This is a genomic window from Paenarthrobacter nitroguajacolicus, assembly GCF_051027655.1.
Lineage (GTDB): Bacteria > Actinomycetota > Actinomycetes > Actinomycetales > Micrococcaceae > Arthrobacter > Arthrobacter nitroguajacolicus.
Genome location: NZ_CP073234.1, coordinates 4,104,859 through 4,160,224, shown reverse-complemented (window position 1 = coordinate 4,160,224; position 55,366 = coordinate 4,104,859). Strand labels below are relative to the sequence as shown.

The window sequence follows — 55,366 nt, the reverse complement described above, 5'->3', positions numbered from 1 at the left end:
TCTGTTCGGTATGGATCCCAGGCCCGCCGCACGAAGTCCAAGAGTGCCAAGGCTATGGCCACCACGATTCCCTGGAGCACGCCCACTGTAAGGACGCCCAGGAACGCAGCCAACATCACTACGGATTCGCTCCGGCTCAGGCTCAACAGGCGCCGGACGCCGGCCGGGTCCGCCAGGGCTATCGCTGCGGCAATCACGACGGCGGCCAAGGTGGCGGACGGAAGGTACTCGGTCACCCCTGGAGCCAGCAGCATGAAAGCAAGCACCAGCACCGAACCCACCACGCCGGTCATCTGGGACTTGGCACCAGCGTCCACAGCCACAGGGGTCCTCGATGTACTGCCGGAGATGGGGAATCCGCCCAGCAGGCCCGTGGCAGCATTGGCTGCCCCAAGTGCTGCCATTTCCCTGTTGCCGGAGACCTTCTTGCCTTCCTTGGCTGCCAATGTTTGGGACAGGACGCCGGTGTCCGCGAACGCCATGAGGGCGATCCCTGCCGCAGCGGGAAGCAGGGTGAGTGCGTCCGCCCAGCCAATGCCGCCGAGCGCGGGCATCGGGAGGCCCTGCGGCAGGACTCCGGTGACCTTGACGTCGTCGTTGAGGCTCCAAACGGCCGTTGCGACGCACGAGCCGACCACCGCCAGCAGCACACCCGGCACTTTCCACTTCAGCAGCCGGGGAATCCAGATCAGCGCCAGCGAACCCACGCCCAGCAGCAGCGCGGTGATGTTGACCTCGCCGCCCAGCACCCCGGTGGTGACCTTCGCAAGCTTTTGCCAGATGTCGCCGTCGGCCTCTATCCCCAGGAACGCCGGCAGCTGCGACAACGCCACCAACAACGCGATTCCGTTCAGGTATCCGAGCCTGATGGGTTTGGAGAGCAGTCCTGTGATGGTCCCGAGTTTGAGGGCCGAACCGGCCAACATCAGTACCCCGATCAGCACTGCCAGGAGCCCTGCCAATGCCACCGACTTTTCGCTGCTACCCGCTGCCAGCGGCACGATTGCCGCGGCAATCATGGGGGCGAGGGCAGAATCGGGGCCGAGGACCAGGATGCGGGAAGGCCCTACGAACGCGTAAACCAGCAGCGGGACCACGGTGGCATAGAGACCGGTGACCGGTGGAAGGCCGGCCGCCTGCGCATAGGCCATACCGGCGGGTACCAGCAGGGCGAAGAGGGCAGCACCTGCCACGACGTCGTGCCGGAGCCATTCGCGTTTGTAGCCCTTGAGCGCCCAGACGCCCGAAAGCCGGTCCTTGGCGGAAGACTTGGCGGAAGATCGGGTGGGTGAACTCATACAGCGATCATTCCCGACCCATGCTGTTTTCGAAACTATGCGACCGCCGTATGTGGAAAATCCGGACCGTCATCAGTCCCGCCCAAATGTGACGCCCCGGGAGCATAATTGACGCAGTACGACCCCCTGTAACTTCGCATGAAATCAGGTCGCGGTGAACGGACAGAGCAGTTCTACACTCAAGCCCATGCTGCATTTTGGATGGTTCGTGGGACACGGTTTTGGTGTCCAAGGCTGGGGGACGCCCGGGTACAGCCTGGGTTACGACTGGAAGAAACCCGCCCTGTACCAGGAGGCTGTCCGGGCCTTTGAACAATCCGGGTTGGACCTGTTCATCATCGAGGATTCCCTCACCGTCCCGGACACTTACGGCGGCACGGCCGAGGTCTCCCTGGCGCACGCGTCGTTTGCTCCGAAGCATGATCCGCTGGCGCTGGTCCCGTACCTTCTCTCAGCCACGGAGCATTTGGGGATCGTCCCGACGGTCAGCGCGTCCTTCTACCCGCCCTTCACTGCCGCCCGGCTCCTGGCCACGCTGCAACACTTCTCAGAAGGGCAGCTCGGCTGGAACGTAGTCACGTCCGGCAGCGACCTCGCCGCCCAGAACTACGGGCTGGACCAGCAGATCGAACACGACCTCCGGTACGAGAAAGCGGAGGAATTCGTCGACGTCGTCAGGCGGCTCTGGCGGAGTTGGGAACCTGGCGCTGTGCTTGAGGACGTTGAGGCAGGGGTGTTCGCGGACCACAGCAAAGTGCACCCTATCAACCATGAGGGCGACTTTTTCAAGGTCAGGGGTCCGCTGAACACTGCGCCTTTGCCGGAAGAACCCGTCCTGGTGCAAGCTGGTGCGTCGCCGCGGGGTAAGGCCTTCGCAGGTGGGCATGCCGACGTGGCCATTGCCTTGGCACGCGGTGCTGACGGGATGAAGTCCTACCGGGATTCCATCCGCGCGGAAGCTGCAAAAGCAGGCCGCAATCCCGACGACGTCAAGGTTCTTTTCGTCCTGAAGCCCACCATTGTTGGTTCCACGGCAGAGGCAGAGGAGTTGCGGGCACAGAGGCGTGAACTCACCCAACGCGACATCGACAGCCAACTCAACTCCATCTCCTACCTTTCAGTGATCGACTTCAAACAGTTCGACCTCGACGCTCCGCTGCCCGAATTGAGCACCAACAGCAACCAAGGGACGCTGGAGCATTTCGCCAAGGCGGCCCCTCCGGGCTCCACACTGAGACAGATCCTGCAGGCCCGCAGCGGAGGAGCGGGTGATTCGATCATTGGTACGGTTGGCGAAATCGCCGACTACTTGGAGTCGACAGGGTCTGAAGTGGGTGGCGACGGTTTCCTCTTCTCCGGCTTCGTGGACCCTGTGACCGTGCACGGTGTACTGGACAAACTCACCCCTGAACTGCGGCGCCGTGGCCTGTTGAGGAAGAGCTACGGCAACGGTGGTTTCCGGCAAAATCTCTTGGACTTCTGATGGTGTCGGCTGAACCGCGAACCTTCCTGATCGGTGCGGCTCCGGTGCTGGCATCGGACGTGGCGCTGGCCGCCGAAGATCCCTCGTTTGACGTGGAACTCAACCAGGAAGCGTTGACTTTGATGCGTAAGTCGAGGGAACTAGTGGAGCTCACCGCGACCTCCGGAAAGCGTGTGTACGGTCTCAACACACTGCTAGGGTCAGGCCGGGATACGGCGGTGGAGGAGAAGTCGCTCCTGGCGTACCAGGTGCAGGTGGTCAGGTATCACAACAGCGGTGTGGGCACGTATCTTGACCGGGCTGCTGCCCGTGCCGTAATCCTTGCCAGGCTTATCGGTTTCAGCCGCGGTGGTTCCGGCGTGCGACCCGAAACAGCAGTCTTCTACGCCGAATTGCTCAACCGCGGAGTCTTCCCCGCCATCCCCCGGGAAGGCTCAGTGGGCTCGTCAGACCTGACCCAACTTGCCGCCGTCGCCGCTGTTGCTTTGGGCGAGGGCGAAGCGTTCGACGCGGATGGCATGCTGATCCCCGGCGCCAAAGCGCTCGCCGACGCCGGTCTCCAGCCACTTGTTCTCGCGCCGGGCGAGGCCCTGGCCCTGGTCAGTGCCAATGCGTACTCGGTGGGTGTAGGAACTCTCGCCTTGGTGCGGTTGCGGCACCTGGCCGAACTGGCCGACGTCGCACTTTCCCTCTCCCTGGAGACGATCGCAAGGTACGACGGCGGCGGGAACCTCAGCCCGTTCTCGCTGGCAATCCAGGCGGCCAAGGCGGTGGACGGGCAGCGGGAGTCGGCTGCCGCTGTTCGCCGCCTTCTGAGCGGTGGGTGGCTGGAGGATGTTCGTCCCGAAGTTTCGGTGCAGGATGCGTTATCGTTCCGGGCCGCGCCCCAGACGCACGGGGCATTTCGATCCCTGGTGAAGCAGCTCGGTACTGCGTTGGAAGTGGAGCTAAACGGCCGCGGCGATAATCCCCTGGTCGATCTCGACTCCGGGCAGATGATGTCCGGCGGGAACTTCCAACCGATGCAACTGGCTCTCGCCTTCGAGGGCCTGCGGCTGGCTTTGGCCCACGTTGGGATTTCCAGTGAACGTCGCATCGCCAAGTTGTACCCACCACAACGGGCTATCCGGGCCCGCCACCTGCAGGCGGCATCCTCCGGGGAAGGTCTGGCCCAAGAAGAACTTCCCGGGCTGCTCTGGTACTCGGCCGCTGGACTGTTGGCCGAACTCAAGTTCCTCGCCGCACCGGCGACGCTCGGGGCGCCGACGCTTTCTGCCGACGTCGAGGACCATTCGACGCTTGCCCCGCTTGCCCTGCAGCAGCTCGAAAAGTCGTTGGAGGCTGCCGAAAAGCTCTTGGTTATCGAGGCGTTGACGGCGTCGTACCTGCTGCTTGAAGCGGGAGCCGCGCAGCCGCTCGGAAAGGGGACGGGCGCCGTCGTGGGAAGACTGGCCGATGTGCTTGCCGACCGGCCGTCGGCTCCTGACCTGGTGGCGCGTGCGCGTGTGGAGTTGCGGGATGCCGTAACCAGGGAATTTTTGGAGACAGGGGAGGAACCGTGGTGAGTACAGCGATCCGCAAACAGGGTGTGCACGCGGCTGTCCCGATTCCGGACGGGCTGGACGCCTCAGTCCTGGACAAAGTGGGCAACACCCCGCTGGTGAAGCTGGAATCACTGGGTCACGGTCTGGGCAGCACCATCCACATCAAGCTCGAGTCCGAAAACCCTGGTGGCTCCATCAAGGACCGCACCGCACTAAGTATGGTTCGGGCGGCGGAAAGGTCTGGTGAGCTGCAACCGGGCGCCACGATTGTGGAAAGTACGTCGGGCAACACCGGGATCGGACTCGCCCTCATCGGACACCTGACCGGACACCCGGTGGTGGTGGTTACGGGCGACACGATCTCCGAGGAGAAGCTTGCCGCGCTGCACAACTACGGCGCCCGAGTGATCCTCACGGACTGGAATGCGCCGTCGGAATCGCCGGAGAACGCCCGCGCCGTGGCAGCGCGGATTACCGCCGAGACGCCCGGCGCGTGGCGGCCCATGCAGTTCGACAACCCTGCCAATCCGGCCGCGCACTATGAAACCACCGGGCCCGAGATCTGGGAACAGACAGGTGGACTGGTGACCCACTTCGTAGCGGGGATAGGCACCGGCGGGACCATCAGCGGGAACGGCCGGTTTTTGAAGGAACGAGTGACTGCCTCAGGACCCGGCGGGCACGTGGAAGTTGTTGGTGCCGACCCCTACGGCTCCGCCTACAGCGGCGGCCATCCCGGCGAGATCCTGGTGGACGGCGTGGGCAACTCCTGGCCCGAAGCTGAATGGCCCAAGGCTTTCGACCGCGCCGTCGTGGACCGTTTCCTGAGGATCCCCAACGACGAGGTTTACACCACCGTCCACAGGCTTCTGGATGAAGAAGGACTCGCGCTGGGTCCGTCTTCCGGGCTCGCTGTTGCCGCGGCTGTGCGGGTGGCTCGAGCAGCACCTCACGGTTCGGTGGTGGTGGCCATAGCGCCCGACGCCGGCACGAACTACCTGAGCAAGGCCTTCAACCCGGTGTGGCTGGCGGAGCACGGCATACGTCTCGCTGCCGACACCCCCGGCGCCCGCGAGTAAGCCCTCTCTCACATCCCTCGGGTTTGGGGTGGGCGCTCTCTCACGTCCCTCGGGTTTGGGGCGGATGCTCTCTCACATCCCTCGGGTTTGGCATAGGGGCTGCTAGCATCTGAAACCCTGGTCGGCACCGGCCGGGCCGTAATTGGGGGGCTTTCTTTGTTTTCAGCTTTTGGCATTCTCTACGTCTTGGTGACAGTGGGCGTTGCAGCTTTGGTGATCTATGCCCTGGTGCTGGCGATCATCTTCCTTCGCCTCCGCATTCAGGAGCTGAAGCGGGGACAGGAACCCCCGTTGCGTTAGGCTCCAACCATGCCTGAACAGGAAACAAAACCACGTCTGGCCGGCTATCTGGACAAGCAGCAGCCGGATCTTTACGCGACCCTAAGCCACTATTCCCAGCAGCTCGTGGACGAAGCTGACCGGCTTGGCATCCCGCGCCGCACCCTTGAGCTCATCAACTACTTGTGCTCGCAGATCAACGGCTGCGCCTTTTGCCTGGACCTTCATCACCGGCGCGCCCTCAAATACGGCGAGACGGAACAGCGGCTGTCGCTCGTTGCCGTTTACAAGGAAGTTCAGCTGTTTGAACCCGCTGAGGTGGTGGCGATGGAGATGGCTGAGCAGATCACCCGTATGAGCTCGTCGAGGCCCAGCCCCGAGCTTTTTGAACAGGCACGTCAGCACTACAGTGACGAGCAGATCAGCGTCCTCTGCATGGCGGCAATAGGGATCAACGCCTTCAACCGTCTGTCCATCTTGAGCGAGCACCCGGTACGCGCAGCCAAGAAATAGATGCCATCGCTAGCCGAGTGTGCTGCCACCACCTACTTTGGCCTCCGACAGGGCTATGACACACCCATTGGCGGGCGTGTCGGAGCCATCCAGGATTCAATGTGGGTGGTGGCGGCACGAGGTATGGGTCGTGACCCTGGTGAAACGAGATCAGCCCCTGGGCAACGGCGAAGGGTTGCCCAGGGGCAGATTGACTTCCAAATATGGTCAGCACCGCGAAGGTCCGCGCGGGCAGGCAAGGCGGGGGCCGCCGTCGTAAGTTCTTAGAGGATCCAACCAGGGCGTGCTGCCACCACCTACTTTGGCGTCCAACAGGGCCGTGACACACCCCTTGGCGGGCGTGTCGGAGCCAATCAGGATTCAATGTGGGTGGTGAAGGTACCACCCAAGGAGAGCCGTGACCCTGGTGAAACGAGATCAGCCCCCTGGGCAACCGGGAAGGGTTGCCAAGGGGGCTGATTGACTTCCAAAGAAGGTCAGGAAGCCACGGACCACAAAGTCCTAAACGTCCACAGTCTTCTTGAGCGACCGGCGTCGTCCGTATTTGAAGTAGAAGATGGCGTAGCAGGCACCCACGAAGGGAACGCCGAACAGGAGTGCAGCTACCTGGTTGGGGTCGAACGCGATGCCGATCAGCGATACCAGGCAGAGCGCGAACGCGAGGATCGGTACCAACGGAAACAACGGAGCCTTGTACGGAAGCGTGCTGAGGTCTCCACCGTTCTTGATGAACGTCCGGCGGTAGATGAAGTGTGAAGCGACGATGGACATCCAAACGCCAACGGTCGCGAAACCGGCCACGGAAACGAGCACCAAGTAGACGGTGGCCGGGGCAACAACGCTGCTGATCAGCGAAGCCAGGCCACCCAGCATACTGACGCAGAGGGCCACCATGGGGATCCCGCGCTTGGTCAGTTTACGGAAAGCCTTGGGGGCGTGGCCTTCGTCGGCCAGCGAGAAAAGCATGCGTGCACAGGAGAAAAGCCCGCAGTTGCCGGCGGAAAGCAGTGCCGTGATGATCACGAAGTTCATGATGTCCGCGGCGTATGGGATGCCGAGCATGGAGAAGACGGTGACAAACGGGCTCTCGTCCACGCTGACTTGTTCGTAGGGAATGGTGGCGGCGATGACCACGATCGCACCAACAAAGAAAATCATGAGTCGTATGACGGTGGTCCGCATTGCCTTGGGGATGTTCGCCCCGGGGTTTGCGGTTTCTCCAGCGGCAACGCCGATCAGCTCGGAGCCCGAGAAAGCGTAGAAGACCGCCAGGCACGTGACGAAGACGCCGGTGAATCCGTTCGGGAAGAGGCCGTCCGGCGTGCTGAAGTTCTCGCCAAAGGACGGGTACTCGCCAGCGGCCAGAGGGTGGAAGCCAGCCAATGCGGCGCCGCCCAGAATGATCAGGCCGACGACGGCGGCAACCTTGATCAGCGCGAACCAGAACTCCGATTCACCAAAGACGCGCGATGAAATGGCATTGAGGGTGAACAGGACCGTGGCGAAGACGAAGCACCAGATCCAGACGTCGACGCCCGGGAACCAGCGTTGCATGAGTAAGCCCGCTGCGGTGAACTCGGAACCTAGAGCCACAGCCCAGCAGAGCCAGTACAACCAGGCCGTGGCAAAGCCAGTAGCCGGGCCGATGGTGCGGGCGGCATAAATGTGGAAGGCACCTGAGACGGGGAACGCAACAGCGAGCTCCCCGAGGCATGCCATCACCAGGTAGACCACCACGGCGCCAATGAGGAAGGCAATCACGGCGCCCAAGGGGCCGGCGGTGGAGATGGTGTATCCGGAACTAACGAACAGGCCAGAGCCGATGACGCCACCCATGGCGATCATCACCAGGTGCCGGGCCTCCATGGACCGGCGAAGTCCTGTCTGTGAGGCGCCAGTCTGGGGCTGTGCCTCGGTTGCCGATGCTTCGGCTTCTGTGGGGGAGCTGAGTCCCATATTCCCTCCGGGAAGTTAGCCAGCAAAGTCTGAAGTAGTTGTACTAGCGGGACGTGATCCAACTAACACGAGAACAAGATTCATCACATGACGAATGATCATTTCAAGGAGGATAAGAAACGTGATTGAACACAATGGGCGCTCATGGTCGAGCCCAAGAGTTTCTAATCATTGAGTCATGCGAGCAATTACTCTACTTGTGACCTGCTAGGTTCTAGCGGGGCTTCATCAGCGAAAAGCCTTGGAAGCCCAGCGATTTACTCGATGCCTGCGAACAGCTCATTGAGTTCGGCTGTGAGCTGCTTCCGAACAGACGGTGTGCCGATTTCCTTGCCGTTGATGTGGTTCACAGGGGCGATTAAACGGATGCTGGAGATAAGCCATACGGCGTCGGCATCAAACAGGTCCTGCGGCACAAGCGGCCCATAACCCAGCTCCCAGCCGGCAGCTTTTGCCGCTGCGAACAGTGCACCCTGAGAGGTGCCGGGCAGGATTCCGCTGTCATGCTGCGGCGTGATGAGGCGGCGTATGGTCTTCACGGAACCTTCGCCGTCGTCGACTGTTTCAAGGTGAGCCAGCAAAACAGTGGAGGTTGGGCCCTCCAGCACGCGGCCATCCGTGGAGGTGAAGATGGCATCATCTGCGCCCTGCTTGTGCGCAAAGCGCAGCGCAGCCATGTTTACTGCATAAGAGAGCGTCTTGGCACCCAGCAACAGCCACGGCGCCCGTTCGCCGGCTTCGGTGTCGAAGCCGCGGTCCAAAAGTACGACGTCGATGCCCGTCTCGCGTTGTCGGCGACTGCCCGCCGGTGAGGGCGAAGCCTGCACCCAACATGTGGGGCTGGCTGCACCTTCGACACCGCGGGTCACGATCAGCTTGACCACAACCTCGTCCTCCTCCGGCGTGGGAGCCGGGTGGACATCGCGGAACTCGTTGATGGCGGTATCGATCGCCTTGCGCCAGGCATCCTGCTCCGGAAGTACCAGGTCCAAGGCTGCGGCGGAACTGCTCAGCCGGTTCAGGTGGGCTTGGACCTTGCGGGGTCGTCCCTGAACAGCGAGGAGTGATTCGAACACTCCGTCGCCGCGGGTCGCGCCAAGGTCGGTAGCCATGAGCTGCGGCTGGCTTGAATCGGCAATGCGTCCGTTTTCGAAGGCGGGGTCCAGGAAAACCAGGACCGTGGGAGCAGGTGAAGTCATGGTCCCAGCTTAGTGCGGGGCCGTGGCGCACGACTTTGCCGGATAGGCTGTGGTCACTGTTGTTCTTGGACCGTGGGGGTTTGCAGGTGCTCTTTCCTTTTCCGTTTGGCCAGGAGTGGACCTGGTTGTTAGGCGCGTGGGCCATCGCGGAAGTGATCATGCGCATCGTCCTTTTGGGCATCATTCCCGGTAATCGGCGTCCCACCACGGCCATGGCCTGGCTTTTGGCTGTGTTCCTCATCCCATCCGTAGGGTTCGTCCTCTTCCTCCTTTTTGGCAATTTCAAACTGTCCAAGCGCCGGCGTGAGCAGCAGGAAGAAGTGAATCGGCGCGTGCGTGCCGTCACTTCCGACCTTGCAGATCCAGTGAGTGTCTATTCAGGCCCGGAATGGGTGAAGTCGGCGGGTGAGCTGAACCACCGTCTTGGTTCGCTGCCCATGGTGGACGGCAACAAGGTTGAACTGATTCCCGGTTACGAGGAGTCGATCAAAGCCATGGCCGAGGCGGTTCGGAGCGCGAAGGACTACGTCAACGCGGAGTTCTACATCATGAGCAGCGATTTCGTTACCGATGAGCTTCTGACTGAGCTGGAGAAGGCGACCGAGCGCGGTGTCACGGTGAGGCTCCTTTTCGACCACATTGGAACGCTTCGGGTAAAGGGATACCGCCGCCTGATCCGAAGACTGAAGGCAAGCAAGATCCAGTGGAAGCGGATGCTCCCGCTTTTGCCCATTCACGGTCAGTGGCGGCGCCCGGACCTGAGGAACCACCGCAAGATCATGGTGATCGACGGACTGGTCGCTTTCACCGGCTCTCAGAACTTGATTGAGCCTTCCTACAACAACCCAAAGCACCACAAGGTGGGGCGCAAATGGGTTGAGCTTATGTCCCGGCTTGAGGGACCGATCGTCGCTACCTTGAATGTCGTCTTCGCGACGGACTGGCTCAGCGAAACCGACGAGTCCCTGGAAGACCAACTGCGGCTGCCAACACAGCCTCCGCCTGGTCGCGTCACAGCCCAGGTAGTGCCGAGTGGCCCAGGTTTCGCCACTGAAAACAACCTCCGCCTGTTCAACACACTGATCTATTCGGCGCAGCACACGATCTCCATCTGCAGCCCCTACTTTGTCCCTGACGATTCCCTGCTGTATGCGATTACCACAGCAGCGCAGCGAGGTGTCGCCGTGGAGCTTTTCGTGTCAGAGAAGGGGGACCAGTTCCTGGTTCACCACGCCCAGCGTTCCTACTACGAAGCCCTCTTGGATGCAGGGGTTCGCATCTATTTGTACCGGGCGCCGTATGTCCTCCACGCCAAGCACTTCACCATCGACGACGAAGTGGCCGTTCTTGGTTCCAGCAACATGGACATGCGCTCCTTCTCCCTGAACATGGAGGTCTCGGTGATGCTCCTCGGCGCCGAAACCGTGAACCTCATGCGGGCCGTGGAGTCCACGTATCGCGAGGTGTCCCGTGAGCTTATGTTGGAAGACTGGATGGATAGACCCCCGCTGGCGAAGTATGTGGATAACGTAGCCAGATTGACTGCGACGCTCCAGTAGCCCTCAACTGTGGACTAGCGGCTCAGCCCGGGAATTCAGCGCCAAGCGTGGACAGCACGCCGAATGCCTTAGTCCGGATTTCCTCGTACTCATCGTCCGCAACGGAATCCGCGGTGATAGCTCCACCCACGCCGAGTGACAGGGTTCGCCCGCCAGCGCCATCGGGATTGACCACCAGAGTGCGGATCACCACGGCAAGGTCCGTGGCCGCGTTCAAGGAGAAGTAGCCGATGGCGCCGGAGTAGATGCCCCGAGGCCCGGATTCGAGTTGGTCGAGGATGTCCATGGTGCTGATCTTCGGCGCACCTGTCATGGACCCGGCCGGGAAGGCTGCCGCCAAAGCTTCCGCCCGCGGAGCCCCCGGACGAAGGTGCGCGTCTATGGTGCTCACCATTTGGTGGACCGTTGCGTAGCTCTCGATCGCGCACAGCCGGCTGACGGTCACCGAACCCGGGATGGCGAAATGGCTGAGGTCGTTGCGCAGCAGGTCCACGATCATGATGTTCTCCGCACGGTCCTTCAGCGACGTCTCAAGATCGCGCCGCAAAGCAGCGTCCTCGGAGGGGTCGGAGGACCGGCCGCGTGTCCCCTTGATCGGCTCCGCACGCATGCCGCCGTCGGACAATATGCGGAGGAATCGCTCGGGCGAGGTACTCGCGACCACCAGTTCGCCGAACCGAAGGTAACTGGCGAACGGTGCCGGGTTTCGGCGTCGAAGGCTGAGGTAACCCGCCCAAGGATCCAAGTCGCCAGCGGGGGCTTCCAACGTAGTGGTCAGGCAGATCTCGTAGGAGTTTCCTTCGCTGATTTCGTGCTGGGAGTCAGCGATCTTGCGCTTGTAGTCCGTGGCAGAGTCGCGGCTGACGAATTCGGGAACCGTGCCGGATGACACAGAGACGGCGACGTCAAGAGCGGCGACGGCAGCCTCCACGGCGGCGCGGGCCTCCCGGAACCATTCCTCGGCGTCGGGAGCGTCCAAGGCAAGCAGCCAGACAGTTTGTTCGCGATGGTCCAGCACCACAGCCCGACCGGCAAAGAGCAGGGCCGCGTCCGGGGTGTCGGAGGGAACGTCATTGCCGCCGGTTTCGCGCTTGAGTTCGTAGCCGAGGTAGCCGAGCCAGCCAAGAGTGAACTGGCCGTCGTAACCGCGGGGTGCGCGGACGGCGCGGCGGCCCCAGACAGAATCGAGCCAGCGGAAGAACGGCCCGGAGGTGCTCACGGTGGCGGAACCGGCGGTCACTTGGGTAGTCCCGGACCGGTGCAGCACCGACTGGCCGAAGGTGCCGCCGTCGTCAGCCAAGATGCTGAAGCGGCTGCGCGCGGCCGCTTGGGAACGGCCGGCGACCGCGGAGGCATTGGAAGAATCCAACCACACCGCGTTTTTGGACTTGCCGTACAGGGAAGCGAAGAGAAGCGCTGCGTCGGGCGTCGCCTCGAGGCGCTCGGAGCGCAATTGCAGTCCTCGGCGGGCGCTGAGTTCCGGCGACAAGATGGCAGCAACCGGAGGCAGGTACATGAGGGCACGCAGTACATCATCCGGTGCGCTGCCGTCCGCAAGGTTCTGCACGCGGACGTCGGCGGCGCCGATCACCGCATCGGCTGAAAGCCACTCGTCCTCTTGGGCTGCCCAGCTGTCCCAGTAAGGTTCGTAGGTGCTTCCGTCGCGGGTCAAAGCCCGACGACGGCGATCGTCACCTGGGGATTCCACCCACACCACGGCATCCAGCATAGGACGGGCTGCATCCGCTGCCGCTCCTACGCCTTCCACAATGACTATCTCGGCGGGCAGCGTGACGTTCAGGCCGCCGTCGTAATGCTTCTCCCAATCCCAACTGGTCCATTCCGCAGCCTGGCCCTGGCTCAGCGGCTTCAGGACCGTGCCGACGTACCGCTCGATGCCCGGCATGAGGCCGTTCCAGCCCGGGTAGATGTCCTCGAGATGGAACAGCGAAACCTTGTGGTGCTGCCGCAACCGGGCCGCCAGTTCAACGGCCAGCGTGGTTTTTCCTGCGCCGGACCTGCCGTCAACAGCGATGATCACAGGTGCAGGGGTCATGTCATAGAGGTTACCTGCTGGTGGTCCTGGCCTGCCGCGGACTGCGCGGAGCTGATAGGTGCCTTGACATACTGCACGATCCCGGGAATGGCGGCCTTGATGAGCGTCCACGTGTTATCGAAGTCCGCGTGCCCGCCGTACCAAGGGTCTTCGATGCCCAGGTCCAGGGAACTGCGGCCCGCCATGTGCGGATCGAAGCTGCGGAGCATCCGAACTTTTTCGAGTGAGGAGTGATCCGGCGCGCCTTCCTGGAGCCATCCGAAATGGTCAACGTCCAGTGCGAGGATCAGGTCACGTTCGGCGTACCATTCCCGCCGCCACTCACGGGCAACGTGGTCCTCCGACGTGAGGTGCTGTGCGGTCAGGACGCGTGCGGCACGGGGGTCTATGGGGTGTCCAACCTCGTACCCTGTAGTGCCCGCGGAGTCCACCACTACAAGCCGGCCGAGCCCTTCCGCTTCGAAGGCTTCGGTAAGCATGAGCGCTGCCATGGGCGAGCGGCAGATGTTTCCAGTGCAGACCGTGATGATGCGGTATGGGCTCGTCGTTGAGTACATGCAGCAAGCATGATTCATGGCGCCCCCTCTTGGCTAGGGGGAACTTCACAAGTGAGTCACTTTTCCTGTCAAAGCTGTCACGCGGGCGCTTCCAGCGGGTGCTTGCGCTAGGCGGGAGTGGCTTCCCGTGCTTCGGCGGCCAGCGCTGCGGCGGCCAGGTAAACGGTGCGTACGACGGCGGCGCGTCTCCTTTCGGCCCTGCCCGGATCATCCCCGGCCATGAGTCCGTCGAGCGCAGGGAGTACGGGGGCGGCGTCGCACAAACTCACGATGGTGATGAGGAGGTCCCCGGCGTCTTCCTTGGAAATGCCAGGGAGGGCGGCGATAGTGCTATTGACCTTGGAGGCGCAGTTGGCCATCCGCTTGGGCAGTCCGACAACCTCCGCGCCCCGTTCGAGCCCTTCCCAAAACAGGAGGCGTGGTGCCGTGGCATCCTTCTGGTGGTGGTCGAAGAGCCGGCCGGCGTAGTCTGCCATTGCTTCGGGGCCGCTGCCCTCGATGGGAACTTCATCCATGAGTGAGCTTAGGGCGGTGACGATTACGGCGTCGAAAAGCGCATTTTTGTTGCCGAAGTATTGGTAGATCCGCTCCTTGTTGACGCCCGCCTCTGCCGCGATGCGGTCAATGCGTGCACCGGCCAGTCCACGCGCGCAAAACTCGGACGTTGCTGCTTTGAGCAGCAGCCCTTTGGTTCGCTCTGTGTCCCACGCCATAGGGTCATATTACCAGTTTCCAACTAGATGGTTGTAATTGTGGGCGAGCGGGGTTATTGTGATCCCAAGCCAAAAGCAACCGTTTAGTTGGAGAATGCCATGACCACACAAACAACCTCCGAGATCACAACCGAGCCCACAACGCCGGCAACCCGCCCTCACATGCCATCCGTGCACGTTCGCGCGGTGATTACGTGGCTGGCCATCTTCCCGCTCGTGTCCATCGGCATGCTGCTCCTGGGACCCATCATGGACTCGTGGCACCCCGTCTTGCGGGCACTGCTGCTGACGGCCCTTGTGGTTCCCGCGGCTGTTTACGTTGTGGTTCCCAGGCTCATGGCCGGCCACGGCGCCCTGAGCCGCAGGGCCGTCGAGCGCGCGGCCCAGCGCACTGCCCGCAAGTCCGCTTAACCCAAGTAGGTCGCAATTAAGCGCGTTTTGGGGGTTCAAAACGCGCTCAATTGCGACCCAGTTGGGTGCAACGCCGGGACTAAGCGTCCCGCAGCTGCTCGACGTCGGCGATGGTCGGGTATGCGGCCTGCGTCCCTTTCTTAGTGGTAGCCAGTGCGGCTGCCACCGAGGCGAAAGACGCCGCACCGGCAAGTGATTCCCCAGCGGCCAAACGTGCAGCGACAGCACCAGTGAAGGCATCGCCGGCGCCCGTGGTGTCAACCGCAGAAACACGAGTCGGGGCAATGCGCGTGATCTGGTCTTCAGCGCCACGCGCCAACGAATCCAGGACCACGGAACCATGTGCGCCGAGAGTGACCAGAACCCGCTGCAAACCCCGGTCCGCAAACTGGCTCCGGACCGGCTCCCACGCCTCCACACCGGCCTCGGCGTCGGGTACGTCGGCTTCTGCGCCAAGGAACAGTGACGCCTCGTGGGCATTCACCAGCAGCACGTCGCTCAACCTGGCCAAACGCTCCGGCACCTCGGCGTAAGGCGAGAGGTTCAGAAGAACTGTTGCGCCGGCGTCGTGCCCTGTTTGGGCGGCGGCGATGACCGTATCGGTCCCCACCTCCAGGCAGAGGCACACCACAGCCGCGTCCTCGAAGGCGTCGGGCGTGACGTTCGACGGCCTCAGGGTGCCATTGGCGCCAGCCGAGATGATGATGCTGTTCTCGCCGCTGGCGTCCACGGAAATGACTGCGACACCGGTGGCGACGTCGGAGCGTCGGACCCGTGAAACGTCCACGCCGGCCTTGGCTGTCGATTCAAGGAGCATGGTGCCGTTGGAGTCGTCACCCACAGCGCCGATCAGGGTTACATGCCCGCCGAGCTTGCTGGCAGCCACCGCCTGGTTGGCGCTCTTGCCGCCGGGGTTCACTGCGAAACCGTTGCCGTGGACTGTCTCGCCGGGGTGGGGGAGGCGGTCGCAGTAGATGGTGAGGTCTGCGTTGAGGGAGCCGACGACGACGATTCCCGCCTTGGGTGCGCTGGTCATGCGGTCACCTTGTCGTTCTCGGTCACTTCTGCGTCCACGGGCTTCGGAATGAGCAACGACGCGGCGAAGGCAGCGAACGTGATGGCGAGGCCCACCACCACAACGGTCAGATAAGAAGCCTTGTCGTCATTGAGCGAAGACGTGGCCACCAGGACCGCAGGAAGGACAAGGAAGCTCAGGCCCGCGCCGAGGTTGAACGCGCCGGCATTCATGCCAGGCAGGAAGCCCGGGTTGCCCTGGGGCGAGAGAACCACGCCCAATCCGTTCAGCATGATGTTGACCGTACCGGCGTACATGATGCCCAGCAAGGCCGTGCCCACGATCATCATGGGCAGGTTGTTGAGGCCGAAGAACGCGATGATGGCCAGTGCCACGAGGCTGCCGACAAGGCCGATGCGCAGGACCTTGGTGTAGCCGAGGACAGGCGCCAGGCGGCCGCTGATGGGGCCGAACAGCCAGCCAAGCAGTGCATAGGGGGTCAGGATGATGAGCGACATCTCGGTGGGGCCAACGCCGAAACCGGGATCAGCTGCCTGAACATAGGCCGGGACTATGCCGTTGATGACCGCGAAGATGCCCGTCATGGTGAGGGTGGTGGTCAGCAGCGGAGCCCACGTGGAGCGCTGGCGCAGGTGCACTGTTTCCACCATGGGCTGCTTGGCGCGCTTTTCCACACTCCAGAACGCAAAGAACGCGACGGCGGCAATCACCGTGAGCACGATCGCGAGGGTCAGGGTGCCGGCGTCGAAGGCCGTGGCGAGTTTGGCGCCCTCGTTCAGTGCGGTCAGCAGGGCGCCGACGGCGATGACAATGAAAAACACGCCCAGCCAGTCCATGGTGGTGCCGGCGGCGGGCTTGCTTTCGCCTGCGAGGACGGCGATCAGGACGGTCGCTATCAAAGCGAGTGCAACCATCAACCAGAAGATGCTGCGGAAGCCGAAGTTCTCAGCGAAGTATCCGCCTACGAATGAGTCGACGCCGGCCACGCCGCCGTTGACTGCGGTGATGAGGCCCATGAGGGTGCCGTACTTGCGCGGATTGGAGACCGCGGAGCGGAGCATGATCAGGCAGAGCGGAACAGTTGGGCCGCTGACGCCCTGGATGATGCGGCCCACGAACAGCCACGTGACGTCGGGCGCCATTGCTGCGATGACCGAGCCGACAGCCATCAGGAGCATCATGCCAACGAGGATCTTCTTGCGGCCAACGATGTCGCTGAGGCGCGGGAGGAAGAGGGAGAAGAGGGCTGCGGCGGTGAAGAACCAGGTCTGGGACAGGCCGATGGTGGCTTGGTCCGTGTTGAGTTCGTTGCCCATGGTGACCAGTGCGGGGCTGAGCATGGACGCATTGAGCTGGAAGGCCACGCAGGCGGCCAGCAACGCAACCATGAGGGCGGTGACGTTGCCGCGGGTGGAATTGGATTCTGTTGTGGGGGAGGACATTATTTGGCTTCCCCTGCCAGGATTGCCTCGGCCGTGGCGTTGACTGCAGCGGTGGCGTCAGCGCCGACGTCGTGCGTTGGTTCGCCGATCCGTTCAATGGCATCGGTGACCAAATCCCAGAACTTCTTGTGATCCAGGTCCACGGCAACGGAGGTGTGGCAGTCATCCGGTGCGGGTGCGCGGAAGTCTGCAACGGTCATACCGAGGGTGAGTTTGCCCTGCAGTTCAATGTCCACAGGGACCTTGCGAGTGGTCATGACGGTGGGGTCGATCACGTAGGCCACAGCGCAGGGGTCGTGGACCGGTGGGAAATCAAAGCCCTGGGCGTCCTTATAGGTCTTCTGGAAGAAGTCCATGAGCTCCATGACGAACTTGGCCGGCTTGGTGCCAATTTTTGCGATGCGGTCCACTACCTCGTCCGTGGCCAGCGCCTGGTGCGTGAGGTCCAGGCCGACCATTACCAAGGGCCACTTTTCATTGAAGACAATGTGCGCGGCTTCGGGGTCGATGATGATGTTGAACTCCGCCACAGCGCTCCAGTTGCCCACGTGGTAACCGCCGCCCATGAGGACAACTTCCTTCACGCGCTCCACGATGCGCGGCTCCTTGCGGGCGGCCATCGCAATGTTGGTGAGGCCCGCGGTGGGGACCAGGGTGACCGTGCCCGGCTCATGTGCCATGACGGTTTCAATGATGAGGTCGACGGCGTGGCGCGGGTCCAGCTCGATAGCGGACTCGGGCTGCTCCGGGCCGTCCATGCCGGAATCGCCGTGGATGCTGGGGGCCGTTTCGATGGTGCGCACCAAGGGGCGGTCGCAGCCTGCAGCAAAGGGGACGCCCGTGATGCCGGCAATGGTGGCTACGGAAAGGGCGTTTCGGGTGACCTTTTCCAGAGTCTGGTTTCCCACCACGGTGGTCACCGCCAGCAGTTCGATGTCCGGGTTGCCGTGCGCCAGCAGCAATGCCACTGCGTCGTCATGGCCAGGGTCGCAGTCAAGAATGATTTTCTTGCGTGCCGGTGTCATGGTGTTGGGTTCCACGGTTCTCTCCACGTCATTGGGGCCTGCCTGGTAGTTGCCCGGGGCAGGGCGCTAAGCATTCAGGGGAATTCTGGCACTGCTTTGCGGGGTACGTCAAACGCTTAACGCTCGGCGTTTGCTCGCTACGTCAAGCGCTTGATGCCTTCTCGCAGGTCAGAGCGGTTTATGAACGCTACGATCGATGCATGGAATCCCTGGATCGGCGCCACGGCCGCGCGCCCCGCTCACCTCGCGTGACGGCTGCGATGGTGGCCGCCCGGGCAGGCGTTTCGACGGCGACCGTGTCACTGGTGGCGAACGGTAAAACGCAAGGGCGGGTATCCGAGGACAACATTTCCCGGGTCCGTTCTGCCATCGCCGAACTCGGCTATGTGGTGGACAGCATTGGCAGTTCCCTGGCCCGCGGTGTCAGCTCGATTGTCATCCTGGTGACGCCGGACGTTTCCAACCCCTTCTTTGCCAACGTCATCGCCGGTGTTCGGGAATCACTGGGTTCCGAATACCAGCTGCTGCTCTCCGTGACCGACGCCGGAGAATCACCGCAGGCCGATGACGTCCGCAAACTTTTGGCACTCCGCCCTGCCGGCTTGCTGGTAGGTGCCCCCAGTGCGGAGTTCCTGGAGGAACTGTCACCCGCGGGGCCGCTGGTGCTGCTGGACGCGCCGGGCCTTGAGTCCTACGCGCCTTCCGTGAATCTCGATGTCGCCCAAGGTGCCCGCGAGCTGGCCCGGCACTTGGCCGCTTCAGGACACACCCGGGCCGCTTACGTGGACGGCGTGACGGGTACAACCACCTTCCAATTGCGGCGCGAAGCCTTCCTGACAGAGGCTGCCTCCAGCGGACTTTCCGTGGCTGACGGGCACGTCATCAGCACCCCGATCGACGTCGGTGCTGCCGCCGCCGCGTTCGCCGCTGCCTGGCCGGAGTGGCAACGCGAGGGGGTCACCGCCGTCGTCTGCGGTACCGATACGCATGCCTATGGCGTGCTGCAGGAAGCCCGGGTTGAAGGTGTGCGCATCCCCGAGGAACTGGCTGTGGCAGGCTTCGATGACCTGCCCTACTCGGCCACCAGCAACCCCAGCCTCACCAGCGTCCACCTGCCCGCGACGCCCTTGGGACGCAAAGCGGGGGAGCAGCTGCGGGGGTTGATGGAAGGCCTGCCGCTGGAGGAATCGCATGTGACGCTCGAGAGCTCGCTGGTGGTGCGGGGATCTACGTCTTTTAGATAGGGGCAGCGTTTCTAGCTAGGGGTCAGGGGGCGAAGCTGGTCCTCCGTGACGGGCAGCGAAACCGTGAAGTAGATCTGGGGAGCTGTCATGTCGCCCCAGTCCTCTTTCTTCACTCGAACCACGGACGGGGTCACTTCCGCTATCCGCACGCGCAACCAACCGCCGTCGTCGAGCCATAACTCGTGAGGGTCGGCGAGGTAACTCAGCCCGAGATCGTCAAGAGTTTCCTCGGCGCTCAACCAGTCCACAACGTCGGTCCGGGGGCGGCCCAGCAAATCCACGGCAACAAACCCGTCATCGATGGGCTTCATCCAACCCACGTGCTCGCCGTCGTCCGCGCGTCGGTGTTCGATCCAGTCCGGCTCCATGCCCATGACGGTAGCACCAGGGTCGGCAGGGTTGCCTCGCAGGGGCAGGTTTGCCGACTAGTGAATGACTGCGAGCAGGATGCCCACGAGTACGAACAGGCAGCCGAAGACGCGGTTGAGTACTTTCTGGCCGCGTTGATCGTGGGTGAACCGCTGGAACGATCGCGCCGCGAAAGCGAAGAAGAACCACATCACCATGATGTCGATGACCAGCACAGTAGCTGTGAGCACGGCATATTGCTGGAGAAGCGGCTGGTCCGGCCGGATGAATTGCGGCATGAACGCCAGGAAGAACACGATGGCTTTCGGGTTCAGCAGGTTCACCCAGATGCCGCGCTGGAACATGGACAGGGCCGACTCGTTCTTTTGGCTGTCGACCTTTTCCTCGTCTAAATCCGGCTTGCGCAGGAACTGCCTGATCCCGAGGTACACCAGATACGCGGCGCCAGCATAGCGAATGACATTGAAGATGACGGGTGAGTTGGAAACCAGCACACCGACGCCCAGGGCAACGATGACGATATGGATGACCAAGGCCACCTGCTGCCCGAGGATGCCCCAGATGGAGCGCCGGAAGCCGGAATTGAGCGAGTTGCTCATGGTGAAGATGGCGCCGGCGCCGGGAGTGAAACTGATCAGGGTGCCGGCACCAACCAGGGCCAGCCAAAGTGAAAACTGCACATCTCAGCTTATGCCCGTGAGGTGGGTTCTTCTGACGCGCGCCTTCACCACCTACTTTGACGGCCTACGAGGCGGAATGCACCCGGAGTTGGTTGATTTCCCGGCCAACGTAGCTCAAAGAAGGTGGTGAAGGTACAGCCACCGCCCCGGGCCATAGGGCAAACTGGTGCCGTGAGCGGAATCCCGTGGGTACTGCACGTAGACCTCGACCAGTTCATTGCGGCTGTCGAGGTCCTCCGCCGGCCTGAGCTCGCGGGGAAACCAATCATTGTGGGTGGTCGGGGCGACCCCACGGAAAGGGCCGTGGTTTCCACGGCGTCCTACGAAGCAAGGGCCTTCGGCGTCGGCTCCGGGATGCCTCTGAGGATCGCAGCCCGTAAAGTGCCCGACGCCATCATCCTGCCGGTGGATCAAGAGGCCTACCTGGCGGCTTCGGACGTGGTGATGACCACCCTGCGCGCACAGCCGGGTGCCACGGTTCAAGTGCTGGGCTGGGACGAAGCCTTTGTTGGCATCGAGACCGAGGACCCGGAAGCCTATGCCAAGCAGATCCAAGCCGCTGTCCTGGAGCAATCCCGGCTGCACTGCAGCGTGGGCATCGGCGACACTTTGGTCCGTGCAAAGAATGCGACGGATTTTGGCAAACCTGCCGGCATCTACAGGCTGACAAAGGACAACTGGCTCGACGTCATGGGCGGAAAGCCCACCAAGGAGCTGTGGGGTGTCGGGAGCAAAGTGTCGCAAAGGCTGGCGAAACACCAGATCACCACGGTGGCTGAGCTTGCCGCGTGCGATCCCCAGGATCTCGTCCCCGAATTCGGCCCCAAGATGGGACCTTGGTACGCGCAGTTGGGACGCGGGGAAGGTTCCAGCGAGGTGGATGACACCCCGTGGGTCGCCCGCGGGCACAGCCGGGAGACCACGTATCAGCAGGATCTCACCGACCCCTCACAAATCGAGGACGCCGTGAAGGAGTTGACGTCGCAGGTCCTGGGAGACGTCGCAGCGGAGGGACGCCCGGTGATCGGGCTGACCCTGAAAGTCCGCTACGCACCGTTCTTTACCAAGACCTACGCCAGGAAGATCCCCGAGACTTTTGACAGGGATGAAGTCCTCACGCAGGCCTTGGACCTCACCGCCAAAATGGAGCCGGACCGTCCCATCCGGCTCCTCGGATTGCGCGCCGAAATGTCCATGCCCGAGGAAGCCCGAAAGGGACATACGCCGACGCGCAGCGGCTGGTAACAGCAGAACGCCCGACGGCGGCCCGGCAGCTACCAGCGCGGGTGGATCGCTTCGCGGAAGTAGCGGTCATAGATATCCCGAACGCCGTCAGCCAACCCTGCCCCGACGGATTGCATCCCACCGGCCTCGGCATTTGCGGCTGCCTGCGAAGCGGATCGTGCACCGGGAATGACCGAAGTGACACCGTCCTGGGCGATGACCCAGGCGAGGGCCGCTTGTGCGGTGCTGACGCCGTCGGGCACTAAGCCGCTGAACTCCTGGGCGGCTTTGACACCGGTTGCGAAATCGACGCCGGAGAACGTCTCGCCGACGTCGAACGAAGAACCGTCGCGGTTGTAATTGCGGTGGTCGTCCTCAGGGAACTCGGTGTCCGGCGTGTACTTCCCGGACAGCAAACCAGAGGCAAGCGGCACCCTGGCAATAATGCCAACGCCTGCTTCCTTCGCTGCGGGCAGCACCTCGTCGAGGGGCTTCAGACGGAAGGCATTGAGGATGATCTGCACGGAGGCGGTGTTCCCGCGCTTGATGGCCTCAAGGGCCTCATCCGTACGCTCGACGCTGACGCCGTAGTTGCGGATGGCGCCTTCGCTGACCAATGTGTCCAGGGCGTCGTAGATTTCGTCGCTGCTGTAGACGGACGTGGGAGGGCAGTGCAATTGGACGAGGTCCAGGGTGTCCTGCTGCAGGTTGCGCCGCGAACGGTCGGTCCACGTCCGGAAGTTCTCCAAGGTGTAGTTCCCGTGGACCTGATCCACGCGGCGGCCCATTTTGGTGGCAACAGTGAGGTCCAGGTCCGGATGTGCCCGGAGGAAGCGTCCGATGAACTGCTCGCTGCGGCCGTCTCCGTACACATCGGCCGTGTCGAAGAAGTTGACGCCGCCTTCCACCGAAGCTTCCAGGACGGCAAAGGCGTCGTCTTCGGTGACAGAACCCCAGTCGGCTCCGAGTTGCCACGTCCCCAGTCCGACAGTTGAGACGGACCGGCCGGTCTTGCCAAGTATGCGCTGTTCCATGGTTTCGACTATATGGGGTTATTGCTCGTCCATCCGCGCTACTTTTCCCATCAAGTACTTTCGTTCCGGCAGGCTTCCGGTCTTCTTGGCGGCGGAAAGGTACGCGGCGCGGGCCTCCACATAGGAGCCCGACATCTCCAGTAAATGGCCCCTGACGGCGTCCAAGCGGTGCGTCCGGCCAAGCGCGCCATCCAACCCTGCCAGCAGCTGCAGCCCGGCGGCCGGTCCATGCACCATGGCCACAGCTACCGCCCGGTTCAGCGTGACCACGGGACTGGGCGCAACGGCTTCAAGGACGGTGTACAGGGCGAGGATCTGCGGCCAGTCAGTCTCCTCATCGGTGGTGGCCTCCGCATGCACAGCGGCAATGGCTGCCTGAAGTTGATACGGCCCGGCGGCCCCGCGGCCCAGGACGGAGGACAGCAGCGCGATACCCTCTTCAATCTGCGTCTGGTTCCAGAGCCGTCGGTCCTGTTCCGCCAACGGGACGGGTGTTCCGTCTGGCAGCGCACGCGCCGCGCGCCGGGAATCGGTCAGCAGCATCAGGGCCAGCAGGCCCACGGCCTCGAGCTCACGCGGTGCGACAGCCACCAGCAGGCGCGCAACCCGGATGGCTTCAGTGGTGAGCTCCTCGCGGTGCAGCGACGGACCCGAGCTTGCGGCGTAGCCTTCGTTGAAAATCAGGTATAGGACGTGAAGTACGACGCCGAGCCTTGCCTTGCGCTCGGAAGCCGGCGGCATGCTGAACGTGGCTCCCGCTTTTTGGATCCCTTGTTTCGCGCGGCTGATGCGTTGTCCCATGGTCGCTTCGGGGACCAGGAAAGCCGAGGCGATTTCCGCCGTCGTGAGTCCTCCGACGGCCCGGAGCGTCAAGGCGAGTTGCGACGGTGCCGATAACGCCGGGTGGCAGCAGAGGAACATCAGGATGAGGGTGTCGTCGGCTTCCGGGAGGGAACTGTAGGAGAAATCAACGTTCATGCCCGCGACTCGGTCCTCACGGGCCCGGCGGGCGCTTTCGCTGCGCCACATATCCACCAGTCGGCGGGATGCGACCGCCATCAACCATGCCCTGGGATTGTCCGGCAGCCCGGAGGGCCACTGAAGGGCGGCCTCAAGGAGAGCTTCCTGGACGGCATCCTCGCAAGCGTCGAACTGTCCATGCGTCCGTGCCAGCACGCCGAGGACCTGCGGCGCCAGCGTGCGCAGCAGGTCCTCCAGTCGCGTATCCCGCGGGGAGCCCAGTTAGACCTCCGGCAGAGCTTCCTGTGGCGGAGCTTGCTGAACTGCCCGGAGCTCAACCACCTGCGCGTACTTCACGATGCTTGAACAGATCTCCACGGCACGTTCCTCGCTGGCCACGTCAACCACCCAGTAGCCCACCAGCGACTCCTTCGACTCCGCGTACGGGCCGTCCGTGGTGATGACGCCGTCGGGGGTCTGCTTGACGAGCTTCGCGGTGCTGCCATCGGCCAGGCCTGCGTTGAACACCATCTCGCCGGACTCCGTCAGGTCCTTGTCGATCTGAATCATGAATCCGATCATTTCCTGGATCCATGCTGGATCTGCGGTCTCCATCATGCCCTCGGCCGATCCGAACATCATGATCATGTATTTCATCTCAAACTCCTTATGAGGAGCGCCCTTTGTGGGTGCTTTCACTCATGGGTCGGAACTGCGGCGGGCATTTCTACATGGTTGGGCAAACTCTTTGTGAGGATTAAGCGCGGGCTATGACCTCACCATTCGGAATGAGGAAGAAACCGTCATCGGTAGCGCCCCAGCGGTGCCAGCCTGCGGCGATCCTGGCGAGATCGGCCTCATTGGCGAATCCATACTCCAGGGCCTGCTCGGCGAAGGCTGAGTGCAGCACGCGTTCGCTCCACACCCGGGATTGCCACGCGCGCTGCTGCGCGGTGGCGTAAAGCCAGTTGCTGCTGGTCGGCGCCACCTGGGTGAAACCTGCTTGCTGAGCCCACGAAACCAGGCGTCGGCCGGCGTCGGGTTCTGCTCCGTTGCGCCGGGCGATCTTCTGGTAGAGCTCCATCCAGTCGTCCAATTCGGGGACTTCGGGGTACCAGCTCATGCCGTGGAAATCGGCGTCGCGGACAGCAACAATGGCACCGGGTTTGGCCACCCGGCGCATCTCGCGGAGGGCGGCGACGGGGTCGGTCAGGTGCTGGAGTACTTGGTGGGCGTGGACGAGGTCGAAGGATTCGTCCTCGAAGTCGAGGTCGTAAATGTTGCCGGTCTGAAAGGTCACGTTGTCCACGCCGCGGTCGGTTGCCAGCTCTGTGGCTTGCGCGACGATATCCGCTGACCGGTCCAAACCGATTACCTGGGCGGGTGCAACCAGCCCCGCGAAGTCGCAGGTGATACTGCCTGGTCCGCACCCGACGTCGAGCACTGACGTTCCAGGGGTGAGATGGGGCATCACGAACGCGGCCGAATTCTCGACCGTCCGTGAGGCGTGGGCCCGGACAACCGACTCGTGGTGCCCGTGGGTATAGACATCTTCAGGCTGCTGCGCGTTCATAGGGAAACGCTACCCAACTGGGTCGCATTTGTGCGCGTTTTGGGCGGTCAAAACGCGCACAAATGCGACTCAGTTGGGTTCGGGTTGGGTGGCTTCCTCGCGCGCTGCCAAGGTGGCTTCCACCATGTCCGTCATGAACCGGGTGACAAGCTCCAGTTCCTCGGGGCTGTAAGCGGCCATGGCCTTGCCCATGCGCATAGCCAGCGGCATGAACATGGCGCTGCCATCCCGGTACGCCTTGGGCGTCATCTGCAACTGGACTTGCCGCCGGTCGGTGCCAAGACGTTCGCGTACTACGTGCCCCGAGGCATGCAGGCGATCAACCAACGCAGTGGTGGCGGGGGAACTCAGTCGGAGTTCGGCGCGGAGAACACCAGGTGTGACCACTTTCCCCGCCGCCGTGTGGCGCATGATGACGGCGAGTGCGTTCAAGTCCGTGCGGTGCATGTCGTTCCGCCCACCTGCGGCGTCCACGTAGTGGTTGGCTTCGAGGGTGAAGTCCTGGAGGAGCCGCACAAGTTCCTGGGGAGCTGCGGTCTCGGGGCGGTTCGTATCCGGGCCCGTTTCCGGGCGGCTCGCCTCAGGGCGTGGGATTGTTGAGTCCGACATGTCCGCCCTCCTGCCAGCGTCGTCTCGTATTTACTGCCTTCCGGATATTACTCCCAGCTGTAGGGGATTCCGGTATTCGCTTCTCTACGCTCTTGGAATAGTTCCATCATAGAGATAATCTATGATGGAATAAAGCCCCTGAAGCATCCCCAGAGAAGAAGGACTCATGAACTCGCAGAAAGTACCGCTCTGGCTGCGCTGGCTGGTGCCCGTGGTGCTGGTCATTACGTGGCTCGGCATCGCAGGCATTGGCGGCCCCACCTTTGGGCGACTGGAGGAGGTCTCCTCAAACGACCAGGCATCATTCCTTCCTGCCGGTGCCGAAGCCACGGAAGCTGGCGACTGGCAGGCCAAGTTCCGGGACTCCGAAGAGATTCCGGCCGTGGTCATCGTGGAGAACGACACTGCCTTCACCCCGGCTCAGCTGGGCGAAGCAGCCCAACTGAAAGCCGACATTGAGGCGCTCAAGCTGGGAAGCGCCGTCGTCGGGCCTATTCCGTCTGAAGACGGCAAAGCCGTCCAGTTTATTGTTCCCATGGCGTCTTCCGATGAGCTTCGGGAGAAAGTCCAGGAGCTGCGCAACGTCGTGCAGCCCGGCGCGCCGGACGGAATGCAGGCGTTCGTCACTGGGCCCGCCGGCCTGACCGCCGACCTCGTTAACGCGTTCGGCGGGATCGACGGCATTCTGCTGTTGGTGGCCCTTGGTGCCGTGTTCGTGATCCTGCTGCTGGTTTACCGCTCCGTGGTGCTGCCGCTGGCGGTGCTGTTCACCTCGGTCTTCGCCTTGTGTGCCGCGATTCTGCTGGTGTTCGGCATGGCCAAGCTCGGCTGGATCCAACTGAACGGCCAGAGCCAAGGCATCCTTTCAATTCTTGTGATTGGTGCGGCCACCGACTACGCGCTGCTGTATGTTGCGAGGTTCCGTGAAGCCCTGACCCACACCACTAACCGCACGCAGGCGGTCATCACGGCTTGGAAGGCATCGTTCGAACCAATTCTTGCCTCTGGTGCCACCGTGATCATCGCACTGCTCTGCCTGCTCTTCTCGGACCTGAACTCCAACAAGGCCCTGGGTCCTGTGGCGGCTGCCGGTATCCTCTGCTCCCTGTTCGCCGCGCTCACACTTCTGCCCGCGTTGATGGCTTTGCTTGGGCGGGCCGCCTTCTGGCCCTTCCGGCCCAAGCTGCTGCCCGACGACGAACGCGAACCTGAGATTGTCACCGGACTTGAGGGGCAAAAGGGTCTGTGGCGCGCCACGGGTCGGCTGGTCTCCAAGCGGCCGCGCGTCGTGTGGGTGGCTTCGGTCCTGCTGCTGCTTGCCGCTTCGACCGGCTTGATGCAATTGAAAGCTAACGGCGTTCCGCAAACGGACGTCATTCTCTCTGCTTCCGACGCCGTCGACGGCCAGGAAGCGCTGGCGCGCCACTTCGACGCCGGCAGCGGCAGCCCCGCCGTCGTGGTCGCTTCCGAAGGTGCCGCGCAGCAGGTGCTGGAGAAGGTCAAAGCGGCCGCCGGCGTGGGCGACGCGTATCTATTGGCCGACGGTAATGTCCCGATCACGGGCGCCCCCGGGACTCCTGCTGACCCGGCTGTCCGCGATGGCAGGGTTCTGATCAACGCCACGTTGAACTCGGCTGCAGATTCGATTGAAGCAGAAGAAGCGGTGAAGTCGCTGCGGGTGGCTGTTAAGGATGCCGACGCCGATGCATTGGTAGGTGGAGTCACGGCGACCGCGCTGGATACCAACACCACTGCGCAACGCGACCTGGTGGTCATCATTCCCATTGTGTTGGTGGTCATCCTCTTCATCTTGATGCTGCTGCTGCGATCCGTGGTGGCGCCGGTGCTGCTGGTGCTCTCCGTGGTGCTTTCGTACGGTGCCGCGATGGGTGTCTCAGCGTGGGTCTTCAATGGAGTCTTCGGATTCTCCGGCGCCGACGCTACCGTGCCGCTTTTCGGCTTCGTGTTCCTGGTAGCCCTTGGCGTGGATTACAACATCTTCCTGATGAGTCGTGTCCGTGAAGAGTCGTTGAAGCATGGGACACGTCCGGGAATCCTGCGGGGATTGGCTGTTACCGGCGGTGTCATTACCTCTGCCGGCGTGGTCCTGGCCGCTACGTTCGCGGCCCTTGGTGTCATCCCCATCATGTTCCTGGTCCAGCTCGCGTTTATTGTGGCGTTCGGTGTGCTGCTGGATACGGTGCTGGTCCGCTCCCTGCTGGTTCCCGCGCTTGCCTACGACATCGGCAGCAAGATCTGGTGGCCGGGGAAGCTGGCCCGTGAGTCTTCGTCGGCGCCGGTCGCTCCGCGCGAGGAGGAAGAGGCGTCGGTGGGGCGGTAATCGTCAGTCAATGACCGGCGAGCGGCGCTCCAGCAGCAGGGTGTCGCGCCATTGTCCGGCGGCGGGTCCGGTGCTCACGCGAGCAATACGATCCCGCCGCCCGACGATGGCAAAACCATTGGCCTGATGGAGCCGAAGGCTGGCCTCGTTCTCCGGGAAGATGCTGGACTGGATAGTCCAGATTCCCTTCGCCTCGGTGGACGCGGCGAGCGCTTTCAGGAGTCGGGCGCCGATGCCTTGTCCCCTCGCCGCCCCGGCCACGTAAATGGAATGCTCAACCACGCCGGCGTAGGCCGGTCGTGAGGAAACGGGGGAGACTGCAGTCCAGCCCAGGATGGCGTCCTCATTGCTGACTGCCACAAATCGGTGCTCAGGCAATCTGGACTTATTGAAGGCGTCCCATTCGGGTGCGGATGATTCGAATGTGGCGAAGCCGGTGTCGATGCCTTCCTGGAAGATCTCCCTTACCGCCGGCCAGTCCCCAGGCCGCATGGCCCTGAGCGACGCCGTCACAGCTTGGCCAGGATCCCGGATACATCATCCAAGGCGCCGGGAACCAACGAGTAGTAGGCCCACGTTCCGCGCTTCTCCCGGTGCAGTAGCCCTGCGTCAACCAGGATTTTCAGGTGGTGCGACACTGTTGGCTGGCCCAGTCCCAGAGGTTCCGTGAGGTCGCAGACGCACGATTCGCCGGAGGGTTCCCCTTTGACGATGGAGAGGAGTCGTAGCCGGTTGGGATCAGCGAGAGCCTTGAAAACCAAGGCCTTCTGCCTTGCTGCTTCGGCACCCAAGACAGGCCTTCCCGTTGGGGCGCAGCGGGCAGGGGTCGTGGCGGGCTCGAGGGTGGGCAGTGCGGTCATGTACTTATTATGCCTCAACATTGACAATCATCAATATATCTAGGCTGCTCACGTCCTGGCTCTACTTGTCTGCTAAGTGGGGCTCTTTCGCTTCGAGGGGAGCGGCAGACTTCTCATGGCCGTGGGCGATACGGTGCCTGTCGCGGACAGGCCGGTCCCCCAAACTGCACTGACTGAATCCTGAAACTTAGCACGTGGAACCGCGGGGAGAGAGTCAATGACCGATCGCGCTGTGGGCGCCCGTTAGGCTGCTTGGGTGCCCCTCCCGCGGCAAGAAGATCCTCAAAAGTAAGGTTGTTCCGTCCATGACTCATCACGTACTCAACGTTGACGCTGCACTTGGAGCCATCTCCGAGTATTGGCAGCCGCACAGATTGACCAGCATCAATGACTACGATGTAAAAGTTGTGAAGATTCAGGGCGAGTTTGTGTGGCACACCCACCCTGACACCGACGAATTGTTCATGGTGATAAATGGCGAACTCACCATTCAGCTCCGTGACGGCGATGTGGTTCTCGGCCCGAACGACATCTACGTGGTCCCTCGAGGAATCGAGCACTGCCCCAAGGCTGAGAACGAAGTCCAGGCCTTACTTTTTGAGCCGAAGGGAACAGTCAACACAGGCGATGTTGGTGGTGATATGACAGCCCAACTCCGCGAGTTGGGCTAGGAAACAGGACGATGGGTGCTATCTGTTCAGGTGTCCGTTAGGGCAGGGGTGAGCTGAGGTGGGTTCGGCAATGGCCAAGTGCGCCTGATCTGTGGCGAAGGGCGACTTTGCCGACGCAAGGATGGCATTAGCGCAAATTAGGAAACGGGCTTGTCCGCGGCGTGGGGGACAACTACCTCGTCGGCAGTGCGCGCGGATGATGGGAAAAGGATCAGTAGCAGGCCCAGGCCCACGCCCGCGCCAATCAATTGCATCAGGATGAATCCCGGTGCCGAGCCGGGTGCGATGCCCGCGAACGTGTCACTGAAGATCCGGCCCACCGTCACCGCTGGATTAGCAAAGGACGTTGAGGACGTAAACCAGTAGGCGGCGCCGATGTAGGCGCCCACCGCGGGAGCGGCGAGGGAGCCACGCTTGGTGGCGGCCAAGGAAAAGATCAGCAGGACGAGCCCGGCGGTGGCCACAACCTCTGCGAGCAGATGACCTGGGGTGACGCGGTCCTTGGTGGAGATCGACGTCCCCACTTCAAACATGGCGTTCGCCAGAACACTACCCGCGATCCCACCCACGGTTTGCGCTGCAACATAGGTGCCAACCTCACGCAGGGTCAGACTCGTACCGCTGCGCCGGCCCAGCACCCAGTCCACCAAGGAAACCACCGGGTTGAAGTGTGCGCCGCTGACTGGTCCGAAGATGAGTATCAGTACCGTGAGGCCCAGCACGGTGGCTGTGCTGTTCTGGAGCAGCTGCAGGCCAATATCGTTCGGGGAGAGTTGCTGGGCAGTGATTCCGGAGCCAACCACGATAGCGACGAGCAGGCAGGTACCCAGTGCTTCGGCGAGGGCGCGGCGCCACAACAGGGGAGGGTTTGAGGTCATGGCAACCAGCTTGACCGATGAAACTACTTCAGTCAAAATTGAATCAATGAATATTGAGCAAAATGATGCGGTTCAGGCAAGGGTGTCCAAATATGCGGCCCTGGCTGATCCTGCGCGGCTTCGGGTTGTGGACCTGCTGACGCTGGGTGACCTGTCTCCCACGGAGTTGCAGTCGGAGCTTGGAATGACCTCCAATCTCCTGTCCCACCACCTGAAAACCTTGGAGGAAGCAGGCCTCGCTGTGCGGCATCGTTCGGAGGCGGACCGGCGGCGCAGCTACTTCCGCTTGGCGCCGGGCGCGCTGGAGGGGCTCGTTCCCGGTCGGGAGCACGGTGCGCACCGCGTCCTGTTCGTTTGCACCCGCAATAGTGCGCGCTCGCAGCTCGCCGCTGCACTCTGGCGGCAGGTCAGCGACATTCCCTCGGCGTCGGCGGGAACCCACCCCGCGGATCGCGTCGCCCCAGGGGCGGTGGATGTCGCGCGCCGCCATGGAGTGGACCTTGGTAGCTTTGTGCCGCGCCAACTCGAACATGTGGCGCGGGATGAAGACCTGGTAGTAACCGTGTGTGACAACGCCCATGAGGAGCTCCCTGGACTGCGCGGAATTCACTGGTCCGTTCGGGATCCGTTGCGCCTGAACAGTGACCAGGCGTTTGAGGAAGCGTTTGCCGATATTTCACGCCGCGTCCATGATCTGGCCCCCCGCCTCCGTGCCGCCTAGCCCTACAATCTTTCTAATATTGACAATCATCAATCTATAGGCCGATACTCAATGCATCGATGAATATCAATATCATTCATCCCGGCATTGGTACGGCACCTAACCCAATCGCCAACACCAACTGATCCAGGAGAAACCCCAGTGAGCACCGAAACCCTCAAGAAGCCCTCCGTCCTTTTTGTCTGTGTCCACAACGCCGGGCGCTCGCAGATGGCCGCTGCCTTCCTGACCACCCTCTCCGAAGGTGCCATCGAGGTCCGTTCCGCCGGCTCGCAGCCCGCAGACAAGGTCAACCCTGCCGCTGTAGAAGCCATGTCCGAACTGGGCATCGATATGTCCGCCGAGATCCCCAAGGTCCTCACCACAGAGGCCGTCAAGGAATCCGACGTTGTCATCACCATGGGCTGCGGCGACGAGTGCCCGTACTTCCCCGGTAAGCGCTACGAGGACTGGGTCCTTGAGGATCCCGCAGGCCAGGGTGTAGACGCCGTCCGTCCCATCCGCGACGAGATCAAGACCCGCATCGAGGGCCTCATTGCCTCGCTGATCCCCGCGGCCAAGTAACCCAACTGTCAGGAGCGACTCCCGTGAGCAACGAACAACTGATCATCATCGGGTCCGGCCCTGCTGGCTACACGGCGGCGATCTACGCCGCCCGTGCCGGTTTGAACCCCCTGGTTCTGGCCGGTTCTGTCACCGCCGGTGGCGCCCTCATGAACACCACGGAAGTGGAAAACTTTCCCGGCTTCCCGGGTGGCATCCAGGGCCCGGAGCTCATGGACGGCCTACAGGAACAAGCCGAAAAGTTCGGCGCGCGAATAGTGTTCGACGACGTCACTGAGGTTGATCTGAAGGGTCACCTCAAGCGCGTGGTCACCGGAGGCGGCGAGACCCACGGGGCACCTGCAGTGATTCTTGCGACGGGATCTGCCTACAAGGAGCTTGGCCTCCCGGAAGAGAAGAAGCTCAGTGGACACGGTGTGTCCTGGTGCGCAACCTGCGACGGCTTCTTCTTCCGCGAACAGGACATCATCGTTGTGGGCGGTGGTGACTCCGCCATGGAGGAAGCCACCTTCCTGACTCGCTTCGGAAAGTCCGTCACAGTGGTGGTGCGCAAGGATGAGCTGAGGGCTTCGCGCATCATGGCCCAGCGTGCCAAGGACAATCCAAAGATCAGCTTCGCCTGGAACTCCGCCATCACGGCAATCCACGGAGATACCAAAGTCACCGGAGTGACCCTCACTGATACCCGCACCGGCGAAACCCGTGAGCAGGCTGCCACCGGGATCTTCGTGGCCATCGGTCACTTGCCACGTACGGAACTCGTAGCCGGCCAGGTCGATCTGGACGACGAGGGCTACATCAAGGTGGACTCGCCCACCACGGTCACCAACCTTTCCGGCGTCTTCGCGTGCGGCGACGCGGTGGATCACCGGTACCGCCAGGCCATCACCGCAGCAGGGACTGGATGTGCTGCCGCATTGGACGCAGAACGCTACTTGGCCGCACTGGATGACGCGGACAGCATTGCCACGGCTCTGGTGGAAGAGCCAACCCACTTCTGAGCTTTACCAAGGCCGACGTGAGGCCCCCTAGTACGGAGGAATGGACAACCCATGGATGCAGACAAGAAGAGCCTTCCCGTCGCCGTGATCGGCGCAGGCCCCATCGGCCTGGCCGCTGCGGCCCACCTGCTGGAACGCGGGTTGGAACCGGTGGTCTTCGAATCGGGTGCCACCGCCGGCGCTGCCATTGAGCAGTGGCGCCACATCCGTCTGTTCTCCCCGTGGCGGTTTAACCTCGACGACGCCGCCCTCCGGTTGCTCGAGCCCACCGGTTGGGAATCGCCCCGCCTGACAGCGCTGCCGTACGGCGGGGAACTCATCGATCAGTATCTGGCACCGCTGGCTGCAACGCCGGAGATGTCGTCCCGGCTCCAAACTGGATCCCGCGTCCTCGCCGTGACCCGGCAGGGCATGGACAAGACCCATACGCGCAGCCGTGACACCACTCCGTTTATCGTTCGGGTCGAGCACACTTCGGGCGAAGTCCGCGACCATGTTGTGGCAGCTGTCATCGATGCCTCAGGTACTTGGTCAACCCGCAACCCCCTAGGGACTTCAGGGTTGCCCGCCATCGGCGAGTTGAAGGCAGCACACCGGGTCTCCTCACCCCTGCCGGATGTTGTTGGCCGGGACCGGGCCGCTTTCGCGGGCCGCCGCGTCCTGGTGGTCGGCGCTGGACACTCAGCAGCCAATACTCTGATCAACCTTGCGGACCTAGCCAAGGAGGAGCCGGAAACAAGGATCCTCTGGGCCGTGCGTGGTGCTTCGGCAGAGAAGGTGTACGGCGGGGGAGATGCTGACGGATTGCCCGCGCGCGGAATGCTGGGATCCCGCCTCCGTCGGCTGGTCGAAGACGGCCGAATTCAGCTGCACGCGGGCTTCGGTATCAGCTCGCTGACTGAGTCCGAAGGCGGCGTCACCGTCACCTCCGGTGACGGTCGCGCTGTGGTGACGGACGTCGTCGTGCCTTGTACAGGCTTCCGACCCGATCTTGAGATGCTCCGCGAACTGCGCCTCAACCTGGACCCTGCTGTTGAAGCCCCTATGGAATTGGGGCCGCTGATCGATCCCGAATTCCACTCTTGCGGCACGGTCCCGCCGCACGGCGCGAAGGTCCTCGCCCACCCGGAGAAAGACTTCTACATCGTCGGCATGAAGTCGTACGGCCGTGCACCCACCTTCCTGTTGGCCACCGGCTACGAGCAGGTCCGATCCGTGGCTGCGGCACTGGCCGGGGACCACGTGGCAGCGGATACGGTGCACCTTGAGCTGCCGGAAACCGGTGTTTGCTCTTCCGGTGCAGGCACCAGCTGCGATGTTCCTGCCGCCTCCTCCGCGGCGGAAGGGATCGAAGAGGCCAGTGGCTGCTGCGGTACCCCGGAACCTGTACTGATCGGCATCCCCACCGGGCTGGCTCATGGCCGCTCCGGCGCCAACTGACCACCTCAACCAGCCGGACACACCCACGGGAGAACTGCCATGACGGACCACCACGAAACAGTGCTTGGACTGCGGGACAACACCGAAGTCCTGCACCGGATCAGCGACCGCCTTGCCCACCGTTTCAGCGGCGTCTTCGCCCCTGAAACGGTGGAGCGCTACGTCTTTGAGTCCTACACCGCCCTGGCACGGACGGCGAAGATCAGCGCCTACTTGCCCGCTACTACCGAACACTTCGCCAACGACAGGCTCGCTGCGCTGGCCAAGTCCAAGAACGCCGTGGTTTCCGATGTTCCGGAGGTGCTCTTCGTGTGCGTGCAGAACGCGGGCCGGTCCCAGATGGCCGCGGCGCTTCTCCACGTCGAGTCCAAAGGAAAGATCCGGGTCCGTTCAGCGGGTTCCATGCCCGCCTCGGAGCTGGACGCAACGGTGGTGGCTGTCATGGGTGAAATGGGCCTGGACTTGGGCAAGGACTACCCCAAGCCACTCACGGACGATGTTGTGCGGGCCTCGGATGTGGTCATCACCATGGGGTGTGGGGACTCCTGCCCGATCTACCCGGGCAAGCGCTACGAAGACTGGGAACTCACGGACCCCGCCGGCCAGTCCATTGACACCGTCCGCGAAATCCGCGACGAAATCCACCAACGCATCAAGACATTGGTGGCGTCCCTCACGAAAGAAGGAACACGCTCATGACCCTGAAGCACCCCGCCGTCCTGTTTGTCTGCAGCAAAAACGGGGGCAAATCGCAGCTTGCCGCTGGCCTTATGCGCGAGCTCGCCGGCGATCGCGTGACTGTGTTTTCCGCAGGCACCAAGCCGGGCGGTTCCCTGAACGGGCAAGCCGTGGAATCCTTGGCCGAAGTGGGCATTGACGTCACCGGGGAGTACCCCAAGCCTGTTACCGACGAGGTCCTGAGCCTCGTTGACGCCGTCGTGGTTCTGGGTACGGAAGCCAAGCTCGATCCGCCCGCCGGGAAACTGTTTGAAGTGTGGGAGACGGATGAGCCCTCGGAGCGCGGCATCGAGGGCATGGAGCGCATGCGCCTTGTCAGGGATGACATCAGCGCGCGGGTTCAGAAGCTGTATGGGGAACTTGCCATCAGCGGACAGTAGCTACACGCTGACGGTGTTCCGCTCACGGTAGGCATCGGCGGCGTAGACGCCGAGGACGCGGACTTCTGTGGTGAAGAATTCCAGTTCCTCCAAGGCGCGGCGGAGGCGGGCATCCTGGGGGTGGCCCTCGACGTCCGAGATGAACATGGTGGCCGCGAACTCGTTGCCCACCATGTAGCTTTCCAACCGGGTCATGTTGAGCCCGTTGGTCGCGAAACCGCCGAGGGCTTTGTAAAGGGCGGACGGAACGTTACGGACGCGGAACACGAAGCTGGTGATCGCAGGACCGGGCAATTCTTCCTTGCTGGGAAGCTCTCGCTCACGCGCCAGAACCACAAAGCGTGTGGTGTTGGTGGGGTCGTCTTCGACACCGGAGGCCAAGACTTCAAGGCCGTACAGGCGAGCGGCGAGCGGCGGTGCGAGGGACAGTTTGCGGGGATCGTTCCAGTCCCGGACCTCGCGGGCTGACCCGGCCGTGTCACCCGCGATGACGGGCTTGAGGCCAGCTTCACGGATAATTTTCCGGCATTGTCCCAGCGCGTGGATGTGGCTGTGCACTTCAGTGGCACCCTCAATGGTGCTCCCCGGAATTCCCAACAGGTCGAAACGAATAGGCAGGAAATACTCGCCCACGATCTGCAGCTTGGACTGGGGAAGGAGGACGTGGATATCGGCCACGCGGCCGGCGATGGAGTTCTCAATGGGGATCATGGCCAGATCGACTTCGCCCGTGGACACGAGTTCAAACGCGTCCTCAAAGCTCGCACATGGAACGCTTTCGAGTTCGGGGAACATTTCCTTGCACGCGAGATCCGAATTGGCTCCCGGCTCACCTTGGTACGCAATCTTCTGGGACATGGTGCTCATGGTTACACGCGGAGCCCCCGGCAACCCAACCGCGTCCACCCTGTGACTGGAAACCCAACTGGGGGACAGATAACGTTCCTATGAGGGCTCATTGCGACGTTATCTGTCCCCTAGTTGGGTGGGCGCACCCGGGGGTTAGCCGTTGATGACCTGCGGGACGCCTAGGGCTTTGAGGCCCTCGGCGCCGAACTCCAAGCCGTAGCCGGACTGCTTCGCGCCACCGAACGGAATACGCGGATCCACAGCCCCGTGCTTGTTGATCCACACGGTTCCGGCCTGGATGCGTGAGGCGACTTCGCGGGCGGCAGCTACGTCGGAGGACCAGACTGAGGCGCCGAGTCCGACGTCGAGCGCGTTCGCTTTGGCGACTGCCTCATCAACGGTGCTGTACTTGATGATCGGCAGGGCCGGGCCGAACTGTTCCTCGGCGACCAACGGGTTATCGTTGTCGATGTCGGCCACCAGGGTGGTGGGGTAGAAGTTGCCTGGCTGATTGGCGTCGGGGTTGCCGCCGAGCAGCACCCGTGCGCCGGATTCCTTGGCGGCTTCCACCAGGCTGGCCACGATGTCGTATTGCTGCCGGTTCTGCAGTGGGCCCAGAACGTTGTTCTCATCCAGGCCGTTACCCATGGGCATGGCCTGAGCCACGGCGACAAGTTCGGAGCACACGGCGTCGTACTGGGATTCGTGGACGTACAGGCGTTTCAGTGCCGCGCAGGTTTGGCCGGTGTTGATGAACGCACCCCAGAACAGCCCCTCGGCAATTGCCTTGGGATCGGAATCAGGGAGGACGATGCCGGCGTCGTTGCCGCCAAGCTCCAGCGTGAGGCGTTTGACGGTATCGGCCGAGGATCGAATGATCGCCTTGCCCGTGGCGGTGGAGCCGGTGAACATGACCTTGCCGATGGATGGGTGCTCAGCAAGCCGGGCGCCGACGTCGCGGCCGCCGGAGACCACGGACAGCAAGCCATCGGGCAGTTCCTGGTTGATGATTGAGGCGAGTGCCAGCACGGAGAGCGGGGTGTACTCGGAGGGCTTGACCACCACGGCGTTACCCATGCGCAGGGCGGGCGCGATCTGCCAGACGGTGATCATCATCGGCCAGTTCCACGGGCCAATGGCACCCACGACGCCGATGGGACGGTAGTGCAGTTCGGCATGGGTTTCGCCATCGTCCACCACGGTTTCAGGATCCAACGGCGTGGCGGCGGTGGCCCGGAGCCAGGCGGCGCACGCGCCTACTTCGAAACGGGCGTTGGGGCCGTTCAATGGCTTGCCTTGCTCTCGGGAGAGCAGGTGGGCCAGTTCTTCGGCGGAACGTTCGACGGCGTCGGCGGCCTTCATGAGCGCCGCGGACCGGGCGTCGTGGCCCAAGGCAGCCCACGCGGGTTGCGCTGCGGTGGCGGCGGTGATGGCGGATTCGAGGTCTTCGACGGTGTGAACAGGGGCCTGGCCTACGGCCTCACCTGTGGCGGGGTCGAGGATGGTGCGGCTGTTCTGGCCGTCGGCTGGGGTGATCGAGGCCAGCAGGGCGTCGTAAGTCTCCATTGGTACTCCGCTCGGGTAGTAATTCTTGGCGGCCAGTGAGGCACGCGGCGATGTTTCCAGTGTGGTCGGCGTCACGCAGCTGGGCCTTGTCGATGCACGAACAGCCATTGACGGGAAGCGAACGCTTTCCGTTGAGCGCCCTGTGCCTGATAATCGAGCTTGTGACTCTTGCATCCCTCGCCGCCTTCGCCGGCCTCTGCCTGGTCTTGTCCGTGACGCCTGGACCGGACACGTTCCTGGTTCTGCGCATTGCGTTGAACCGTCCCAGCGCTGGAATCGCTGCGGCCGCCGGGTCTGCCGTTGGTGCGATTGCCTGGGCTGCGTTGGTGGGCGTCGGTCTGGCCGCCATCCTGGAGCAGTCCGCGGAATTGTTCCGTTGGGTCAAGATCGCCGGCGGCCTGTACTTGCTGTACTTGGGCGTCTCTTCATTCATCAAGTCCCGGAAAGCGGCAAAAGCAGGTGCCGACGGTTCTGCACCGGAGGCGCCCCTCCCGTACAGCAGGCTTTCCGCGCTGGGGGCAGGGGCACTGTCTACGCTGCTCAACCCCAAGGTTGGCCTGTTCTACCTGGCCGTGGTCCCGCAGTTCATCCCGCACGGCGGCGATACCATGGGCACGTCCCTGATCTTGGGCGTCGTCGTTGCCGGCATCGCTTTCGCGTATCTTTCGATGATCGCCGTCGTCGCGTTCAAAGCGATGCGGTGGCTCAAGCGCCCCAAGGTGAGTATCGTCGTCGAGCGTGTCAGCAGCGGTGTGATCGCCGGGCTGGGCGTGGGCGTGGTGGCGTCCGGCGCCACTAGTTAGGCAACTAGTTCAGCGAGATGCGCAGACGTTCCACGCCCTCGGCGCCTTCCGGCACTTGTTCCATGAGCTCCGGTTCATTTGCAAGGCGACCAAGCATATTTGCCAGATGGTCCCGTTCGGCGCGCTTGTAGATGACGTTACGAAGGTCGGAGGCCCGGACAACCGAGGCCAAGGTAAGGAAGTCGTCGATGTGTCGTTGCCGTAGGGGGTCGTTGAGAATGGTCAACGCTCCGGCTTTGCCGATGAGGCTGCCGAGGATCGTGGGCCGGTTGACGCTGCCGGACGCCGATCCTGCTTGAACTTCGATGGTCTCGGAGCGGTCGAGTGCCTGTTGGCTGGCGGGGGCAGCAATGGTTGTTCCGCCCGTAACTCCCCGTCGCTTCTCGGCGCGTTCCCCCAAATATCGTGGGATGAGGACATCCACCACGGCCTCGCCACGCTTCCATCGATGTTGGTATCCCTCCAGGGATTCTCCACAGGATTCGAAGCCGAGCTCCACAAGGAGTTCAGTGAAATCATGAAGCATCGTGGGGTAGGCCCGGATGTCCAGCGCCATGTCGGCGTCCTTGGTGGCCCGCACGTACGGGGCACCGCGTTCGACAGCGTGCAGGAAGACCGCTTGGCCGCCGACCAGGACCCAACCCTGCGGCATCGCGCTATGGATTTCGAAGACAGCCTGCCACGCTTCCTGTTGTTCGTTAAGCATTGCGGGAAGTTCAACGGGCATGGATGTTCCTGAGGATTTCGCGTGCGGCTTGTTGTTCACGGACACCAGGCCGTTCGGCTAAGTCTGCCGCCACCACTAGTGGGGGAAGTTCGTCGGGGACTTGCTCGGCGGCGCGGAGGATTACATTCGGCCTCCTGCCGGGGGATGGCTCAACTAGGAACCAGTCCTTGACGACGTCCTGAAGTTCGTTGCGTCGCACATAGGCTTCAACCTCTGAGTTGGCCAACAGTCCCGAGCGCGGGTGAGAGACTCCGGAGAGATGGATTCGTTTATCCTCCCGAAGCTCGGCAATGTCGTCCGGGCTGGAAGAGAATTCGAATTTCTCGGCGCGATTGGCCAGCCATGCTGCGAGAAGGTTGATGAGGTCCGGGGAGTCCTGCAGTCGGTTGATGCGCTCTTTCAGGCGATGCTTTTCGACCGGTGAAGGTTCGAAGTGGCCGAGGGGAAAGTGCCGCGGGCTGTCTTCCCAGAAGCAGGACATGAGTTGCCAGGCGCTGCGTTCGGACAGCGGGCGGCCAGCAGGCTTACCAGGCCGATACTGGGCGGCGTCAGCTTCGTCAACGATCCAGCGTCCGCCGACTCGTTGGCCGCGAATACGTCCGGAATGGACGAGCTGCCGTGCTCGGCTCTCGTGGACGTTAAGCCGGTTCGCCAGCTCGGGGATACTCAATACCATTTCATAATCCTATCGTTATCGATATGAATATGTAATAAGTCGGGCGAGCTTGTTGAGATTACATATTTCTAGTGTTGCCGCTACCAATGTGCAATAGCTGTGGCAAGTGCGCCGATGGCGGCAGCCACTACCTAGCCGGCCAGCAGCGCCAGATAGTTATCCAATTGCCCCGCGAGGTCCTGCGAGAAATGCTCTGCGGGGGACAACGCCACAACGATCTGCGCACCGAGCATCATGTTCAGCAGGTGATCGGCGACGGCGGCGTCCCCTATGGGGGCTTTGATCTCACCTGCCGCCCGGGCTGCTGCGCAATGACCGGTGATGGTGGTGTGCCACTGGCTCATGGACTCGCTGTGAAGTGAAGCCATGTCCGCGTCATTGAGTGCCTTCTGCCAGAACGGAATCACGATGCGGGCTTCATTGACGCGTTCCTCATCCAGTGGCAGGACTTCTGCGCAGAACGCCCGGAGGGCCGCTACGCCTGATAGTCCCTCGGTCATGGCGGCGATGCGCTGGTTGGTGCGGTTGAACACGTGCCCGAACGCGGACGTCAGGAGCAGGTCCTTGGTGGGGAAGTAGGGCTTCAGGGCGCCGTTGGCGAAACCCGCTTCCTCGGCGATTTCCCGCATGGTGGCGCCTTCCATGCCCAGCCTCGCGATGATGCGCCAGGTTGCGTCTACCAGTTCGAGGCGTCGTTGATCGTGGTCCACAATCTTTGGCACTGAAGGGGCTCCCGGAAAACAAATGGCGGACAGGTCTTGTGACCCATCTTACGTTTTGGTTATTCTCTACATCTATAGAAAATAAACCTTGACCCATCATAGGTCCCGGACAAGAGGCAGCCATGACGCCCACAGCAACTGAGACAGCAACTGAAGCCGTCGCCCTTGAGGAAACGCAGTACGCCCTGGCAACGGGCGCCGAAATTTCCCAGGTGCAGGCGATCCTGCAGGCGACCGGCCACCTTGGCGCCGAAAAGCGAATCGCCTACTTGGGGCTGGTGGACCCGACCCACAACCAGTCAGTGCAGGATCGCCGTTTCCGCGTCTTCATCCATGACATTTCCGGCGGAGCCCCCAGCGACCTCCTCGTGTCCGTGACACGCGGAGAAATCCTGAAAGCCATCGAGCTGGATACCAAGGTCTCCGGTGAACTCCCCGTGCTGGAAGAGGAGTTCGAGGTTGTGGAGACTCTCCTCGCAACCGATGAGCGCTGGCTGGCCGCCCTCGCTGCGCGCGACCTGGACGTCGCCAAAGTACGCGTTGCTCCACTGTCCGCCGGCGTCTTCGAGTACGACGACGAGAAAGGTCGCCGCATCCTGCGCGGCCTCGCCTTTGTGCAGGATTTCCCGGAAGACAGCGCGTGGGCCCATCCCGTAGATGGCCTGGTGGCCTACGTGGATGTGGTCAACAAGGAAGTTACCCAGGTCATCGACCTCGGCGTCATGCCGATCCCGGCAGAGCACGGAAACTACACCGATCCTGAACTGACCGGTCCGCTCCGCGAAACACAGAAGCCCATCAGCATCACCCAGCCGGAGGGCCCAAGTTTCACGGTCACCGGCGGCAACCATGTTGAGTGGGAAAAGTGGAGCGTAGACGTCGGCTTCGACGTCCGCGAAGGAGTTGTCCTCCACAACCTTGCCTTCAAGGACGGCGACCAAAAGCGTCCCATCATCAACCGCGCCTCAATCGCAGAAATGGTGGTTCCCTACGGGGATCCTTCGCCCATCCGGTCATGGCAGAACTACTTCGACACCGGCGAGTACCTGGTGGGCCAGTACGCCAACTCCCTGGAACTGGGCTGCGACTGCCTGGGCGACATCACCTACCTCAGCCCTGTCATCAGCGACGCTTTCGGCAACCCCCGCGAGATCCGCAACGGCATCTGCATGCACGAGGAAGACTGGGGCATCCTTTCCAAGCACTCAGACCTCTGGACCGGGATCAACTACACCCGCCGCAACCGCCGCCTGGTGATCTCTTTCTTCACCACCATCGGCAACTACGACTACGGCTTTTACTGGTACCTCTACCTGGACGGCACCATCGAGTTCGAGGCCAAAGCCACCGGCATTGTCTTCACCAGTGCCTTCCCGGAAGGAGGTTCGGACAACATCTCCCAACTCGCACCTGGCCTCGGCGCACCGTTCCACCAGCACCTCTTCAGCGCGCGCCTGGACATGGCCATTGACGGCTTCACCAACCGCGTGGAAGAAGAAGACGTGGTCCGCCAGGCCATTGGCGAAGGCAACGAACGGGGCAATGCGTTCTCCCGCAAGCGCACAGTCCTGACAAAAGAGTCCGAGGCCGTCCGCGAAGCCGACGCCCGCGCTGGCAGGACGTGGATCATTTCCAACCCTGAATCCCGGAATCGTCTCGGCGAGCCCGTTGGTTACAAGCTCCACGCCCAGAATCAGCCCACCCTGCTTGCCGACCCCGGCTCGTCCATTGCGAAGCGCGCGGCTTTCGCTACCAAGGACCTGTGGGTCACCCGCTACTCCGACGAAGAGCGCTACCCCACGGGCGACTTCGTGAACCAGCACTCCGGCGGCGCTGGCCTGCCCGCCTACGTTGCCCAGGATCGCGAAATTGATGGCCAGGACATCGTGGTGTGGCACACCTTTGGCCTCACGCACTTCCCACGGGTGGAAGATTGGCCGATCATGCCCGTGGACACTGTTGGCTTCAAGCTCCGGCCGGAAGGCTTCTTCGACCGCAGCCCGGTGTTGGACGTGCCGGCCAGCGCTTCGGGTTTGAGCTGCCACAGTCCTGCCGCGACCGGCGAAGAGCACGGCGAACACGGCGGACACGGCGAACCTGCCGGGCACTGCCACTAAACCGCAGCCCGGACACAGAGATGACAACCATGACAGGACGGGTCCGGGCCTCCGGGCCTGTCCTGCACCCCCGGATCTGCGCGGCCCTCACAGCTGTCTCCTGCCTGGTGCATCTATGGCTCGCAGCCTCGGGACACCACCGGATCTGGGTCGGCGTCCTCATGATCAGTCTGGCGGCGGTCTGCATTCCCTGCACGATTCACATCTGGCGCCACAGCAGGGTAGATGCGCTCCACCAAGTGACCACGTCGGCCTTGGCCATGGTGGGCCTCCACGCCGTCCTGCTGCTGGGAGCGGGCGGTTCCGGACACGCCCACGGTGTGGGACCGGCGTCGAACGCTGTTGATACCTCCGGCGCGGCGGGACTGCTGTTGGTGATTGGACTGGAAATCACGACGGCGTTACTCGCCGCGACGCTGGTTGCCCGCCTGAGGCGGGCTAAGCGTGGCGGGTTCGCGGGAAACCTGCTAATTCGCACGGAAGTTTCCCCGCGAACGGGCAGCTTTCCCGCTAGTTCGAGCCACCACTGAGCGAAACCCGCGTCAGCTTGTCCGGGTTGGAGAGTTGGCGCAGTTCGCGGATGCTCCCGTCCGGGGCGGTATCGATCACCAGGATGTCGGAGCGGCCATGATGCCTGAGCACCAAGGCCGCTTCGCTGTTCACCTCAATGACCCAGGCGCGTACCGGCTCCACGGGATCGAAAACCATCGCTTTGCCGAGGATGCCGGCAAAGAAGCGCGCGATCCTGGCTGCTCCGAACAGCGGGTTCATGGCACTCTTGACCTTGCCGCCGCCGTCGGCCCAGAGAACGGCGTCCCGATCCAGCATCGCTACAACCGTGTCAATCTCACCCTGCTCGATGGCGAGAACCAGTTTCTCCAAGGCTGCGCGGTCCTTGGCCCGGGGAGCGGGTGCCTCCGGATCGATCTCCAGCCGACGCTCCGCCCGGGAAATCATCTGGCGCACGGCCGCGGGGGTCTTCTCTAGGATGTCCGCGATTTCCGGAGCGGACATCGCGAAGGCACGGTGCAACACCAGCGCCGCCCTGGCCTCAGGCGCCAGTTGTTCGGCCAAGTGCAGCAAGGTCAGGGACAGGAGCTCGCGGTTGGCCACTGTTTCTTCCGGGAGTTTGGACGCGTCCACCGGTTCGGGCAGCCACGGACCGGTGTATTCCTCCCGCACGGCGGCGAGTTGGCGCACCCGATCAACCGAGCGGCGTACGCACACGGTTGTGAGCCATGCCGGCCAGGAATCCACGCGGTCCGCGTCGGCTTTCCGCTCTCGTTGGACCGCATCAATCGCCACTTCAGAGACCACGTCCTCCGCATGCCCGAAGTCGCCCAACATTCTGTAAGCGATCCCCAAGAGGCGATTCCGTTCGCTCTGCCACGCCGAAGTGGCTGACACCGCAAGAGTCATGCTGCCAACGCTACCTCTCAGACGATCGGGTTCTTCTCATCTACGGGCGGCTCCATTTGTGTGCTGACGGCGATCCTGTTCCACACGTTGATGGTGGAGATGGCGAGGATCAGGCCGCCCATCTGGCTGTCATCGAAATGCGTGGCAGCAGCGTTCCAGATTTCGTCAGTGACACTCTCCGGGCCCAGTTGGGTTACCGCGTCCGTCAGGGCAAGAACTGCCTGCTCGCGCGCATCGAAGAACACCTTCGAATGTTGCCACGCCGCTACGGCATGCAGCTTCCTTTCCGGGATACCGCGCTTCCGGCCGTCGGTGGCATGCATGTCCACGCAGAAGCCGCAGCCGTTGAGAATGGAGGCGCGAAGTTTGATCAGTTCGTACAGATCGGGATCGACTGACTTGCGGGCATAGCCTTCGAGTCCGATGACGGCGGCGTAGCCGAGCTTGTTGCTGCGGCCAATATTGATGCGGGGCATGCTGTTTTCCCTTCAGTGGTGGTGCCTTACATCAGGGATGTCGGATGCGGTGCCGAAAGTGTGACAGGGGCGGCAAATTGTTAGAGTCAGTCGATGCGCGCAGTAGTTTTTGATGAGGTCCGAACCCAGCCCGACGTCAGGGAAGTAGCCAAGCCCCAAGCTCCCGTTGGAGGCGTGGTGGTGAAAGTGCTTGCGACAGGCATGTGCCGCAGCGACTGGCACGCCTGGGCCGGACACGATGACATCGCCATGCCCCATGTGCCGGGCCATGAGCTCGCCGGTGTTATCGACGCCGTCGGGGAAGGCGTCCAGCGCTGGAAGGTGGGCGACCGCGTCACCGTCCCGTTCGTCTGCGGCTGCGGCGCCTGCGAATGGTGCCTGGCCGGCGACGCACAGGTCTGCCCGGACCAGCAGCAGCCCGGTTTCACCCACTGGGGATCGTTCGCCGAGTTTGTGGCCTTGCACGCTGCTGACAGTAACCTGGTTGCCATCCCTGAGAGTGTTGAATTCACGACGGCGGCAAGCCTCGGCTGCCGCTTCGCCACGGCATACCGTGCGTTGGCAGCCCGTGCGCAGGTCAAGGCCGGCGAATGGGTGACCGTGATTGGCGCGGGCGGCGTGGGGCTGAGCGCCGTGATGATCGCCAAGGCCATGGGAGCGAGGGTCATTGCCGTGGACCGGAACCCCGAGGCACTGGCCGTGGCTGCGCGCCTGGGGGCTGAACATACTGTGCTCGCTGACGGCGCGGACATCCCTGCTGCAGTCAACGTCCTCTCCGGCGGAGGCAGCCACGTGGCGGTAGACGCCGTCGGAAGTGAACAAACCTGCGCCGATGCCATCCTCAGCCTTCGCAGGCGCGGCCGGCACGTCCAGATCGGTTTGCTGCCGTCCGTCGACGGCAACCCGCAAGTGCCCATGGCACGTGTGATCGGCTGGGAACTCGACCTCTTGGGCAGTCACGGCATGGCCGCGGTTGACTACCCGGGCATGATGGCCCTCATCGAACAGGGCGCGCTCCAACCGCAGCTGCTGATTGAACGCACCATTGGCCTGGAAGACGCTGCGGCACTGCTGCCCGGTTTCGATCAGGCCAACCCCGCCGGCATGACCATGGTGGACCCTGCTTTGTAAGAGCCCCGCGCGTGCCCAACTGGGTCGCAGCAGTGCGCGTTTTGGACGCTCAAAACGCGCACAATTGCGACTTAGACGGATGCGTCCGCAGGTCGGTTCCGGTACGCGGCCAGGAAATGGTCGATGCGGCGCACCGCTTCCTCGATGTCCTCCACGGCCGGCAGGATCACGAAGCGGAAATGGTCCGGCGTGGGCCAGTTGAACGCCGTTCCGTGCGAGACCAGGATCTTCTGCTCCTGCAGGAGTTGGAGGACGAACTTCTCGTCGCTCTCAATCGGGTAGATCTCCGGATCCAACTTTGGGAAAAGGTACATGGCGCCGGCCGCGGGAACACAGCTGACGCCCGGGATCGCGGTGAGGAGTTTCCATGCCAGGTCGCGCTGGTCGCGGAGCCGCCCGCCGGGACGTATAAGCGCCTCAATACTTTGGTAGCCGCCAAGGCACGTCTGGATGGCGTGCTGTGCAGGAACATTGGCGCACAACCGCAGTGAGGCGAGCAGTTCCAAGGATTCCCGGTAGGCGATTGTTGCGGTCCGAGGTCCTGTGACGGCAACCCAACCTGCCCGGTACCCGGGCATGCGGTAGGCCTTGGACAACCCGCTGAACGTCAGGACACAGACGTCGTCAGCGACTGCCGCGGTGTGGATATGAGGGGCGTCCACGTACCGGATTTTCTCGTAGATCTCATCCGAGAAAAGGACGAGATCATGCTTCCTGGCAAGCGCAGCGAACTGCTCCAAAATGTGGCGCGGATAGACGGCGCCGGTGGGGTTGTTCGGGTTGATGATCACTATGCCCTTGGTGCGTGGCGTGATCTTGGCTTCGACGTCGGACATGTCCGGCCACCAGTTCTGGTCCTCATCGCAGAGATAGTGCACGGGGTTGCCGCCGGTCAGCGTCACGGCTGCTGTCCACAGAGGGTAATCCGGTGCCGGGATGAGGATCTCGTCGCCGTTCTCCATGAAGGCCTGCAAGGTCATGGAAATAAGCTCGCTGACGCCGTTGCCAATGAAGACGTCCTCGACGCCAATGGTCATCAGTCCGCGGGTCTGGTAATACTGCGAGATGGCGGTGCGGGCGGAGAAGATGCCCTTGGAATCGCTGTAACCCTGTGCGCCGCGAAGGTGATGGATCATGTCCACCACAACAGACTCCGGTGCCTCCAGTCCAAACGGTGCGGTGTCCCCGAGGTTCATCTTGAGGATGCGATGACCTTCGGCTTCCATGGCCTTGGCCGCTTGGAGGATGGGCCCACGGAGTTCGTAGCGGACATTCTGAAGTTTGCTGGAGTGCTGCATCGGACGCATGGTAGATCTTTTCACGACACCGCCCCGCCCGAGTAATGGTTCCAGAATCAGTGTCCAATTGGTTCTGGAATCAGAGCCAGCGAATAACCACAGGAAGTCTCTTGGTGCTGGCCGAAACTTCCCGCTCTGTTCCGTCCACCGCGACAGCGAAGTGCTGAAGTTCATCAGCCGATGCCAGGACCTCAAAGTGTCCGGTGGCATCACTCACGGCAGCCGCAGCGGATGAATGGGCGTGGATATACGCCTTAGGGATTCCCTTGTTGTGCACATCAACCAGCCGTCCGCGGATCCGGCGGGCGACACCTGAATTTCCTGTGGCAGGCTGGGCGGGAAAATCGGAAGGTTCCTCGAAACGCAGGGATACCGGGATGCGAACCAGAAATCCCAGACCCTGTCGGATGGCGCCGGAGTACTCCTCGGGCCGGAATTCTCCCTTGGACACTACGGAGTACTGGCTGTGGAGTTCCACGGCCAACAGCAATTGCTCCATGTTGTCCAGCTGCTCGGGGCCGTGGCATTCCACTGCAACCCTCAGTTCGAGGTCTAGGACGGGGCCGTCTCCCCGCGACCGACCTATCCGGTTGAGCGTGACGGCGCGGACGGTGACCGGGGCGTCAGGCGGGGGAACGACGGCGGTGGGGGACCCGTCGTCGAACCTGACATGCTGAGGGGCGACGGCGCCGGAAAGTACCCCCAGAAGGTCGTACAGCGACGAACGCACATGGCCCACGGTAGAACCCCAGCCGGACAGAGATCCACTAATTCAACTGGAACTAGGCTACTCCCGCAGTTGCCTGTAGTCACTGGGATTCAAACCCAAGTAGGTGACAGCACATGTCGCAATGAGGGCTCATTGGAGCAAGTGCTGTCACCTACTTGGGTGGCATCAAACTCAGGCGAGGCCTGGGACGCCGTCGTTGATGGTGAACGACTTCTTGGTGCCGGCCGGCGCGCCCGGCGTGGTGACGTAGTCCAACACACGGAAGTCCGCGGTCATGGCGTCTTTGGTGATGCGGGTGTTCACGTAGCCGCGGTTGTCGTTGTAGAACTTCAAGTGCGGGTTCCAAGCCATGGTGGGGTCGGTGGTGGAGCCCGTGCCATCGCCCGTGGACGTGATGGAGGAGCACACCAGTTCCGTGCCCACCACCTTTGCCACCGGGTCCTTGTAGTCCACCTTGAGGTCGGTGGCCCAGTGGCGGTGAACGTCGCCGGTGAGTACGACGGCGTTGCGCACCTTGGCGTCCACCCAGCCTTGGGTGATGCGGCGGCGGGAAGCGGCGTAACCGTCCCAGCCATCCATGGAGACATCGTCAATCTCCGGTGCCTTGTCGCGGTCCCGCTCGGCGAAGAAGACCTGCTGGCCCAGAATGTCCCACCGCTGCGTGGAGTTCTTGAAGCCGTCCAGCAGCCACTTCTCCTGCTCGGCGCCGGTGATGGTGCGGTTTTCGTCCAGCCGTTCGGCCACGTTCTTCCGCCAGCCGTCCCCCGCGAGCTGATCGTCGCGGTATTGGCGGGTGTCCATCATGTGGAAGTTGGCTAGTTGGCCCCATTGGATGGTGCGGTAGATCTTCATATCGAACCCGGCCGGGACCGATGCCCGGCGCAACGGCATGTTTTCGTAGTACGCCTGGAAAGCCGCTGAGCGGCGCTGCCGGAAGTGCTCGGTGGTGTCGTTGAGCTGGCCAGCGTCGCTGTTCTCGGGGATTTCGTCAGCCCAGTTGTTGTTCACTTCGTGGTCATCCCACACCACCAGCCACGGCGCGATTGCGTGCGCGGCCTGCAGGTCGGCGTCGGACTTGTACTGGGCGTGCCGCTGGCGGTAGCCCTGCAGGGTGCTGGTTTCCGGTCCCTCATGATCGCGCGGGTTTCCGCCGCCGATCACGTAACTGTCCTTCTTGTACTCGTAGAGGTAGTCGCCAAGGTGCAATACCAGGTCCGGGTGGTCCTCGGCCAGGCGCTTGTACGCAGTGAAGTAGCCGTGTTCGTACTGGGCGCAGCTGGCGAACGCCATGGCCAGTGCAGTGGGCGTCTCGCCGGGTGCCGGGCTTGTCAGCGTGCGCCCAACTTCGCTCACGTGCCGCCCGGCACGGAACCGGTAGAAGTACTCCCGGCCCGGCCGGAGGCCCCTGAGTTCGGCGTGCACCGAGTGGGCGGTTTCGATCTTGGTATGTTCGACGCCGCGGGCTACTACCCGGCGCATGGCGGGGTCTTCTGCTACTTCCCAGGCGACGGCGACGTTACGCGAAGGCATGCCGCCCAGGCCGTCCTCGGCTACGGGGTTCACTGCCAGTCGGGTCCAGATGACGAAGCCGTCGGGCCACGGTTCGCCCGACGCGACTCCAAGGGTGAACGGATCGGCGCGGAGGCCGGCGTCGTCCGCTGTTGAAACCGCGACGGCGGTACTAGGCAAGGCGGCGACGAGTCCGGCCCCGAGGCCGGCTGAGATGAGGGACCTACGGGAGATGTTTTCCATTCACCCGACCCTAGGGACCGCGGGTTGACTGGATTCAAGGGTGGTGTGAATCAGTGGTTAATTGTGTGACAAAAGGTGTTACCTCATCCTGAAGCAGTGCCTGCCCGGATGAGGGAACGTCTATGCTCAGTTCATGACGACGGGGGAGAGCCTCAAACGGCCCGGAGTGGTGACGTTCTCGGTAGTGCTGATGTACATCGGCGGCATCGCCCAGATCATTCTTGGGATCCTGACGATTTTCCTGCGATACACCCCGGAGGCCCAGTCCGGCGGCATTGCCCTGCCCATCACTTTGCTCGGTGCAGGCATGATCCTGTTCGGCTTGTTGGTGATCGGGCTGGCCTCCGGGGTAGCCCGGGGGAGTGAAGCTGCCCGTCGTGGTGCAACAGCGGTGATGCTGCTCGGTTTGGCCTTTGCCGTGGTGGATCTCATTGTTGCCGCGGACGGAGACTGGTCTGCCGTCATTGTTCAGTCCGTCGCGACCGTTGCGGTGGTTGTTCCTCAGTGGGTGGGACGTGGTCGACGCTACTTCGAGGCGCGCTGAACCAATGCTTGCTGGGCGTCACGGTACGCCACCCGGCGGTGCACGAAGCGCACGATCTCGATCAGCGCGATGCACGCTACGGATGTTCCCAGGACCAGCAGCGCGGTGGGGAGCGTCGGATCGGTGAACTGTAGGAAGTCGCGGGCGATCGGCACGGAGTACACCAGTACCAGCCCAATCATCATCGCCCCGATGACCAAGCCCTTGAAACGGGTGACCGGGCGCGAGAGCACCACGAGGATCCAGATGCCAATGATCGTCAGGATGAGGGTGGACCCGGTCCGGATTTCGGCTTCCGGAATCTGCAGGTTCGCGGCAAGGCGGGCGTAGGAGGCAAGCCCCAACGTCACGGATACGCCTGCCGGCACGGCGAACGTGAGCGACCGCCGCAGGAAACCCGGGATGTAGCGCTGGGCGTTGGGTAGCAATGCCAGGAAAAACGCAGGAATGCCAATGGTCAAGCCATCAGTCACGGAGAGTTGCCTGGGAAGGAACGGGAAAGGCAGCAGGAGGATGCCGAACGCGATGGCAAGGAAGGTGGCGTAGGCGGTCTTCGTGAGGAACAGCATGGAGACGCGCTCAATGTTGGCAATGACTTGGCGGCCCTCAGCAACCACGCTCGGCAGGTGGGAGAATTTCCCGTCCAAGAGCACCAAACGCGCCACGGCCTTCGTAGCGGCGGCCCCCGAATTCATGGCCACACCGATGTCCGCTTCCTTGATGGCCAGGGCATCGTTCACGCCGTCGCCTGTCATGGCCACTGTGCGGCCGGCAGCTTTCAGCGCCACGACGATCCGCTTTTTCTGGTCGGGGGTCACACGGCCGAAGACCACGTTGTTGTTGATGACTTCCATGAGCTCTTTGTCATCAACCGGCAACTCACGTGCATCGAAGCCGTGGGGTGCATCGAGCCCGACTTCCCGGGCAATTGCGGCGACCGTTTGCGGGTTGTCACCGGAAATGATCCGGACATCCACATCCTGTGCTGCGAAATAGGTGAGTGTCTCGGCAGCGTCGGGACGGATGTTCTCCTTGAACGTCAGAAGCACCACGGGGACGGCGTCCGCCGGAACAGTCTCATCATCAGTGGGTGTGCCGTGTGCAAGGACCAGCGTGCGGCGGCCGGTGGCTGCGAGCTCGACGGCTTGGGTGGCGAGTTGCCGGAGCAACGGATCGCCGGAGTTTTTTGCCGGGAACACCATTTCAGGGCCGCCGAGAATCCACATCCCGTCGTCGAAAATCACCGCGCTCCACTTGCGCGCGGAGGAGAAGGGCACCCGGTCAAGCGGGAGGCCGGGCGTCTCATTGAAGTGTCCGTCGAGGCTGCGGGCCGTTGCGTTGGCATCCTTCTGCACCCCGTACCAGGAGAGCACGGACTCCCAGCCAGGGCGGTTTGCCAGGGGATGCGCGGCGTCGAAAACGATGTCGCCCTGGGTGAGGGTGCCGGTTTTGTCGAGGCAGATGATGTCCACGCGGGCCAGCCCCTCCACAGCGGGTAATTCCTGCACCAGGACCTGTTGGCGGGCCAGTTTTACCGCTCCCACGGCGAAGGTAATGCTGGTCATCAGCACCAGCCCCAAGGGGACCATGGCGACGACGGCGGCAATAGTCGCCGTCGCTGCGTCCCGCCACGCTCCACTCGCCGAGGCTTCGGCCCACCCGCCCTGGGCAATCATCTGGGCATTAAGGACCAACAACGCCACGGGACCCACAAACCAGGTCACCCACTTCAGGACCCGGTCAATGGAGGAGCGGAGCTCTGAGGCCACGAGCGAGAATCGTTTGGCTTCGGCGGCGAGTGAGTTCGCGAAGGAATCGGCTCCCACCCGATCCACCACCGCTGAGCCTTCGCCTGCAACCACAACGGAGCCGGACAGCACGCGGTCCCCGTCTTCCTTTTCAACGGCGTCGGATTCGCCGGTCAGCATGGACTCGTCCACTTGGAGTCCGCGTGCGCCGGTCACCACCCCGTCCGCGGGCACCTGATCTCCGGCCCTCAGGACAAGGGTGTCGTCCAGTACAACGTCGTCCAAAGCGATTTCTGCTTCTGAGCCTTCGCGCATCACCCGGGCATGCGGCGCGTTTAGGAGCGCCAGACGGTCCAAAGCCCTCTTTGCCCGGTACTCCTGGACGCTGCCGATCACCGCATTGGCAACTGCACTGAATCCGAAGAGCGCGTCCTGCCAGCGGCCGATAGCGAACAGGACAATGAAGCAGGCCAGGATAATGCCGTTGAACAGGGTGAGCACGTTGGCGCGGACGATGCTCCACACGCTGCGGCTGGTGTCTTGGACAAAGGCGTTGGTTTGCCCTGCGGCCACCCTCTCGGCAACCTCGGCGTTGCTCAGTCCCTGCACCGAGGACCCCACTAAACGGACGGCCGCCGCTGTCAGGTCTTTATCGTTTGGCACTCATGCCCCCGTTGTTGAGTCGGTGGAGCGATGGGACTGAGTATGCCAGCAGCGGGGCGTTATGTCGCCGTCGTCGGTGTCTTGGGATGTGACAGTTAGGCCGTGAAGGCCTTCGCGTGAAGCCTGTGCCGGAGTGCACGGTGACGGGGGAGGACGCGGAGTAAGGGCTTGCGCTGAGGGGGTAAATGTCAGTGGCGACCGTTAGCTTTGCGTGCATGACTGATTCGAGCGCCTTGACGTTGCCGGCAGATTACACAGATCTTTTAGACGCGCTCAAGAAGCGGGTGCGTGACGCGCGTCGGACTGCCCTTCGTACCGTCAACACACAGCTGATCGAATTGTACTGGTCAATCGGAAAGACGGTGTTGGAGCGACAGCAGATCGAGCAATGGGGGAGCGGAGTCATGGGGCGCTTGGCTGAAGACCTCCGGGCAGAGTTTCCGGAGATGAAGGGCCTTTCACGATCGAATCTCTTTTATATGCGGGGATTCGCAACGGCCTGGACGGATCCAATTGTCCAACAAGCTGTTGGACAATTGCCGTGGGGTCACATCACAGTGCTCTTAGACAAACTGGACAACCAAGTGGATCGGGATTGGTACGCGGCTGCTGCAGCTGAACACGGCTGGTCTCGCAACGTCCTCCTGAATATGATCATGAACCGGACGCTGGAAAGGACAGGTGCGGCGCCATCGAACTTTGTCCAACGGCTTGTTGGACAAGATTCCGAGCTGGCCCAGCAGGTCGCCAAGGACCCTTACAATTTCGAATTTCTTGGCTTGTCGGGGGAAGTTGCCGAACGGGACCTGGAACTGGCCCTGACCAGCCGAATCGCCGAAACCCTGAGGGAACTCGGGCCGGGATTCTCGTTCGTCGGACGGCAGGTCCACTTCGATGTCGACGGCGACGACTTCTACATCGACATGCTGTTCTTCCATATGGACCAGAACCGGTATGTGGTCATCGAGCTGAAGACGGGAAAGTTCCAGCCCGAGTATGCCGGCAAACTGAACTTCTACGTTGCCCTTGTCGATGACATGCTTCGCCGCGAACATCACAATGAAACGATTGGCATCCTGATCTGCGGCACTAGGAACGACCGCAGCGTCAGGTACAGCCTCGGGCGGTCAACCTCTCCCATGGCAGTCGCCGCGTACACATACGACAAGCTCCCCGAAGCCGAGCAACAGGCCCTGCCCAATGAAAGCCACCTTGTGGCTGCCCTCGAATGGGCAGAACCTGACGAGGAACAGCCGAGCCCCTCCTAGGAGACGCTGGTAAATTAGCCCCATTTCCGTCAACCGTGCGACCCTGCCGCAGGCTCTGCCGCGGGACTAGGATGACGCGCAACGGCGAGCGATCCTTACATTGCAGGAGGACAACGAATGAACTATCAGACCCCAGACCCGGAAGCCGGTTACGCAGAGGTCAACGGACTGCAGATGTACTACGAGCTGCACGGTTCCGGTGGCACACCCTTGCTGCTCCTCCACGGCGGACTGTTCGATATTGAGCAGCAGTTCGGTGCACTCATCCCGGCCTTGTCAGCGGAGCGCCGGGTAATCGCCACGGACTTCCAAGGCCACGGCAGAACCAACGACATCGACCGCCCATTGAACACTGCCTATTTGGCCTCGGACGTCGTTGGCCTCCTGGAGCACCTGGACGTCGGCGGGGTTGATGTCTTCGGCTTCAGCGTCGGAGGGGCCGTTGCGCTGCACATGGCGATCAAACACCCCGAACTCATCCGTAAACTCATCGTTTCGTCTGTGTCCTTCAACCCCGACGGCGATCGCGGCGGAAACGCTGAAGCGGTCACGGAAATGACCGTTGACATGATTGCCGGAACGCCCATGGAGCAGCGGTACCTGGAGGTTTCTCCGCATCCGGACCACGAGCACCTGCAGGGACTCTTGACCAAGCTCGGTGGTTACGATGCCGGTTCAACAGGATGGACCGATGACGAGATCCGCGGCATCCAGGCCCCCACCTTGATCACGGTAGGCGACTGCGACATGGTCAAGCTGGAGCACGCCGTGAAGTTCCTGCAGTTGCGCGGGGGTGACGTGAACGGTGATTTTGCGGGAGTGCCCGCGTCCCAGCTTGCGGTCTTTCCAGGCACCACCCACTTCTTTGGGCTCGCCAGGACAAACCTCGTGCAGGACGTCGTAACGACCTTCCTCGACTCCCCGACGCCTCAAAGCTGGAAGGACCAGTAGAAAACAGAAGCGTTCGACGGCGGGTACGCACCCGCCGTCGAACGCTTCAGCCCAGGGGCTCACGCTGGTGCTCGCGGCGGAAGCCGCTCGGCGAACAGCCGGTCTTCCTGGTGAAGAGCCGGCTGAAGTAGGCGGGGTCGTCATAGCCGGTGAGCGTGGCTATTCGTTGGACAGGCAGGTCCGTGCCAGCCAGGAGTGACTGGGCACGTGACATCCGGAGTTGGATCACCAGCTCTTTCGGCCCCACGCCTGCGGCGGCCTGAACCGCGTGCCGGAGCTCGGGGATGGAAACCTGCAAAGAGGCGGCAAGCTGGGACAAGGAGAGCGGCAAATGGGCTGTCGCCCGGAGTTCGGCGAGAAGATGCTCGGCGCGCCCCTCGGGACCAACGAAGCCCGTAGTGCGGTGCTTGCCGGCTTCCACGAGCACCCGTTGGCAGAGCACGGAGGACGCCAAATCTCCCTGAGGTCCGCCCGTTTGGAGAGCCTCGC

The 55,366-nt window shown here is 62.6% G+C and carries 55 protein-coding genes (2 of these 55 running past the window's edge); 24 read left to right on the top strand and 31 right to left on the bottom strand.

The features are described 5' to 3' along the window. Positions 1 to 1,298: the 5' portion of a SulP family inorganic anion transporter gene (locus tag KCX59_RS19610; protein WP_178995822.1), read on the bottom strand. The gene continues 406 nt to the left of window position 1, outside the view; 1,298 of the gene's 1,704 nt are visible here — the first part of the coding sequence; it begins with the start codon at positions 1,296 to 1,298; its stop codon lies beyond the left edge, outside the window. A gap of 154 nt (positions 1,299 to 1,452) precedes the next feature. Here KCX59_RS19610 and KCX59_RS19605 point away from each other — a divergent pair, with 154 nt between their 5' ends. The 5 genes from KCX59_RS19605 to KCX59_RS19585 all read left to right on the top strand — a co-directional run bounded on the left by KCX59_RS19605 (position 1,453) and on the right by KCX59_RS19585 (position 6,196). After that, positions 1,453 to 2,781, top strand: a complete 1,329-nt coding sequence (locus KCX59_RS19605; RefSeq protein WP_179017761.1) for an NtaA/DmoA family FMN-dependent monooxygenase — start codon at positions 1,453 to 1,455, stop codon at positions 2,779 to 2,781. Further along, positions 2,781 to 4,346, top strand: coding sequence for an aromatic amino acid ammonia-lyase (locus tag KCX59_RS19600; RefSeq protein ID WP_179017760.1), 1,566 nt, complete (start codon positions 2,781 to 2,783; stop codon positions 4,344 to 4,346). The genes KCX59_RS19605 and KCX59_RS19600 overlap by 1 nt, the downstream gene beginning before the upstream one ends. Continuing rightward, entirely contained in the window at positions 4,340 to 5,404 is a 1,065-nt protein-coding gene (locus tag KCX59_RS19595; protein ID WP_179017759.1) for a PLP-dependent cysteine synthase family protein, read from the top strand. Before KCX59_RS19600 ends, KCX59_RS19595 begins: the two co-directional genes overlap by 7 nt. Before the next feature lie 156 nt (positions 5,405 to 5,560). Then, positions 5,561 to 5,704 (top strand): hypothetical protein, encoded by a 144-nt coding sequence (locus KCX59_RS19590; protein WP_166660322.1) that lies wholly within the window; start codon positions 5,561 to 5,563, stop codon positions 5,702 to 5,704. Between the two features lie 9 nt (positions 5,705 to 5,713). After that, entirely contained in the window at positions 5,714 to 6,196 is a 483-nt protein-coding gene (locus tag KCX59_RS19585) for a carboxymuconolactone decarboxylase family protein (protein WP_178995830.1), read from the top strand. 501 nt (positions 6,197 to 6,697) lie between these two features. Here KCX59_RS19585 and KCX59_RS19580 read toward each other — a convergent pair. After that, entirely contained in the window at positions 6,698 to 8,152 is a 1,455-nt protein-coding gene (locus KCX59_RS19580) for an amino acid permease (RefSeq protein ID WP_179017758.1), read from the bottom strand. Positions 8,153 to 8,409: 257 nt separating this feature from the next. Further along, a complete protein-coding gene (locus KCX59_RS19575) occupies positions 8,410 to 9,351 on the bottom strand; it encodes an aminodeoxychorismate lyase (RefSeq protein WP_179017757.1) in 942 nt (313 codons plus the stop codon). Between the two features lie 158 nt (positions 9,352 to 9,509). On the opposite strand from KCX59_RS19575, the gene cls reads away from it, so the two are divergent. Continuing rightward, positions 9,510 to 10,910 carry a cardiolipin synthase gene (gene cls / locus KCX59_RS19570; protein WP_256871455.1) on the top strand — a complete coding sequence of 467 codons (1,401 nt, stop codon included), beginning with the start codon at positions 9,510 to 9,512 and terminating at the stop codon, positions 10,908 to 10,910. A 22-nt stretch (positions 10,911 to 10,932) separates the two neighbouring features. Here cls and pabB read toward each other — a convergent pair whose 3' ends face one another. The 3 genes from pabB to KCX59_RS19555 all read right to left on the bottom strand — a co-directional run bounded on the left by pabB (position 10,933) and on the right by KCX59_RS19555 (position 14,236). Further along, positions 10,933 to 12,966: an aminodeoxychorismate synthase component I gene (gene pabB, locus KCX59_RS19565; protein ID WP_179017755.1), complete on the bottom strand. Its 2,034-nt coding sequence runs from the start codon at positions 12,964 to 12,966 to the stop codon at positions 10,933 to 10,935. Further along, positions 12,963 to 13,523 carry a low molecular weight protein-tyrosine-phosphatase gene (locus tag KCX59_RS19560; RefSeq protein WP_179017754.1) on the bottom strand — a complete coding sequence of 187 codons (561 nt, stop codon included), beginning with the start codon at positions 13,521 to 13,523 and terminating at the stop codon, positions 12,963 to 12,965. The genes pabB and KCX59_RS19560 overlap by 4 nt, the downstream gene beginning before the upstream one ends. 107 nt (positions 13,524 to 13,630) lie before the next feature. Next, complete coding sequence (locus tag KCX59_RS19555; RefSeq protein WP_178995841.1) at positions 13,631 to 14,236, bottom strand: TetR/AcrR family transcriptional regulator; 606 nt, start codon at positions 14,234 to 14,236, stop codon at positions 13,631 to 13,633. Between the two features lie 99 nt (positions 14,237 to 14,335). Between KCX59_RS19555 and KCX59_RS19550 the strand changes: the two genes are divergently transcribed. Next, positions 14,336 to 14,647 (top strand): hypothetical protein, encoded by a 312-nt coding sequence (locus KCX59_RS19550; RefSeq protein WP_178995843.1) that lies wholly within the window; start codon positions 14,336 to 14,338, stop codon positions 14,645 to 14,647. Between the two features lie 79 nt (positions 14,648 to 14,726). On the opposite strand, the gene KCX59_RS19545 is transcribed toward KCX59_RS19550, so the two are convergent. Genes KCX59_RS19545 through KCX59_RS19535 form a run of 3 tightly spaced genes read right to left on the bottom strand, consistent with a single transcriptional unit; the run spans position 14,727 to position 18,150 of the window. Then, a complete protein-coding gene (locus tag KCX59_RS19545; protein ID WP_178995845.1) occupies positions 14,727 to 15,683 on the bottom strand; it encodes a ribokinase in 957 nt (318 codons plus the stop codon). After that, positions 15,680 to 17,125, bottom strand: coding sequence for an MFS transporter (locus KCX59_RS19540; RefSeq protein ID WP_179017753.1), 1,446 nt, complete (start codon positions 17,123 to 17,125; stop codon positions 15,680 to 15,682). The genes KCX59_RS19545 and KCX59_RS19540 overlap by 4 nt, the downstream gene beginning before the upstream one ends. Beyond that, positions 17,125 to 18,150, bottom strand: coding sequence for a nucleoside hydrolase (locus KCX59_RS19535; RefSeq protein WP_179017819.1), 1,026 nt, complete (start codon positions 18,148 to 18,150; stop codon positions 17,125 to 17,127). The genes KCX59_RS19540 and KCX59_RS19535 overlap by 1 nt, the downstream gene beginning before the upstream one ends. Before the next feature lie 200 nt (positions 18,151 to 18,350). On the opposite strand from KCX59_RS19535, the gene KCX59_RS19530 reads away from it, so the two are divergent. Beyond that, the gene (locus KCX59_RS19530; protein WP_179017752.1) at positions 18,351 to 19,394 is read left to right on the top strand and encodes a LacI family DNA-binding transcriptional regulator; all 1,044 of its coding nucleotides are present in this window, start codon (positions 18,351 to 18,353) and stop codon (positions 19,392 to 19,394) included. 11 nt (positions 19,395 to 19,405) lie between these two features. Here the strand turns inward: KCX59_RS19530 and KCX59_RS19525 are convergent, their stop codons facing one another. Together KCX59_RS19525 and KCX59_RS19520 are read right to left on the bottom strand one after the other, a co-directional pair. Then, positions 19,406 to 19,762, bottom strand: a complete 357-nt coding sequence (locus tag KCX59_RS19525) for a hypothetical protein (protein WP_179017751.1) — start codon at positions 19,760 to 19,762, stop codon at positions 19,406 to 19,408. Between the two features lie 57 nt (positions 19,763 to 19,819). Further along, a complete protein-coding gene (locus KCX59_RS19520) occupies positions 19,820 to 20,443 on the bottom strand; it encodes a LysE family transporter (RefSeq protein ID WP_091469911.1) in 624 nt (207 codons plus the stop codon). Positions 20,444 to 20,614: 171 nt separating this feature from the next. Between KCX59_RS19520 and KCX59_RS19515 the strand changes: the two genes are divergently transcribed. After that, complete coding sequence (locus KCX59_RS19515) at positions 20,615 to 21,688, top strand: DNA polymerase IV (protein WP_179017750.1); 1,074 nt, start codon at positions 20,615 to 20,617, stop codon at positions 21,686 to 21,688. Positions 21,689 to 21,717: 29 nt separating this feature from the next. On the opposite strand, the gene KCX59_RS19510 is transcribed toward KCX59_RS19515, so the two are convergent. The 5 genes from KCX59_RS19510 to KCX59_RS19490 form a co-directional block, all read right to left on the bottom strand. Next, positions 21,718 to 22,701 (bottom strand): aldo/keto reductase, encoded by a 984-nt coding sequence (locus tag KCX59_RS19510; RefSeq protein WP_179017749.1) that lies wholly within the window; start codon positions 22,699 to 22,701, stop codon positions 21,718 to 21,720. Between the two features lie 18 nt (positions 22,702 to 22,719). Continuing rightward, positions 22,720 to 23,877 (bottom strand): RNA polymerase sigma factor, encoded by a 1,158-nt coding sequence (locus KCX59_RS19505; RefSeq protein WP_434122536.1) that lies wholly within the window; start codon positions 23,875 to 23,877, stop codon positions 22,720 to 22,722. Between the two features lie 66 nt (positions 23,878 to 23,943). Then, entirely contained in the window at positions 23,944 to 24,318 is a 375-nt protein-coding gene (locus KCX59_RS19500) for a YciI family protein (protein WP_178995854.1), read from the bottom strand. Between the two features lie 100 nt (positions 24,319 to 24,418). After that, positions 24,419 to 25,234, bottom strand: coding sequence for a methyltransferase domain-containing protein (locus KCX59_RS19495; RefSeq protein ID WP_179017748.1), 816 nt, complete (start codon positions 25,232 to 25,234; stop codon positions 24,419 to 24,421). 69 nt (positions 25,235 to 25,303) lie between these two features. Further along, positions 25,304 to 25,843 carry a MarR family winged helix-turn-helix transcriptional regulator gene (locus KCX59_RS19490; RefSeq protein WP_179017747.1) on the bottom strand — a complete coding sequence of 180 codons (540 nt, stop codon included), beginning with the start codon at positions 25,841 to 25,843 and terminating at the stop codon, positions 25,304 to 25,306. 166 nt (positions 25,844 to 26,009) lie between these two features. Between KCX59_RS19490 and KCX59_RS19485 the strand changes: the two genes are divergently transcribed. Next, positions 26,010 to 28,184 carry an MMPL family transporter gene (locus tag KCX59_RS19485; RefSeq protein WP_179017746.1) on the top strand — a complete coding sequence of 725 codons (2,175 nt, stop codon included), beginning with the start codon at positions 26,010 to 26,012 and terminating at the stop codon, positions 28,182 to 28,184. A gap of 3 nt (positions 28,185 to 28,187) precedes the next feature. Here the strand turns inward: KCX59_RS19485 and KCX59_RS19480 are convergent, their stop codons facing one another. Together KCX59_RS19480 and KCX59_RS19475 are read right to left on the bottom strand one after the other, a co-directional pair. Next, positions 28,188 to 28,697: a GNAT family N-acetyltransferase gene (locus KCX59_RS19480; RefSeq protein WP_179017745.1), complete on the bottom strand. Its 510-nt coding sequence runs from the start codon at positions 28,695 to 28,697 to the stop codon at positions 28,188 to 28,190. Beyond that, positions 28,694 to 29,044 carry an ArsR/SmtB family transcription factor gene (locus KCX59_RS19475; RefSeq protein ID WP_178995859.1) on the bottom strand — a complete coding sequence of 117 codons (351 nt, stop codon included), beginning with the start codon at positions 29,042 to 29,044 and terminating at the stop codon, positions 28,694 to 28,696. Before KCX59_RS19475 ends, KCX59_RS19480 begins: the two co-directional genes overlap by 4 nt. 305 nt (positions 29,045 to 29,349) lie before the next feature. On the opposite strand from KCX59_RS19475, the gene KCX59_RS19470 reads away from it, so the two are divergent. Then, complete coding sequence (locus KCX59_RS19470; protein ID WP_178995860.1) at positions 29,350 to 29,715, top strand: cupin domain-containing protein; 366 nt, start codon at positions 29,350 to 29,352, stop codon at positions 29,713 to 29,715. 137 nt (positions 29,716 to 29,852) lie between these two features. Here KCX59_RS19470 and KCX59_RS19465 read toward each other — a convergent pair whose 3' ends face one another. Continuing rightward, positions 29,853 to 30,593, bottom strand: coding sequence for an aquaporin (locus KCX59_RS19465; protein ID WP_179017817.1), 741 nt, complete (start codon positions 30,591 to 30,593; stop codon positions 29,853 to 29,855). 46 nt (positions 30,594 to 30,639) lie between these two features. Here KCX59_RS19465 and KCX59_RS19460 point away from each other — a divergent pair, with 46 nt between their 5' ends. The 6 genes from KCX59_RS19460 (at position 30,640) to KCX59_RS19435 (ending at position 35,437) form a co-directional block, all read left to right on the top strand. Continuing rightward, entirely contained in the window at positions 30,640 to 31,314 is a 675-nt protein-coding gene (locus KCX59_RS19460; RefSeq protein WP_179017744.1) for a metalloregulator ArsR/SmtB family transcription factor, read from the top strand. 141 nt (positions 31,315 to 31,455) lie between these two features. Continuing rightward, positions 31,456 to 31,878, top strand: coding sequence for an arsenate reductase ArsC (locus KCX59_RS19455; protein WP_178995866.1), 423 nt, complete (start codon positions 31,456 to 31,458; stop codon positions 31,876 to 31,878). A gap of 23 nt (positions 31,879 to 31,901) precedes the next feature. Beyond that, on the top strand, positions 31,902 to 32,879 hold the full coding sequence (gene trxB, locus KCX59_RS19450; protein WP_179017743.1) for a thioredoxin-disulfide reductase: 978 nt from the start codon (positions 31,902 to 31,904) through the stop codon (positions 32,877 to 32,879). A gap of 51 nt (positions 32,880 to 32,930) precedes the next feature. Continuing rightward, on the top strand, positions 32,931 to 34,319 hold the full coding sequence (locus KCX59_RS19445) for an NAD(P)-binding domain-containing protein (RefSeq protein WP_179017742.1): 1,389 nt from the start codon (positions 32,931 to 32,933) through the stop codon (positions 34,317 to 34,319). A gap of 39 nt (positions 34,320 to 34,358) precedes the next feature. Continuing rightward, positions 34,359 to 35,018 (top strand): arsenate reductase ArsC, encoded by a 660-nt coding sequence (locus KCX59_RS19440; protein WP_179017741.1) that lies wholly within the window; start codon positions 34,359 to 34,361, stop codon positions 35,016 to 35,018. Continuing rightward, complete coding sequence (locus KCX59_RS19435; protein ID WP_179017740.1) at positions 35,015 to 35,437, top strand: low molecular weight phosphatase family protein; 423 nt, start codon at positions 35,015 to 35,017, stop codon at positions 35,435 to 35,437. The genes KCX59_RS19440 and KCX59_RS19435 overlap by 4 nt, the downstream gene beginning before the upstream one ends. On the opposite strand, the gene KCX59_RS19430 is transcribed toward KCX59_RS19435, so the two are convergent. Both KCX59_RS19430 and KCX59_RS19425 read right to left on the bottom strand, forming a co-directional pair. Continuing rightward, positions 35,438 to 36,295, bottom strand: a complete 858-nt coding sequence (locus KCX59_RS19430) for a prephenate dehydratase (protein ID WP_179017739.1) — start codon at positions 36,293 to 36,295, stop codon at positions 35,438 to 35,440. A 144-nt stretch (positions 36,296 to 36,439) separates the two neighbouring features. Then, positions 36,440 to 37,852: an aldehyde dehydrogenase family protein gene (locus KCX59_RS19425; protein ID WP_179017816.1), complete on the bottom strand. Its 1,413-nt coding sequence runs from the start codon at positions 37,850 to 37,852 to the stop codon at positions 36,440 to 36,442. A gap of 161 nt (positions 37,853 to 38,013) precedes the next feature. Between KCX59_RS19425 and KCX59_RS19420 the strand changes: the two genes are divergently transcribed. After that, positions 38,014 to 38,655, top strand: coding sequence for a LysE family translocator (locus KCX59_RS19420; RefSeq protein WP_178995876.1), 642 nt, complete (start codon positions 38,014 to 38,016; stop codon positions 38,653 to 38,655). Positions 38,656 to 38,659: 4 nt separating this feature from the next. Here the strand turns inward: KCX59_RS19420 and KCX59_RS19415 are convergent, their stop codons facing one another. The 3 genes from KCX59_RS19415 to KCX59_RS19405 all read right to left on the bottom strand — a co-directional run bounded on the left by KCX59_RS19415 (position 38,660) and on the right by KCX59_RS19405 (position 40,780). Next, on the bottom strand, positions 38,660 to 39,382 hold the full coding sequence (locus KCX59_RS19415; RefSeq protein ID WP_179017738.1) for a hypothetical protein: 723 nt from the start codon (positions 39,380 to 39,382) through the stop codon (positions 38,660 to 38,662). Next, the gene (locus KCX59_RS19410; protein ID WP_179017737.1) at positions 39,372 to 40,058 is read right to left on the bottom strand and encodes a helix-turn-helix domain-containing protein; all 687 of its coding nucleotides are present in this window, start codon (positions 40,056 to 40,058) and stop codon (positions 39,372 to 39,374) included. Before KCX59_RS19410 ends, KCX59_RS19415 begins: the two co-directional genes overlap by 11 nt. A 131-nt stretch (positions 40,059 to 40,189) precedes the next feature. Beyond that, the gene (locus KCX59_RS19405) at positions 40,190 to 40,780 is read right to left on the bottom strand and encodes a TetR/AcrR family transcriptional regulator (RefSeq protein ID WP_179017736.1); all 591 of its coding nucleotides are present in this window, start codon (positions 40,778 to 40,780) and stop codon (positions 40,190 to 40,192) included. Positions 40,781 to 40,902: 122 nt separating this feature from the next. On the opposite strand from KCX59_RS19405, the gene KCX59_RS19400 reads away from it, so the two are divergent. Next, a complete protein-coding gene (locus tag KCX59_RS19400) occupies positions 40,903 to 42,897 on the top strand; it encodes a primary-amine oxidase (RefSeq protein WP_179017735.1) in 1,995 nt (664 codons plus the stop codon). Positions 42,898 to 42,917: 20 nt separating this feature from the next. Continuing rightward, entirely contained in the window at positions 42,918 to 43,427 is a 510-nt protein-coding gene (locus KCX59_RS19395; RefSeq protein ID WP_434122535.1) for a hypothetical protein, read from the top strand. On the opposite strand, the gene KCX59_RS19390 is transcribed toward KCX59_RS19395, so the two are convergent. Together KCX59_RS19390 and KCX59_RS19385 are read right to left on the bottom strand one after the other, a co-directional pair. Continuing rightward, positions 43,408 to 44,316 carry a sigma-70 family RNA polymerase sigma factor gene (locus tag KCX59_RS19390; RefSeq protein ID WP_179017734.1) on the bottom strand — a complete coding sequence of 303 codons (909 nt, stop codon included), beginning with the start codon at positions 44,314 to 44,316 and terminating at the stop codon, positions 43,408 to 43,410. The two genes, KCX59_RS19395 and KCX59_RS19390, sit on opposite strands and share 20 nt — an antisense overlap. Positions 44,317 to 44,333: 17 nt before the next feature. Further along, on the bottom strand, positions 44,334 to 44,792 hold the full coding sequence (locus KCX59_RS19385) for a carboxymuconolactone decarboxylase family protein (protein WP_179017733.1): 459 nt from the start codon (positions 44,790 to 44,792) through the stop codon (positions 44,334 to 44,336). A gap of 93 nt (positions 44,793 to 44,885) precedes the next feature. On the opposite strand from KCX59_RS19385, the gene KCX59_RS19380 reads away from it, so the two are divergent. After that, positions 44,886 to 45,923 carry a zinc-dependent alcohol dehydrogenase family protein gene (locus KCX59_RS19380; RefSeq protein WP_179017732.1) on the top strand — a complete coding sequence of 346 codons (1,038 nt, stop codon included), beginning with the start codon at positions 44,886 to 44,888 and terminating at the stop codon, positions 45,921 to 45,923. Positions 45,924 to 45,994: 71 nt separating this feature from the next. Here the strand turns inward: KCX59_RS19380 and KCX59_RS19375 are convergent, their stop codons facing one another. The 3 genes from KCX59_RS19375 to KCX59_RS19365 form a co-directional block, all read right to left on the bottom strand. Continuing rightward, positions 45,995 to 47,230 carry a pyridoxal phosphate-dependent aminotransferase gene (locus KCX59_RS19375; RefSeq protein ID WP_178995886.1) on the bottom strand — a complete coding sequence of 412 codons (1,236 nt, stop codon included), beginning with the start codon at positions 47,228 to 47,230 and terminating at the stop codon, positions 45,995 to 45,997. A 70-nt stretch (positions 47,231 to 47,300) separates the two neighbouring features. Beyond that, on the bottom strand, positions 47,301 to 47,951 hold the full coding sequence (locus tag KCX59_RS19370; protein WP_370629193.1) for a hypothetical protein: 651 nt from the start codon (positions 47,949 to 47,951) through the stop codon (positions 47,301 to 47,303). Positions 47,952 to 48,122: 171 nt separating this feature from the next. Beyond that, a complete protein-coding gene (locus KCX59_RS19365) occupies positions 48,123 to 49,703 on the bottom strand; it encodes an alkaline phosphatase D family protein (protein WP_179017730.1) in 1,581 nt (526 codons plus the stop codon). A 133-nt stretch (positions 49,704 to 49,836) separates the two neighbouring features. On the opposite strand from KCX59_RS19365, the gene KCX59_RS19360 reads away from it, so the two are divergent. Beyond that, positions 49,837 to 50,247, top strand: coding sequence for a hypothetical protein (locus tag KCX59_RS19360; protein WP_256871453.1), 411 nt, complete (start codon positions 49,837 to 49,839; stop codon positions 50,245 to 50,247). Here the strand turns inward: KCX59_RS19360 and KCX59_RS19355 are convergent. Next, a complete protein-coding gene (locus KCX59_RS19355) occupies positions 50,229 to 52,658 on the bottom strand; it encodes an HAD-IC family P-type ATPase (protein WP_179017729.1) in 2,430 nt (809 codons plus the stop codon). The genes KCX59_RS19360 and KCX59_RS19355 overlap by 19 nt on opposite strands. 215 nt (positions 52,659 to 52,873) lie before the next feature. Here KCX59_RS19355 and KCX59_RS19350 point away from each other — a divergent pair, with 215 nt between their 5' ends. Both KCX59_RS19350 and KCX59_RS19345 read left to right on the top strand, forming a co-directional pair. After that, positions 52,874 to 53,926, top strand: a complete 1,053-nt coding sequence (locus KCX59_RS19350) for a PDDEXK nuclease domain-containing protein (protein WP_179017728.1) — start codon at positions 52,874 to 52,876, stop codon at positions 53,924 to 53,926. Between the two features lie 117 nt (positions 53,927 to 54,043). Continuing rightward, a complete protein-coding gene (locus KCX59_RS19345) occupies positions 54,044 to 54,877 on the top strand; it encodes an alpha/beta fold hydrolase (protein ID WP_178995893.1) in 834 nt (277 codons plus the stop codon). 46 nt (positions 54,878 to 54,923) lie between these two features. Here KCX59_RS19345 and KCX59_RS19340 read toward each other — a convergent pair whose 3' ends face one another. Beyond that, positions 54,924 to 55,366 carry the 3' portion of a helix-turn-helix domain-containing protein gene (locus tag KCX59_RS19340; RefSeq protein WP_178995895.1) on the bottom strand. 403 nt of this gene lie beyond the right edge of the window, so 443 of the gene's 846 nt are visible here — the last part of the coding sequence; the start codon falls outside the window, past its right edge; the stop codon is at positions 54,924 to 54,926.

What these genes read in the sequence shown, in the direction of transcription:
- KCX59_RS19585 (WP_178995830.1), top strand. Translation starts at nt 5,714, where the DNA reads ATGCCTGAACAGGAAACAAAACCACGTCTGGCCGGCTATCTGGACAAG.
- KCX59_RS19400 (WP_179017735.1), top strand. Translation starts at nt 40,903, where the DNA reads ATGACGCCCACAGCAACTGAGACAGCAACTGAAGCCGTCGCCCTTGAG.
- KCX59_RS19485 (WP_179017746.1), top strand. Translation starts at nt 26,010, where the DNA reads ATGAACTCGCAGAAAGTACCGCTCTGGCTGCGCTGGCTGGTGCCCGTG.
- KCX59_RS19600 (WP_179017760.1), top strand. Translation starts at nt 2,781, where the DNA reads ATGGTGTCGGCTGAACCGCGAACCTTCCTGATCGGTGCGGCTCCGGTG.
- KCX59_RS19375 (WP_178995886.1), bottom strand. Translation starts at nt 47,230, where the DNA reads ATGCGTCCGATGCAGCACTCCAGCAAACTTCAGAATGTCCGCTACGAA.
- KCX59_RS19575 (WP_179017757.1), bottom strand. Translation starts at nt 9,351, where the DNA reads ATGACTTCACCTGCTCCCACGGTCCTGGTTTTCCTGGACCCCGCCTTC.
- KCX59_RS19580 (WP_179017758.1), bottom strand. Translation starts at nt 8,152, where the DNA reads ATGGGACTCAGCTCCCCCACAGAAGCCGAAGCATCGGCAACCGAGGCA.
- KCX59_RS19475 (WP_178995859.1), bottom strand. Translation starts at nt 29,044, where the DNA reads ATGACCGCACTGCCCACCCTCGAGCCCGCCACGACCCCTGCCCGCTGC.
- KCX59_RS19500 (WP_178995854.1), bottom strand. Translation starts at nt 24,318, where the DNA reads ATGAAATACATGATCATGATGTTCGGATCGGCCGAGGGCATGATGGAG.
- KCX59_RS19350 (WP_179017728.1), top strand. Translation starts at nt 52,874, where the DNA reads ATGACTGATTCGAGCGCCTTGACGTTGCCGGCAGATTACACAGATCTT.
- cls (WP_256871455.1), top strand. Translation starts at nt 9,510, where the DNA reads ATGCGCATCGTCCTTTTGGGCATCATTCCCGGTAATCGGCGTCCCACC.
- KCX59_RS19430 (WP_179017739.1), bottom strand. Translation starts at nt 36,295, where the DNA reads ATGTCCCAGAAGATTGCGTACCAAGGTGAGCCGGGAGCCAATTCGGAT.
- KCX59_RS19535 (WP_179017819.1), bottom strand. Translation starts at nt 18,150, where the DNA reads ATGACACCGGCACGCAAGAAAATCATTCTTGACTGCGACCCTGGCCAT.
- KCX59_RS19360 (WP_256871453.1), top strand. Translation starts at nt 49,837, where the DNA reads ATGACGACGGGGGAGAGCCTCAAACGGCCCGGAGTGGTGACGTTCTCG.
- KCX59_RS19465 (WP_179017817.1), bottom strand. Translation starts at nt 30,593, where the DNA reads ATGACCTCAAACCCTCCCCTGTTGTGGCGCCGCGCCCTCGCCGAAGCA.
- KCX59_RS19435 (WP_179017740.1), top strand. Translation starts at nt 35,015, where the DNA reads ATGACCCTGAAGCACCCCGCCGTCCTGTTTGTCTGCAGCAAAAACGGG.
- KCX59_RS19510 (WP_179017749.1), bottom strand. Translation starts at nt 22,701, where the DNA reads ATGGAACAGCGCATACTTGGCAAGACCGGCCGGTCCGTCTCAACTGTC.
- KCX59_RS19380 (WP_179017732.1), top strand. Translation starts at nt 44,886, where the DNA reads ATGCGCGCAGTAGTTTTTGATGAGGTCCGAACCCAGCCCGACGTCAGG.
- KCX59_RS19460 (WP_179017744.1), top strand. Translation starts at nt 30,640, where the DNA reads ATGAATATTGAGCAAAATGATGCGGTTCAGGCAAGGGTGTCCAAATAT.
- KCX59_RS19410 (WP_179017737.1), bottom strand. Translation starts at nt 40,058, where the DNA reads ATGGTATTGAGTATCCCCGAGCTGGCGAACCGGCTTAACGTCCACGAG.
- KCX59_RS19545 (WP_178995845.1), bottom strand. Translation starts at nt 15,683, where the DNA reads ATGACCAGCGCACCCAAGGCGGGAATCGTCGTCGTCGGCTCCCTCAAC.
- KCX59_RS19550 (WP_178995843.1), top strand. Translation starts at nt 14,336, where the DNA reads ATGACCACACAAACAACCTCCGAGATCACAACCGAGCCCACAACGCCG.
- KCX59_RS19555 (WP_178995841.1), bottom strand. Translation starts at nt 14,236, where the DNA reads ATGGCGTGGGACACAGAGCGAACCAAAGGGCTGCTGCTCAAAGCAGCA.
- KCX59_RS19440 (WP_179017741.1), top strand. Translation starts at nt 34,359, where the DNA reads ATGACGGACCACCACGAAACAGTGCTTGGACTGCGGGACAACACCGAA.
- KCX59_RS19395 (WP_434122535.1), top strand. Translation starts at nt 42,918, where the DNA reads ATGACAACCATGACAGGACGGGTCCGGGCCTCCGGGCCTGTCCTGCAC.
- KCX59_RS19495 (WP_179017748.1), bottom strand. Translation starts at nt 25,234, where the DNA reads ATGAACGCGCAGCAGCCTGAAGATGTCTATACCCACGGGCACCACGAG.
- KCX59_RS19365 (WP_179017730.1), bottom strand. Translation starts at nt 49,703, where the DNA reads ATGGAAAACATCTCCCGTAGGTCCCTCATCTCAGCCGGCCTCGGGGCC.
- KCX59_RS19490 (WP_179017747.1), bottom strand. Translation starts at nt 25,843, where the DNA reads ATGTCGGACTCAACAATCCCACGCCCTGAGGCGAGCCGCCCGGAAACG.
- KCX59_RS19385 (WP_179017733.1), bottom strand. Translation starts at nt 44,792, where the DNA reads ATGCCCCGCATCAATATTGGCCGCAGCAACAAGCTCGGCTACGCCGCC.
- KCX59_RS19445 (WP_179017742.1), top strand. Translation starts at nt 32,931, where the DNA reads ATGGATGCAGACAAGAAGAGCCTTCCCGTCGCCGTGATCGGCGCAGGC.
- KCX59_RS19540 (WP_179017753.1), bottom strand. Translation starts at nt 17,125, where the DNA reads ATGTCCTCCCCCACAACAGAATCCAATTCCACCCGCGGCAACGTCACC.
- KCX59_RS19415 (WP_179017738.1), bottom strand. Translation starts at nt 39,382, where the DNA reads ATGCCCGTTGAACTTCCCGCAATGCTTAACGAACAACAGGAAGCGTGG.
- KCX59_RS19390 (WP_179017734.1), bottom strand. Translation starts at nt 44,316, where the DNA reads ATGACTCTTGCGGTGTCAGCCACTTCGGCGTGGCAGAGCGAACGGAAT.
- KCX59_RS19560 (WP_179017754.1), bottom strand. Translation starts at nt 13,523, where the DNA reads ATGTACTCAACGACGAGCCCATACCGCATCATCACGGTCTGCACTGGA.
- KCX59_RS19425 (WP_179017816.1), bottom strand. Translation starts at nt 37,852, where the DNA reads ATGGAGACTTACGACGCCCTGCTGGCCTCGATCACCCCAGCCGACGGC.
- pabB (WP_179017755.1), bottom strand. Translation starts at nt 12,966, where the DNA reads ATGACCCCTGCACCTGTGATCATCGCTGTTGACGGCAGGTCCGGCGCA.
- KCX59_RS19470 (WP_178995860.1), top strand. Translation starts at nt 29,350, where the DNA reads ATGACTCATCACGTACTCAACGTTGACGCTGCACTTGGAGCCATCTCC.
- KCX59_RS19525 (WP_179017751.1), bottom strand. Translation starts at nt 19,762, where the DNA reads ATGGAGCCGGACTGGATCGAACACCGACGCGCGGACGACGGCGAGCAC.
- KCX59_RS19345 (WP_178995893.1), top strand. Translation starts at nt 54,044, where the DNA reads ATGAACTATCAGACCCCAGACCCGGAAGCCGGTTACGCAGAGGTCAAC.
- KCX59_RS19530 (WP_179017752.1), top strand. Translation starts at nt 18,351, where the DNA reads ATGGAATCCCTGGATCGGCGCCACGGCCGCGCGCCCCGCTCACCTCGC.